The organism is Bradyrhizobium sp. ma5 (assembly GCF_042258955.1).
Classification (GTDB): Bacteria; Pseudomonadota; Alphaproteobacteria; order Rhizobiales; family Xanthobacteraceae; genus Bradyrhizobium.
In genome coordinates this window covers 6,112,719-6,167,932 of record NZ_CP170156.1, presented here as the reverse complement: position 1 = coordinate 6,167,932, position 55,214 = coordinate 6,112,719, and the positions used below count along the sequence as shown (strand labels likewise).

57 protein-coding genes and 3 pseudogenes (2 of these 60 cut by a window edge) are annotated in these 55,214 nt (G+C 62.8%); 31 read left to right on the top strand and 29 right to left on the bottom strand.

Annotated features, from left to right (window positions below; all coding sequences use genetic code 11):
• The 5 genes from ACE103_RS28935 to ACE103_RS28915 all read right to left on the bottom strand — a co-directional run.
• Nucleotides 1-676, bottom strand: partial view of an ABC transporter permease gene (locus ACE103_RS28935; RefSeq protein ID WP_223968980.1) — the 5' portion only. 146 nt of this gene lie to the left of the window's left edge; only the first 676 of its 822 coding nucleotides appear in the window; the start codon lies at nt 674-676; the stop codon falls past the left edge of the window.
• Between the two features lie 67 nt (nt 677-743).
• Nucleotides 744-1,679 carry an ABC transporter permease gene (locus ACE103_RS28930; protein ID WP_375775834.1) on the bottom strand — a complete coding sequence of 312 codons (936 nt, stop codon included), beginning with the start codon at nt 1,677-1,679 and terminating at the stop codon, nt 744-746.
• A gap of 60 nt (nt 1,680-1,739) precedes the next feature.
• Entirely contained in the window at nt 1,740-3,329 is a 1,590-nt protein-coding gene (locus ACE103_RS28925) for an ABC transporter substrate-binding protein (protein WP_375775833.1), read from the bottom strand.
• Nucleotides 3,330-3,732: 403 nt separating this feature from the next.
• Entirely contained in the window at nt 3,733-4,671 is a 939-nt protein-coding gene (locus ACE103_RS28920) for a GAF domain-containing protein (protein WP_375775832.1), read from the bottom strand.
• A 112-nt stretch (nt 4,672-4,783) separates the two neighbouring features.
• Entirely contained in the window at nt 4,784-5,578 is a 795-nt protein-coding gene (locus ACE103_RS28915) for a class II aldolase/adducin family protein (protein ID WP_375775831.1), read from the bottom strand.
• Nucleotides 5,579-5,767: 189 nt separating this feature from the next.
• On the opposite strand from ACE103_RS28915, the gene ACE103_RS28910 reads away from it, so the two are divergent.
• Nucleotides 5,768-7,264, top strand: a complete 1,497-nt coding sequence (locus ACE103_RS28910; RefSeq protein WP_375775830.1) for a M81 family metallopeptidase — start codon at nt 5,768-5,770, stop codon at nt 7,262-7,264.
• On the top strand, nt 7,261-8,271 hold the full coding sequence (locus tag ACE103_RS28905) for a glutathione S-transferase N-terminal domain-containing protein (protein ID WP_375775829.1): 1,011 nt from the start codon (nt 7,261-7,263) through the stop codon (nt 8,269-8,271). The genes ACE103_RS28910 and ACE103_RS28905 overlap by 4 nt, the downstream gene beginning before the upstream one ends.
• Nucleotides 8,272-8,310: 39 nt before the next feature.
• Here ACE103_RS28905 and ACE103_RS28900 read toward each other — a convergent pair whose 3' ends face one another.
• The 5 genes from ACE103_RS28900 to ACE103_RS28880 form a co-directional block, all read right to left on the bottom strand.
• Entirely contained in the window at nt 8,311-8,940 is a 630-nt protein-coding gene (locus ACE103_RS28900; protein WP_375781202.1) for a 2-hydroxychromene-2-carboxylate isomerase, read from the bottom strand.
• Nucleotides 8,941-9,442: 502 nt separating this feature from the next.
• Nucleotides 9,443-11,365 (bottom strand): NAD(P)-binding domain-containing protein, encoded by a 1,923-nt coding sequence (locus tag ACE103_RS28895; RefSeq protein WP_375775828.1) that lies wholly within the window; start codon nt 11,363-11,365, stop codon nt 9,443-9,445.
• 9 nt (nt 11,366-11,374) lie between these two features.
• Nucleotides 11,375-12,148, bottom strand: coding sequence for an SDR family NAD(P)-dependent oxidoreductase (locus tag ACE103_RS28890; RefSeq protein ID WP_375775827.1), 774 nt, complete (start codon nt 12,146-12,148; stop codon nt 11,375-11,377).
• Complete coding sequence (locus ACE103_RS28885) at nt 12,145-12,789, bottom strand: TetR/AcrR family transcriptional regulator (protein WP_375775826.1); 645 nt, start codon at nt 12,787-12,789, stop codon at nt 12,145-12,147. The genes ACE103_RS28890 and ACE103_RS28885 overlap by 4 nt, the downstream gene beginning before the upstream one ends.
• A complete protein-coding gene (locus ACE103_RS28880) occupies nt 12,786-14,282 on the bottom strand; it encodes an AMP-binding protein (protein ID WP_375775825.1) in 1,497 nt (498 codons plus the stop codon). The genes ACE103_RS28885 and ACE103_RS28880 overlap by 4 nt, the downstream gene beginning before the upstream one ends.
• A gap of 170 nt (nt 14,283-14,452) precedes the next feature.
• Here ACE103_RS28880 and ACE103_RS28875 point away from each other — a divergent pair, with 170 nt between their 5' ends.
• From ACE103_RS28875 to ACE103_RS28835, 9 genes are all read left to right on the top strand, one after another.
• Nucleotides 14,453-15,712 (top strand): ABC transporter substrate-binding protein, encoded by a 1,260-nt coding sequence (locus tag ACE103_RS28875; protein WP_223968999.1) that lies wholly within the window; start codon nt 14,453-14,455, stop codon nt 15,710-15,712.
• A 97-nt stretch (nt 15,713-15,809) separates the two neighbouring features.
• Nucleotides 15,810-16,712, top strand: a complete 903-nt coding sequence (locus ACE103_RS28870; protein WP_375775824.1) for a branched-chain amino acid ABC transporter permease — start codon at nt 15,810-15,812, stop codon at nt 16,710-16,712.
• Nucleotides 16,709-17,728: a branched-chain amino acid ABC transporter permease gene (locus ACE103_RS28865; RefSeq protein WP_375775823.1), complete on the top strand. Its 1,020-nt coding sequence runs from the start codon at nt 16,709-16,711 to the stop codon at nt 17,726-17,728. Before ACE103_RS28870 ends, ACE103_RS28865 begins: the two co-directional genes overlap by 4 nt.
• 2 nt (nt 17,729-17,730) lie before the next feature.
• Nucleotides 17,731-18,489, top strand: a complete 759-nt coding sequence (locus ACE103_RS28860; RefSeq protein ID WP_375775822.1) for an ABC transporter ATP-binding protein — start codon at nt 17,731-17,733, stop codon at nt 18,487-18,489.
• Nucleotides 18,486-19,202 (top strand): ABC transporter ATP-binding protein, encoded by a 717-nt coding sequence (locus ACE103_RS28855; RefSeq protein ID WP_375775821.1) that lies wholly within the window; start codon nt 18,486-18,488, stop codon nt 19,200-19,202. The genes ACE103_RS28860 and ACE103_RS28855 overlap by 4 nt, the downstream gene beginning before the upstream one ends.
• Before the next feature lie 27 nt (nt 19,203-19,229).
• Nucleotides 19,230-20,450 (top strand): CaiB/BaiF CoA transferase family protein, encoded by a 1,221-nt coding sequence (locus ACE103_RS28850; protein WP_375775820.1) that lies wholly within the window; start codon nt 19,230-19,232, stop codon nt 20,448-20,450.
• Nucleotides 20,447-21,223 (top strand): enoyl-CoA hydratase/isomerase family protein, encoded by a 777-nt coding sequence (locus ACE103_RS28845; protein WP_375775819.1) that lies wholly within the window; start codon nt 20,447-20,449, stop codon nt 21,221-21,223. Before ACE103_RS28850 ends, ACE103_RS28845 begins: the two co-directional genes overlap by 4 nt.
• Nucleotides 21,224-21,679, top strand: coding sequence for a MaoC family dehydratase (locus ACE103_RS28840; protein ID WP_016847346.1), 456 nt, complete (start codon nt 21,224-21,226; stop codon nt 21,677-21,679).
• 3 nt (nt 21,680-21,682) lie between these two features.
• A complete protein-coding gene (locus ACE103_RS28835; RefSeq protein ID WP_375775818.1) occupies nt 21,683-22,537 on the top strand; it encodes an HpcH/HpaI aldolase/citrate lyase family protein in 855 nt (284 codons plus the stop codon).
• Here ACE103_RS28835 and ACE103_RS28830 read toward each other — a convergent pair whose 3' ends face one another.
• The 7 genes and pseudogenes from ACE103_RS28830 to ACE103_RS28800 form a co-directional block, all read right to left on the bottom strand.
• Nucleotides 22,538-23,689 carry a CaiB/BaiF CoA transferase family protein gene (locus ACE103_RS28830; RefSeq protein ID WP_375781201.1) on the bottom strand — a complete coding sequence of 384 codons (1,152 nt, stop codon included), beginning with the start codon at nt 23,687-23,689 and terminating at the stop codon, nt 22,538-22,540.
• A gap of 80 nt (nt 23,690-23,769) precedes the next feature.
• Nucleotides 23,770-24,813, bottom strand: coding sequence for a TRAP transporter substrate-binding protein DctP (gene dctP / locus ACE103_RS28825; protein ID WP_375775817.1), 1,044 nt, complete (start codon nt 24,811-24,813; stop codon nt 23,770-23,772).
• A 40-nt stretch (nt 24,814-24,853) separates the two neighbouring features.
• The gene (locus tag ACE103_RS28820) at nt 24,854-26,143 is read right to left on the bottom strand and encodes a TRAP transporter large permease (RefSeq protein ID WP_342727850.1); all 1,290 of its coding nucleotides are present in this window, start codon (nt 26,141-26,143) and stop codon (nt 24,854-24,856) included.
• A complete protein-coding gene (locus ACE103_RS28815) occupies nt 26,140-26,700 on the bottom strand; it encodes a TRAP transporter small permease (protein ID WP_375775816.1) in 561 nt (186 codons plus the stop codon). Before ACE103_RS28815 ends, ACE103_RS28820 begins: the two co-directional genes overlap by 4 nt.
• Before the next feature lie 17 nt (nt 26,701-26,717).
• On the bottom strand, nt 26,718-27,749 hold the full coding sequence (gene dctP, locus ACE103_RS28810) for a TRAP transporter substrate-binding protein DctP (RefSeq protein WP_375775815.1): 1,032 nt from the start codon (nt 27,747-27,749) through the stop codon (nt 26,718-26,720).
• A 394-nt stretch (nt 27,750-28,143) separates the two neighbouring features.
• Nucleotides 28,144-29,668: pseudogene (locus ACE103_RS28805) on the bottom strand (ATP-binding protein); the annotation flags it as partial.
• Nucleotides 29,661-30,332, bottom strand: a pseudogene (locus ACE103_RS28800) (response regulator); the annotation flags it as partial. The pseudogenes ACE103_RS28805 and ACE103_RS28800, both read right to left, overlap by 8 nt.
• Nucleotides 30,333-30,657: 325 nt before the next feature.
• On the opposite strand from ACE103_RS28800, the pseudogene ACE103_RS28795 reads away from it, so the two are divergent.
• Nucleotides 30,658-31,961: pseudogene (locus ACE103_RS28795) on the top strand (glycoside hydrolase family 3 N-terminal domain-containing protein).
• Nucleotides 31,962-31,971: 10 nt separating this feature from the next.
• On the opposite strand, the gene ACE103_RS28790 reads toward ACE103_RS28795, so the two are convergent.
• The 3 genes from ACE103_RS28790 to ACE103_RS28780 all read right to left on the bottom strand — a co-directional run bounded on the left by ACE103_RS28790 (nt 31,972) and on the right by ACE103_RS28780 (nt 34,366).
• Entirely contained in the window at nt 31,972-33,126 is a 1,155-nt protein-coding gene (locus ACE103_RS28790; protein ID WP_375775814.1) for an OpgC domain-containing protein, read from the bottom strand.
• 164 nt (nt 33,127-33,290) lie between these two features.
• Nucleotides 33,291-33,566: a hypothetical protein gene (locus ACE103_RS28785; protein WP_375775813.1), complete on the bottom strand. Its 276-nt coding sequence runs from the start codon at nt 33,564-33,566 to the stop codon at nt 33,291-33,293.
• Nucleotides 33,567-33,727: 161 nt separating this feature from the next.
• Entirely contained in the window at nt 33,728-34,366 is a 639-nt protein-coding gene (locus ACE103_RS28780; RefSeq protein ID WP_223969030.1) for an XRE family transcriptional regulator, read from the bottom strand.
• 276 nt (nt 34,367-34,642) lie between these two features.
• Between ACE103_RS28780 and ACE103_RS28775 the strand changes: the two genes are divergently transcribed.
• The 4 genes from ACE103_RS28775 to ACE103_RS28760 all read left to right on the top strand — a co-directional run bounded on the left by ACE103_RS28775 (nt 34,643) and on the right by ACE103_RS28760 (nt 38,079).
• A complete protein-coding gene (locus ACE103_RS28775) occupies nt 34,643-35,053 on the top strand; it encodes a GcrA family cell cycle regulator (RefSeq protein WP_375775812.1) in 411 nt (136 codons plus the stop codon).
• 95 nt (nt 35,054-35,148) lie between these two features.
• Nucleotides 35,149-35,724, top strand: coding sequence for a DUF6456 domain-containing protein (locus ACE103_RS28770; RefSeq protein WP_375775811.1), 576 nt, complete (start codon nt 35,149-35,151; stop codon nt 35,722-35,724).
• A 362-nt stretch (nt 35,725-36,086) separates the two neighbouring features.
• Nucleotides 36,087-36,509: a GFA family protein gene (locus ACE103_RS28765; RefSeq protein WP_097674695.1), complete on the top strand. Its 423-nt coding sequence runs from the start codon at nt 36,087-36,089 to the stop codon at nt 36,507-36,509.
• A gap of 307 nt (nt 36,510-36,816) precedes the next feature.
• Complete coding sequence (locus ACE103_RS28760) at nt 36,817-38,079, top strand: CaiB/BaiF CoA transferase family protein (RefSeq protein ID WP_375781200.1); 1,263 nt, start codon at nt 36,817-36,819, stop codon at nt 38,077-38,079.
• A 150-nt stretch (nt 38,080-38,229) separates the two neighbouring features.
• Here ACE103_RS28760 and ACE103_RS28755 read toward each other — a convergent pair whose 3' ends face one another.
• A complete protein-coding gene (locus ACE103_RS28755) occupies nt 38,230-38,415 on the bottom strand; it encodes a hypothetical protein (RefSeq protein ID WP_375775810.1) in 186 nt (61 codons plus the stop codon).
• A 25-nt stretch (nt 38,416-38,440) separates the two neighbouring features.
• Between ACE103_RS28755 and ACE103_RS28750 the strand changes: the two genes are divergently transcribed.
• Entirely contained in the window at nt 38,441-38,623 is a 183-nt protein-coding gene (locus ACE103_RS28750) for a hypothetical protein (protein WP_375775809.1), read from the top strand.
• A 23-nt stretch (nt 38,624-38,646) separates the two neighbouring features.
• On the opposite strand, the gene ACE103_RS28745 is transcribed toward ACE103_RS28750, so the two are convergent.
• The 4 genes from ACE103_RS28745 to ACE103_RS28730 form a co-directional block, all read right to left on the bottom strand.
• On the bottom strand, nt 38,647-38,967 hold the full coding sequence (locus ACE103_RS28745) for a cupin domain-containing protein (RefSeq protein ID WP_375775808.1): 321 nt from the start codon (nt 38,965-38,967) through the stop codon (nt 38,647-38,649).
• Nucleotides 38,964-39,650, bottom strand: a complete 687-nt coding sequence (locus ACE103_RS28740; protein WP_375775807.1) for a YqcI/YcgG family protein — start codon at nt 39,648-39,650, stop codon at nt 38,964-38,966. Before ACE103_RS28740 ends, ACE103_RS28745 begins: the two co-directional genes overlap by 4 nt.
• A gap of 94 nt (nt 39,651-39,744) precedes the next feature.
• A complete protein-coding gene (locus ACE103_RS28735; protein WP_375775806.1) occupies nt 39,745-41,037 on the bottom strand; it encodes an MFS transporter in 1,293 nt (430 codons plus the stop codon).
• On the bottom strand, nt 41,037-41,750 hold the full coding sequence (locus ACE103_RS28730; protein ID WP_375775805.1) for a hypothetical protein: 714 nt from the start codon (nt 41,748-41,750) through the stop codon (nt 41,037-41,039). Before ACE103_RS28730 ends, ACE103_RS28735 begins: the two co-directional genes overlap by 1 nt.
• A gap of 63 nt (nt 41,751-41,813) precedes the next feature.
• Between ACE103_RS28730 and ACE103_RS28725 the strand changes: the two genes are divergently transcribed.
• The 3 genes from ACE103_RS28725 (at nt 41,814) to ACE103_RS28715 (ending at nt 44,467) form a co-directional block, all read left to right on the top strand.
• Nucleotides 41,814-42,833: a GlxA family transcriptional regulator gene (locus ACE103_RS28725; RefSeq protein WP_375775804.1), complete on the top strand. Its 1,020-nt coding sequence runs from the start codon at nt 41,814-41,816 to the stop codon at nt 42,831-42,833.
• Nucleotides 42,834-42,987: 154 nt separating this feature from the next.
• Complete coding sequence (locus ACE103_RS28720) at nt 42,988-44,121, top strand: alpha-hydroxy acid oxidase (RefSeq protein ID WP_375775803.1); 1,134 nt, start codon at nt 42,988-42,990, stop codon at nt 44,119-44,121.
• A 142-nt stretch (nt 44,122-44,263) separates the two neighbouring features.
• Nucleotides 44,264-44,467 (top strand): hypothetical protein, encoded by a 204-nt coding sequence (locus ACE103_RS28715; RefSeq protein WP_375775802.1) that lies wholly within the window; start codon nt 44,264-44,266, stop codon nt 44,465-44,467.
• Nucleotides 44,468-44,480: 13 nt separating this feature from the next.
• Here ACE103_RS28715 and ACE103_RS28710 read toward each other — a convergent pair whose 3' ends face one another.
• Nucleotides 44,481-44,666: a hypothetical protein gene (locus ACE103_RS28710; protein WP_223969053.1), complete on the bottom strand. Its 186-nt coding sequence runs from the start codon at nt 44,664-44,666 to the stop codon at nt 44,481-44,483.
• Nucleotides 44,667-44,895: 229 nt separating this feature from the next.
• On the opposite strand from ACE103_RS28710, the gene ACE103_RS28705 reads away from it, so the two are divergent.
• Complete coding sequence (locus ACE103_RS28705; protein WP_163158000.1) at nt 44,896-45,249, top strand: phasin; 354 nt, start codon at nt 44,896-44,898, stop codon at nt 45,247-45,249.
• Nucleotides 45,250-45,278: 29 nt separating this feature from the next.
• Here ACE103_RS28705 and ACE103_RS28700 read toward each other — a convergent pair whose 3' ends face one another.
• The gene (locus ACE103_RS28700; protein ID WP_176530039.1) at nt 45,279-45,539 is read right to left on the bottom strand and encodes a hypothetical protein; all 261 of its coding nucleotides are present in this window, start codon (nt 45,537-45,539) and stop codon (nt 45,279-45,281) included.
• Nucleotides 45,540-45,735: 196 nt separating this feature from the next.
• On the opposite strand from ACE103_RS28700, the gene ACE103_RS28695 reads away from it, so the two are divergent.
• Complete coding sequence (locus tag ACE103_RS28695; protein ID WP_375781199.1) at nt 45,736-46,035, top strand: hypothetical protein; 300 nt, start codon at nt 45,736-45,738, stop codon at nt 46,033-46,035.
• 103 nt (nt 46,036-46,138) lie between these two features.
• Here the strand turns inward: ACE103_RS28695 and ACE103_RS28690 are convergent, their stop codons facing one another.
• The gene (locus ACE103_RS28690) at nt 46,139-46,324 is read right to left on the bottom strand and encodes a hypothetical protein (protein ID WP_173637755.1); all 186 of its coding nucleotides are present in this window, start codon (nt 46,322-46,324) and stop codon (nt 46,139-46,141) included.
• A 708-nt stretch (nt 46,325-47,032) separates the two neighbouring features.
• Here ACE103_RS28690 and ACE103_RS28685 point away from each other — a divergent pair.
• From ACE103_RS28685 to ACE103_RS28660, 6 genes are all read left to right on the top strand, one after another.
• Nucleotides 47,033-47,191: a hypothetical protein gene (locus ACE103_RS28685; protein ID WP_375775801.1), complete on the top strand. Its 159-nt coding sequence runs from the start codon at nt 47,033-47,035 to the stop codon at nt 47,189-47,191.
• On the top strand, nt 47,192-47,446 hold the full coding sequence (locus ACE103_RS28680) for a hypothetical protein (protein ID WP_375775800.1): 255 nt from the start codon (nt 47,192-47,194) through the stop codon (nt 47,444-47,446).
• 774 nt (nt 47,447-48,220) lie between these two features.
• Nucleotides 48,221-48,505 carry a hypothetical protein gene (locus ACE103_RS28675; RefSeq protein WP_375775799.1) on the top strand — a complete coding sequence of 95 codons (285 nt, stop codon included), beginning with the start codon at nt 48,221-48,223 and terminating at the stop codon, nt 48,503-48,505.
• Nucleotides 48,506-48,577: 72 nt separating this feature from the next.
• Entirely contained in the window at nt 48,578-49,864 is a 1,287-nt protein-coding gene (locus ACE103_RS28670) for a PBSX family phage terminase large subunit (protein WP_375775798.1), read from the top strand.
• Between the two features lie 97 nt (nt 49,865-49,961).
• Complete coding sequence (locus ACE103_RS28665; RefSeq protein ID WP_375775797.1) at nt 49,962-50,354, top strand: hypothetical protein; 393 nt, start codon at nt 49,962-49,964, stop codon at nt 50,352-50,354.
• A gap of 246 nt (nt 50,355-50,600) precedes the next feature.
• Complete coding sequence (locus ACE103_RS28660) at nt 50,601-51,173, top strand: hypothetical protein (RefSeq protein WP_375775796.1); 573 nt, start codon at nt 50,601-50,603, stop codon at nt 51,171-51,173.
• A gap of 183 nt (nt 51,174-51,356) precedes the next feature.
• Here ACE103_RS28660 and ACE103_RS28655 read toward each other — a convergent pair whose 3' ends face one another.
• Nucleotides 51,357-51,764, bottom strand: coding sequence for a hypothetical protein (locus ACE103_RS28655; protein ID WP_375775795.1), 408 nt, complete (start codon nt 51,762-51,764; stop codon nt 51,357-51,359).
• Between the two features lie 130 nt (nt 51,765-51,894).
• Between ACE103_RS28655 and ACE103_RS28650 the strand changes: the two genes are divergently transcribed.
• The 3 genes from ACE103_RS28650 to ACE103_RS28640 form a co-directional block, all read left to right on the top strand.
• Nucleotides 51,895-52,668, top strand: a complete 774-nt coding sequence (locus ACE103_RS28650; RefSeq protein ID WP_375775794.1) for a hypothetical protein — start codon at nt 51,895-51,897, stop codon at nt 52,666-52,668.
• A gap of 79 nt (nt 52,669-52,747) precedes the next feature.
• Complete coding sequence (locus tag ACE103_RS28645; RefSeq protein WP_375775793.1) at nt 52,748-53,128, top strand: hypothetical protein; 381 nt, start codon at nt 52,748-52,750, stop codon at nt 53,126-53,128.
• Nucleotides 53,129-53,982: 854 nt separating this feature from the next.
• A protein-coding gene (locus ACE103_RS28640) for a hypothetical protein (RefSeq protein WP_375775792.1) crosses the window boundary here: on the top strand, nt 53,983-55,214 show its 5' portion. The gene runs 424 nt beyond the window's last position; 1,232 of the gene's 1,656 nt are visible here — the first part of the coding sequence; its start codon is at nt 53,983-53,985; its stop codon lies off the right edge, out of view.

The window sequence follows — 55,214 nt, the reverse complement described above, 5'->3', positions numbered from 1 at the left end:
ACAGCATGCTGCCCCAGCTCGGATAGGGTGGACGGATGCCGAGGCCGAGGAACGAAAGCGAGGCCTCTGCCAGGACCGCACCGCCCATGCCGAGCGTGCCGATGACAATGATGGGGCCGACCATGTTCGGGAGCAGCTGCGTGATCATGATGCGCAAATCTCCATAGCCGAGCACGCGCGCAGCCTGCACATAGCCCTGGCTCTTGAGCGACAGCGTCGAGGCGCGTGCGATCCGGCAGGTGAAGGACCAATTGGTCAATCCGAGCGCGATCAGCAAGCTCGTCAGGCCGGGTCCAAGCACCGCCATGATGGCCAGTGCAAAGATCAGGGAGGGGATGGCGAGCATCAGATTGGTCAGCCCGTTGACGACATCGTCCCACCAGCCGCCCCAATAGCCCGCGGTCAGGCCCAGCGTCACGCCGATCACACTATTGACGAGTTGCGAGACGATGCCGACCGTCAGCGAGATGCGCGCGCCGTGCACGACACGGGAATAGATATCGCGACCCTGCGCATCGGTACCGAACCACCAGATCCAGCTCGGCGGTTCTTCCGCATTCATGAGGTTGGCGCCCATCACCGGATCTGTATGTGCGAGCCAGGGCGCGAACAGGCCGACGAAGATCGCAAGCGCGAACAGCAACCCGCCGATGATGGCGCTGGTTCCAAGCTTCATCGCGACCGCTCCGCCGTAACAATTTGCACGGTCGAGCGTGCGCCGGCGTGGTGAGACTGGCGGCCGTTCATGCGTATCTGATCCTGGGATCGATCACGCCGTAGAGCAGATCAACCAGTGTATTGACGGTGAGGAAGAACAGCACCACCACGAGAATGGTGCCCTGGACGGCTGGAATGTCGCGCTGCAGGACGCTGTCGACCAGCAGCGAGCCGATGCCCGGCCAGGAAAACAGTTTCTCGACGACGACGGCTTGGCCCATCACGACGCCGAATTGCAGGCCGATCGCCGTGAGAATGATGACGAGGGCATTGCGCATCACGTGCCACGTCACGACCCGGGTCTCGCTCATCCCCTTCGAGCGCGCCGTCCGGACAAAATCCGCGGTCATGATCTCGAGCACCGCTGCCCGCGTCGTCCGCGCCAGCAGCGCCATCGGCGAGACACCGAGGGTCACGGCAGGCAAGAGCAGATATTTGAGACTGCCATCGCCATAGCCGAAACTGGGAAGCCAGCCGAGCTTCAATGCAAACAGATACATCAGCAGCAGCCCGAGCCAGAATTTGGCCATCGAGAGGCCGGACACCGCCAGGACCATCGAGAGCGTGTCGACGATGCTGCCTGGCTTCAGTGCGGCGATGAAACCGAGCGGTACGCCGACCGCAATCGCGAACGCCAGCGCTGCGAAGATCAGCTGCAGCGTTGGCCACATCCGTTTGGCAACCATGGTCGTGACCGGCTCGCGGGTCCGGAACGAGGTCCCGAAATCACCCGTCATGAGCTTGGCAATATAGGAGCCGAAGCGCACGTAGACGGGATCGTCGAGGCCGAGCTGCTTTTTCATGCGTTCCACGACCTGCGGGTCTGTCGGACCCCGGCCGTCATCGCCCATGCTCGACGCGATGCTGCCCGGTACGATGCTGAACAGCACAAAGATCAGCAGCACGACGGCCAGCACGGTCGGAATGGTTTGCAGGACTCGACGGATCGCGAAGGAGAGCATTGGACGTTTTCCTCATCCCCTCCAACATTTCGCATGATGGAGGGAGAGCGATGGCAGCTGTCACTTCGCCGGCGAGGTGTCGTCGACCCAGAGGTCTTCGACGTTTTGATGGGTCAGTTCCGTTGCGTCCAGCTGGATTCCCTTGAGCCAGGGCTGCACCGCCATGACAGCCTTGTTGTAGTTGAAGAACCAGATCGGCGCTTCCTCCTGGAGCAGCGCGTTGGCCTTCTGCAGCAGCTGGACGCGCTTTGCGGGGTCGTCGGTCTGTCCGGCTGCATCGATCATCTTGTCGAAGTCCGGGTTCTTGAAAGTCGTGTAGTTGCAGGCCGATTGCGGCGTCGCCGAATGGAAGCATTTGAGCGCCGCCTGCGGATCCGGGCCGGTCGCTTGGGAATAGATGAAGGCCTGGAAGTCGCCCTTGCGAATGACCTCCGCCAGCACCGCGGTCTCGACCTGCTTGACCTTGACCTTGATGCCCACCTTGTCCAGCATCGGGATCGCGGCTTCGACGATCGGCAGGCCCCAGCTTTCGTTCTGGCTGGTGGTCCATTCGAATTCAAAGCCGTTAGGATAACCCGCATCCGCAAGCAATTGCTTCGCCTTCGCTGGATCGTAGGGGTAGGGCTTCATGGCCTTGTCGTATGCCGGCGAGGTCAAGGGCAGCCAACTCGTGGCGCGATAGGCCTTGCCCTTGACCAGCTTGTTGATGATCAGATCGGCATCGATCGCGTAGTTGACGGCCTGCCGAACCCGCTTGTCGGAGAAGGGCTTGAACGCGGGATTCATCCCCATGTAGCGGGTGAAGACCTCGGCGACCTCGACGATGGTGCCCTTGAGGTTGGGATCGGCCTGATAGGCGACATACTGTGCCGGCCCAAGCACCGAGGTGTCGATCTCCTTGTTGCGGAAGGCGACATCGCGTGCCGCGGCTTCGCCCATCAGCGATACCACGATCTTGTCGGCATACGGCTTGCCGGGTTTGTAGAAACGGTCCCAGCGTTCTAGCACGATGCGCGATCCCGGCACGTGCTCGACGAATTTGAATGGACCAAGACCGATCGGCTTCTGGAGGAAGCTTTCCTTCCCGCCCTCATCGGCAGGATAGATCGAGGTCAGCGCGGTGAAGAAATAGAAGGCGGGATCGACTTTCTCGGTCAGCTTCATTTCGAGGGTGAAGTCGTCGATCTTCTTCAGGCCGGAGATTTCCTTGGCCTGGCCCTTCTCGACCTCGGCCGCGCCCTCGATCATGCGGACAAAGCGCGCGCCAGGATAGGCCTTGGTGCCGTCCATGATGCGATTGTAGGACCAGATGATGTCGTCGGCCGTCATCTTGCGGCCGTTGTGGAAATAGGCGTCGTCGCGCAGCTTGAAGGTATGAATGAGACCCCCGCCCGAGACCGTGACCTCCTTGGCAAGTTCCAGCACTGGCTTGCCCTCGGTCGAGTCCCAGATATAGAGCGAGCGGTGCAGGGCCTTGGCGTAGATCTCGTCCTGGGCGCGCGGTGTCGTGTGGATGTCCATGCTGGTGAAGCTGGAGCCGTAGGGCGCCGTCATGCGAATGGTCCCGCCCTTGCGCGGTGTCTGGGCCTCCGCCGAGGCGGCGAGTGCGAGCCCGAGGCCAACCGCGATCGCAATCATCTTGAACTTCATGCTTCCCCCAACGGCGCAGGAACATTCCGAACTGCGAGTTGATCATCGGCAGCACGTCCAGCGCAAGGTCCTCACGTGGTGTCGATGGCGACCGGCACCAAAATAATTTGTGTCGCCGCGATGCGTGGTGCGTGATGAGCGCCTGCTCCGAGTGGCTCCGACGGGCTGACCTAAAGACACGCGCCAGACGGAATAGGCGGGAGGAGGGCTCTCACCGGGCGGGCGCCGAACCTTGGCTGCAACTTGCGCGAGCACATAAGCAGTTGCGATTGAACGGATTTCGGCTTTCGTCCGGAAATCGCGGAGCCAGGGTTCCGGACCGCATGACAGTCGCAGGGCGGCCTCGCACGCATTCTCGCCGGGACGACGAATGTCGGGGAGGTGACAGTTGCAAACACGACAACTACAAATACCAGGCCAGCACCGCCTTGAGCCGGGCGTTTTCGATCACCGGCAGCGCGACCACCTGGTTCATGCCGGAGCTGCGCGCCAGGGTAGCCGCGATCGTTTCATCCTGCTTCAGATGCTCGGTGAGCGCGGGCATGCCGGTGGCCCATGCGCCGCCGATAGAGCCTTCGCCGCGGCCGATTGTCTTTGTCGCATAGAGCGTGGCGAGATCGTACTGCTCGCTGCAATCGCCAGAGTGAAACACCAGCGCCGACCGCTCTTCGTTCGGCACCCAGATCTCGAACCGGCGCGCGATCGGCGTCGCCTGGGCCGACAGGAATGTCACCACCCAGGTCTGGTCGCCGGTCGTGTAGGGGATGCCGACGCCGCAATTGATGCCGATCTCGGATGCGTCCTCCCAGCGCAGGAATCCCTTGGAGTTGTGCAGATCCTTGATGATCAGCGGCATGCCGGCCTTCCAGGTCCGGCCGGGCAAGCCGAAGCCGCGCGGGAATTTGGTGTGACGCGAGTTGAATTCGAACATGTCGGCGGTGCCGTAGTAGCCGTCGACCAGCGCCATCTCGTGGGATTTGTCGGGATCGTTGTGCCAGAGTTCGATCGCCCCGACATGCTTCCTGTCGTCACCGCAGAGCAGCACCATCACCGCCATCAGGAATTCGCCGGCGAACACCGGAAGCGCGACGGCGCAGGTCAGGCCGGCCTCGCGCGCCTCGTCGGTTCGCTTGAAATAGGAGTTGGCGAATTCGGTCAGGATGACCGGATGGCCGCTCGCCCAGGCCTTGCCGGGAAGGCCCTCGTCATAGGCGAACAGCGCGCTCTCGCTGACCGCGTTGAACTCCGCGAACTCGGAGTTGTGCAGGCTGCCGCCGAATTCGAGCCGCGTCCGTGTTGGATCGGGCACCCACAGTTCAACAACGCGAATGAAGGTCTTCATCGCACGCACCTGCCGTCTCGCCGACTTCTAGCATCGGCGATGTCACGGCAAAATGTGCGCTCAAATAGCGGGCAAGCGACGCCCAAAGTTGATGCGAAGGCGCGATTTTGCCTCAGTCTCGATAGGACGGATCGGCGCGATCGAGCTTGCGCAGCAGCGCCGGCCAGGCGAGTTCGCCATTGCGCGCGGCGCGGCCGGGTTTGGGCAGCATCCGCTCATAGGTGTCTTCGAGGATGTTTCGCGGCGGATAGATCAGCTTGGTGTTGCAGGACAGCGCCATCACCTGGGTCTGGCAAGCGCGCTCGAGGCGGAACAGCACGTTGAAGGCAGCAGGCACGGTGCGGCCGACAACCAAGAGGCCATGGTTGCGCAGGATCATCGCCTCGTTGTCGCCGAGGTCGCGCACCAGCCGTTCGCGCTCGTCGACATTGTCGGCGATGCCCTCGAAGTCGTGATAGGCGATGTGCAGGAAGCGCATCGAGGTCTGTGCCAGCGGCAGCAGGCCGCATTCCATCGCGGACACCGCCATGCCAGCGGGGGTGTGGGTGTGCGCGACGCAGTCCATGTCGTGCTTGGCCATGTGGATGGCGCTGTGAATGACGAAGCCCGCGACGTTGACGTCATAGTCGGTGGCGTTGAGCAGCGTATTGCCCTCGACGTCGACCTTGATCAGGCTGGAGGCGTCGATCTCCTCATACAGCATGCCGTAGGCATTGATCAGAAACTGGTCAGTGGTGCCGGGCACGCGGCAGGAGATGTGGTTCGCGATCATCTCGGTCATGCCGTACATCGCCGTGAGGCGATAGCAGGCGGCGAGATCGACGCGAGCTTGCCACTCCTCGGCGCTCACCTGGTCGCGAACGGATTTCACGACCTTGATCGCGGGTGAGCTGACGGGCGGATTCATGGCGTTCTCTCCTTGAGACATCTGCGGGGCCGAGGCCCGATTGTTGGTGTGGACCATAGCAGAATCGGCACGGCGGCAAGCGGCGGCGCGTCTGCTAATTTGCAGGTCTGGCGGGCAAAAACCGAATGCGGCATTGGCGCACCGCGCCTTCGATGTCAGGATGCGGAAAAATGGCCGAGGCGCACAAAAATGAGCGAACGCAAGATTCGTATTGCCGTCCTGCATTTTTCCCACGAAACCGTCTCGTTCCTGCCGAACGAGACCACGCTCGACGACTTCATCTATCCGGGCTCGCCGGCCAAAGGCGAGGCGCTGCTGCAGTTCGATCCCAAGAACTACATGGGCGGCTTCGTGCAGGTGGCGCGCGAGTTCTCCGAGGTCGAACTGGTCGGCATCGAATCCCCGCTCTGGCCGAAGACCTACACCGGATCGGGCTGGATCACCCAGGAAGCCTACCGGACATTCGTCGGCAAGATGATTGCCGGGCTGAAGGAGGAGGGGCCGTTCGACGGGGTCTATCTGTGCCTGCACGGTGCGATGGCCGTGCGCGACGTGCCGCGGCCGGAGGCAGATCTGGCGCGGCAGGTCCGCGAGGTGGTCGGCCGTTCCGCGTTCATCGCCGCCACCTTCGACCCTCACGGCAATGAGGACGAGGCGTTCCTCGAACAGGCGGACATGGCGTTCGCCGTCAAATATTTTCCTCACTATGACGCGCATCTGCAGGGCGAACGGGCGGCGCGCATGCTGGTGCGGGCGATCCGCGGCGACTACAGACCGGCGCATAAGACCATCAAGGTTCCGGTGATCTCGCCGACCGTGCTGCAATGGACCGGCGCGTGTCCCTGGATGGATCTCGTGCAGCGCGCGCTGGTGTGGGAGGCCCGCGAGGTCGACGTCTACGTCAACATCTTCTTCGGCTTTCCGTTCGCCGATGTTCCCGACGTCGGCATGACCGTGCAGGTCCTGACCAACGACAATCCAAAGCTCGCGGAGCAGGTCGCGCGCGATCTCGCCGGTACGATCTGGCGGCTGCGCGAGGCGCTGCTGCAATCGACGAAACTGCACAGCATTGCCGAGGGCGTCGCATTGGCCAAGCAGGCGGTTGCCAATGGCAACACGCCGGCGGTGCTGGCCGATCACAGCGACCGTTCGGGATCGGCAACCTGGCTGCTCCGCGAGATCATCGCGCAGGACCTCGCCAACACGGTGATCGCTACGATTGCCGATGCCAGGGCGACGGCAAGCCTGAAGGCGGCCGGCGCCAAGGCCGGCGATGCCTTCGACATGGAGATCGGCGGCCGCGCCGACGAGTCGGCGGGCGATCCGGTCCGGATTCAGGGCACGATTTCGGCAGCGGGTGACGGATACGGGCAGTTCTGGGTCTGCGTGCGTTTCGGCCGCAACAATGCGCTGATCCTCTCCACCTATCTGGTGCAGGTCATGGAGCCGTTCTCGCTGAAGGCGCTGGTGCCTGACATCGGCAGCTTCGATGTGATGGCGATCAAGTCGCGGGTGCATTTCCGGCGTGGCTTCGACGACAACGGCTTTGCCAAGACGATCCTGCTGGTCGAGCCGGACCAGGCGTTCCTCGGCACCACGCGGCTGGACAAGCTGCCTTACAGGAACGTCGACCTCACGCGGTTCTACCCGTACGGCAATCCCCCATTCCCGGAGGCGTCGTCATGACAGAGGGCCGCTATCGCCTGATCGGATCGACCGCGTCGCCCTATGCGATCAAGTTGCGGGCGCTGCTGCGCTACCGACGGATCCCGCACGACTGGGTGATCATGACCAAGGCGCTGCGCGCGGTGACCGCGCATTTGAAGCCGATGCTGATCCCGGTGCTGCAATATTCCGACGGCAGCTACCGCGGCGAGAGCACGACGTTGGCCTACGATCTGGAAGCGCGTCACCAGGGGCGGTCGGTGATCCCGGAGGACAAGGCCACAGCCTTCGTCTGCGATCTCCTCGAGGATCTCGCCGACGAATGGGCGGTGAAGCCGTTGTTTCTCTATCGATGGTGGGATCCGGAAGATCAGGCCTATGTCTCGCGCTGGGCCGGCGAGGAGTGGTCGACGTCGGAGGCCGCGGCCGGCAGCCGCGCGGAGATCGAGGAATTCCGGCAGCGGCAGATTTCGCGCATGGTCATTCTCGGCGCCACCGAGGAGAACCGGCCGCTGCTGGAGGAGAGCTATCGCCGGACGCTTGCGGCGTTCGAGCCGCATGTCGGCATGACGAATTATCTGTTCGGCAGCCGGCCATCGCTGGCGGATTTCGCCTGGTTTGGCCAGCTCAGCGAGATGGCAACCGACCCGACCCCGATGCGGATCATGCGCGAGCGCGCGCCGTTCACCGATCACTGGGTGCGGCGGCTCGATGATGCGTCCGGTGTCGAAGGCACCTGGTATCCGCGCGAGCAGGCGCTTGGCGGGTTTGCCGAAGCGCTGCTGCGGATTGCGGGCGAGCTTTATCTGCCGTTCCTTGCCGCCAATGCCGATGCATTCGCGAAAGGCCTCGAGCGGCTAGAGATCAGTGTCTGGGGACTGCCTTACGCGCTGGCGCCGTTCAAATATCAGGTCAAGTGCCTGCAGCAGTTGCGCGAGAAGCTTGCCGCGCTGGATGCCGGCGATCGCGCGGCGTTGAAGCCCGTGCTGGAACGCACCGGATGCTGGGCGATCCTGAATGGTGGCTGATCGATCGCGGACGGCGACCAGGTTCAAAACGGCGTGAGCTCAGGTCCGGTGCCTGCTCCCGAGCGCGACCGCGACCGATTCCGGATGCCTGATCCGCTCGACCAGCATGTCGATGCGATCGCCGCCCCAGAACAGCTCGCCGTTGAACACCATGCTGGGCACGCCGAACACGCCGAGCGCTTCCGCTTCGTCGATGATGCGGTCGTGTTCCGCACGAGCAGGGCCGCGAACATAGGTTTCGAATGCCTCGGTGGAACCGCCGATCGCTGCGATCACGCCGGCAATCTCTGACAATTCGTCGATCTCCAGCTCGTGGTTCCAGAACCTCCGGAACACCGTGTCATGATAGGGCCGGAACAGCCCGTGGCGCTGCGCGAACAGCATCCCGGCGCTCGAGTAGAACGCGTCATAGATCCGGCGCGGGCCTTTCATGGTCAGTCCCTGCGCGTTGGCGAACCGTCGCGCATCCATGTAGGAGTAACGCACCTTGCGCCAGAAGTGCGGCGTGCGCGCCTCGACCGTGCCCATGAATTCGGGAATGCGAAGCGTGTACGGAAGCCACTCCAGCTCGACGTCAAGGGTCTCCTCGAGCTCGAACAGCCGCCTGTTGGCGACATAGGCATAGGGAGACTTGTAGTCGGTGTAGATGCGTACGCGCGGCTTTACGATCATCGTTCCTCACCCTGTCGGGACAATTGTTCCCGATCCCGCGCGATGACGCAATGTGGTGCGACGAAGGGGAGACGGCGCGCAAACGAATGGGCCCCGGTGCACTCAAGCATCGCGGGGCCCTGCTACTTCGTTTTAGCGAAGGATCTCTGGTGTAGACCAGTGGTGTTTCGGGACCTAAAAGCGCTTGGCCTTTGCGCTCTCGTCCTGCGGATATGTTCAGATTGTCGGCAGTGCACGCGGCTAGCAGCTGCTGTTCGCCTCAACGTGCACCGAGACCTTGCCGAGCAAGGTCGCTGGCTTTCGCCGGTGGCGTCATGCTCCTCTCCAAGGGTGGGCCGACGGACCTCTGTCCGCTTATCTGCCTGGCGGCCGATTCCAAAATCGTCCGCCAATTCCTGCGACGCGGGGAGCAGGCGCTCCCGCACCCCAACAGGTGCAGTCGGCGAAATGCTGCGGCAGATATCGCCTGCTGTCAAGTTAACGAGCGGGGTATTTCAGGTCAGCTTTCCTGTCGCGCCTTGGTCTTTCGATACTGCGTGAAGTCCGGATCGTGCGTCATTTTCCAGTAGTCGACGAACCGCCACGGCATTGCCGAGAACACGCGCCCGCTTCTGTTGCGGTAGTAGGTTGTCATGCCCGGATGTGTCCAGATCAACTGCTCATGTTCGGCATCGACGTTGCGGATGTATTCGTCATGCGCGTCGGGATGCACATCGATCGCAGCGATATCGTTCTCGATCATCTCGACGAGGCAGGCGGAGATGTAGCGGCTCTGGCATTCCGACTGGAAGATCACGCTGCCACCATGCGCAGGCCCCGAGTTGGGGCCGAGCATCAGAAACAGATTGGGAAAGTCAGGCACGGTGAGGCCGAGATAGGCGGTTGGATTGTCGTCGCACCAGGCCTGCTTGAGGTTCATGCCGTCGCGCCCGGTGATGTTGAGACGCGCCGCCATCTCCGACACCTTGAAGCCGGTCGAGATCACGATGACGTCGTGCGGCCGCGATGTGCCGTCGGCTGTGACGATTCCACCAGTCGCGAAATGATCGATCTTGTCGGTGACCAGCTCGACATTCGGACGGGTCAGCGTCTTGAACCAGTTGTTGTCGAGCAGGATGCGCTTGCCGTAGGGCGGATAGGTCGGCATGCACTTCTCGATCAAATCAGGGCGATCCTTCAGCTCGGAGAGGATGAAGTCGGCGAGCTCCTGGCGGTGCCGGTCGTTGCCCTTGTTGACGGCGCGGTCCGGATGAGGCCAGGCCGGGTCTTTGCGAAGGAACGGCAGCAGCCCGTCGCCGTAGCGCCAGAACATGTTGAAGCGGTACCACTGCACATAAAACGGCAGATGGGCGAGCAGCCACTGCGCGCCCTCGGTGATCGGGTCGGAATAGCCCTTCACCGGCCGCGCCCACTGCGCGGTGCGCTGGTAGACAGTGACCGAGGCGACGCGGTCGGCGATCGACGGCACCAGCTGCATCGCGGTCGCACCGGTGCCGATCACGGCGACATGCTTGCCGTCGAGCTCGATGTCGTCGGACCACAGCGCCGAATGAACCTTCAGGCCGGTGAAATCGCTGTCTCCCTTGAAAGACGCAGGCGAGGGATCGTTGAGTTGCCCGATCGCGCTGACCAGCGCGGTGGACTCGAAGGTCTCTTCACCGTTCGCGGTCTTCAGCGTCGAGATCCAGCGGCGCTTGGCTTCATCCCAGCGCGAAGCGACGAGCTCAGTGCTGAGACGTACGTGCCTGCGGATGTCGTATTCGCGCACGACCTTGAGCAGGTAGTCGAGCAGTTCCTGGCGCTGCGCGAAGTAGCGGGTCCACGGGTTGCGGGCGCCGAACGAGAAGGAATAGGAGTGGTTCGGCGTATCGACGCCGCAGCCGGGATAGCGGTTGACGTACCAAGTGCCGCCGATCTCGTCCTGCTTCTCGACGATGGTGTAGGGAATGCCGAGCCGCCCGAGCGCAACGCCGAGCGCGATCGCGCAGACCCCGGCGCCGACGATCAGCACATGCTGTTGCCCAAGCCTCGCCTCGGAGGGGCGCGCGCGCCAGCGCGCGTCGCGGGGAACGAATCCCATCTCTTCCCGCATCAGCGGCGCATATTCCGGCGCGACGTGCTCGCCGAGCGTCGCGCGCATCATCCGCAGCATCAGCTCGTCGCCGGGATCGGTGATGACGGGCGTAGGCGTTTCGTTCGCGAACAAGTTCAGCACGGCGGCGCGGATCTCGTCCTGGATCTCCTTCGGCACGCCGGCGTCCGGATCGGGGATCAGACGGACGTCGCGCTTCGGCTTGTAAGGCGGCTCGAGCCACTTCTCGTCGCCGGTCATGTGCACCAGCACCATCAGCAGCACGCGGATGTCGCCTTCGGCGATGGCGGAGGACAGATCGAGGTGTTGGCGCGAAAGCTCGATATTCATGCGTTGTCCTCAGCTCGCCGGTGCGTCGGGCAGACCGCCATAGGCGGCCCAGGTGGTGCCCACGATGTAGCCGGCATCGACCGGCAGGTTGATGCCGGTGATGCCGCTGCTCTGCGGCGACAGCAGCCAGGCGATCGCCTGCGCGACTTCCATCGGCTCGACCAACCGGTTCATCGCAGTCGGGCGGACCAGCAGATCCTTGTTCAGAGCGCCCGACGCGATGCCGGCTTCCAGCGCCGCTGTGCGGGTGAAGCCGGGCGACACCGCGTTGACGCGTACGCCGGAACGGCCCCATTCCGCGGCGAGCGTCTGCGTGATCTGGATGACGCCGGCCTTCGCCGCGGTATAGGCGTGGATCGGACCCGACGTCATGCCGGCCACCGAGGCGACATTGACGATCGCGCCATGCCGCCGCCTCGCCATGCCGATGCCGACGCTGCGCGCGACCAGAAAGGTGCCGCGCAGGTCGATATTGACCTCGCGGTCCCATTGCTCCATCCGCACCCGCTCAATCGTGTGCATCTTGCCGAACACGCCGGCTGCATTGACGAGGCCGGTGATCGGGCCGTGCGCCTTCTCGATATCCGCGATACCGGTGACGACGGCGCTTTCGCTCGCGACGTCGAATGGCGCCGGCCAAAGGATGGCGGCTGTTCCGACCAGCGGCTCGGGTGCGATGTCGACGATGACGACGCGATGGCCCTGATCGGAGAGCAGCGTTGCGGTCGCAGCGCCGATGCCGCGGCTGCCGCCGGTGACGAGGATGGTGCCGTCGGCGCTCATGACTTTCTTCCCTTGTCGCTCGTGGTGAAAAGGCCGCGCGTGACCAGCTTCTGATAGGCCGTGATGACGTAGTCGGGCACGGCGGCGACGCCTTGCTCGCAGTAGGAATAGCGGCGGCTGAGATAACCGCGAGCACCCATCAGGACCTGGACGATGGCCTCGAATTCCTCGTCGCTGAAAGTGTTGGTCGCCCCCGCAGCCCGCGCGCGCTGCAGGATCCTGACATAGGCATTCGAGATGTTGTCGAAGTGCTTCTGATAGCCGGTCGGCGCGAAGAACTCGGCCTCGTTGAGGATGCGGAGAAACTCGGGGACCTCGCGGATGAAATCGAAGAAGGCGCTGAAGCGCTCGACCTCCTGCCGGGCTTCATTGGCGGTGCCGGTGCGCGCATGGATGAAGCGGACCATGTCGAGGCCGATTTTCGGCAGCAGCTGATCGAGCAGCTCCTGGCGGTTCTCGAAGTGATTGTAGAACGTGCCCTGCGCCACGCCGGCAGCTTCCGTAATGCGCGCAACCGAGGCTTCGGCGTAGCCGTATTTGCCGACGACCTTGGTCGCGGCGTCAAAAATCTTCTGCTTGGTCCAGGCGTTGCGCTCGACCCGGTTGAGTTTTGTCACTTTGGCGGATGTCGCTTGCGTCATGCGGTGGCCTCGAGTTCGGCGCGGAGCACGCGTTTGAGCACCTTGCCGGATGGATTGCGCGGCAGGCTGTCGCGGATGATCAACTGCCGCGGCACCTTGAAGCCTGCAAGCCGCGCACGGCAGAATTCGGTGAGGTTGGGCAGGTCGAGCTTGGCGTCGTCCGCCAACACCACGATGGCGACCGGCTTCTCGCCCCAGCGGTCGTCGGGCAGGCCGATCACCGCGACTTCGCGCACCCCGGGGATTTCATAGATGACGCGCTCGACCTCGGAGGAGGCGATGTTCTCGCCGCCGGAGATGATCATGTCCTTCTTGCGGTCGGTCAGATAGAGGAAGCCGTCGTCATCGAGATAGCCGACGTCGCCGGTGCGGAACCAGTCGCCGAAGAAGGCGGATGCGGTCTTCTCCGGATCCTTCCAATAGCCTTGCGTGACCTTCGGGCCGCGCAGGCAGATCTCGCCATTCTGCCCGGCGGGCAGGCGCTTGCCGGCCTCGTCGCGGATCTCGATCTCGACATGGGCGATGGCGCGGCCGGTCGAGCCGATCTTCTCGATCTCGCGGCCGGCATCCATGAAGGTATCACCGCCGCAGCTTTCGGTCAGGCCGTAAGCATCGATGTAGCGCGCGTTCTTGAAGTAGTCGGAGAAGGCGCGGATGCGGACCTCCGGCGTCTTCTCGCCGCCGCCGATCGCCCATTGCAGGCTGGAGACGTCGTAGCGCGCGCGGTTCGGGCAGGTGAGGAGGGCCGTGGTCATGACCGGCGCGAACCATGCGGCATTCAACTTCTCGCGCTCGATCGCGGCCAGCGCCGGTTCAGGCTCGAAGGTGCGATGAATGCACAGCATGCCGCCGTGCCAGAGCACGGCGATGCCGGGCAGGTCGAGCGCGCCGACATGATAGAGCGGCCCGACGACGAGCAGCCGCGTGTCGGCGTTGAGCCCGAGCACCAGGGTCTGGTCGGCGGATTTCCAGTAGATGTTCTCGTAGGTGAGCATCACCCCCTTGGGGCGATCCGTCGTGCCCGAGGTGTACATCAGCCGCGTCAGGTCGCGCGGCTGGCGCACATTGATCGGCGCCGGCGCGATGTCGGGCGCAAGGTTGGTGACGCTGGACTGTGCGACTTCACCCAGCACCACCACCGGCGCGCCACCGGCTGCGATCGCTGCAAATTCCTCGTCGGCGACGAGCAGCCGTGCGCCGGAATTGCCGACGATGTAGCCGACCTCATCGGCCGAGAGGCGATAATTGATCGGCAGGAATACCGCGCCGATATGGCTGGTGGCGAACACCAGTTCGAGAAACGCCGTGCTGTTCTTCATCAGGACGGCGACGACGTCGCCCGGAGCGATCCCGCGTGCTGCGAGCCAGCTGCCGACCTGCCGGATCCGCAGATCAAAATCTGCGTAGGAGACATCTTCGCCGCGATATTTCAGCGCACAGCGGTCTGGAGTCCGCCTGGCATGAAATGCGATGAAGCTGGAAAGATTGATCATTTGCCGTCCGTCGGGCCGATTCCGGCGCCGCTTTCTCCCTAGATGAATTATGAGTCGTAATTCATCTTTGGCTTGACGTCACCCCCCTTGCTCTGAAAACATCGTGGCCATGGAGACGGAACGATCTCCGCAAGGGATTTTGGGAACGCGAACCCGACAGGGAGGGGAATATGACGAGGACCCGGAAACCGGGCATCAGCCGGCGCTCGACGCTTGCGCTGATGGGCGCCGGTGCGGCGACCTTTGCTGCGCCATGGGTGGCGCGCGCACAGGCCAAGACCATCAAGATCGGCATGCCGACCATTCTGTCGGGTCGCGTCGCGCAACTCGGCACGTCCTCGCGCAATGCGGTGATGCTGGAAGTCGAGAAGGTCAATGCCGCCGGCGGTCTTGCCGGACGGCAGATCGAGATGGTGATCCGCGATTCCAAGGGACAGCCGCAGGAAGCCGCGCGGATCGCGCGCGAGCTCGTCAACACCGACGGCTGCGAGATGCTGCTCGATGGCGAGGCGTCGTCGGGATCGTTCGCGGTTCACGAGGTGGCGCGCGATCTAGGCGTGCTCTGCATCCATACCTGCTCGGAAGCGTCGTCGCTGACCGCCGATCCCAAGCAGCACATTCCGAACGCGTTCCGTTGCGTGCGGCAGGGCATTCATGACTCGATCGTCGGCGCCGGCTACGCGGCCGGGATCGCCAAGGCCAAGGGCCTGAAGAAATGGGCGACCTGCTCGCCCGACTACGCCTATGGCCGCGACACCACCGGCGAGTTCGTGCTGTACCTGAAGAAGTTCGCGCCCGATGTCGAGATCATCAGCGAATCCTGGCCAAAACTGTTCCAGCCCGATTACACCGAGGTGGTGACCAAGATCCTGCAGGCGAAGCCGCAGGCGCTCTATTCCTGCCTGTGGGGCGGCGATCTCACCTCCTATATCGACCAGGCCAACATCTACGCGATGTTCACCCAGATGGAGGTGTTCGCGGTCAACATGGCCGACTACACCGCACTCACGGTGGTGAAGAACCTGCCGAAGGGCATCCATTCCGGCGATCGTTACATCAAGACATTCCCGCCGACGCCGGAGAATGCAGCCTGGGGCGATGCCTACAAGGCGAAGTACAACGAGTACCCGACCAACTGGTCCTGGCAGAACGCGACGGCGGTCATGTTCCTCAACGAGGCGGTCAAGAAGGCGAACTCGACCGACGGCAAGAAGGTCGCGGAAGCTCTCACCGGGCTCACCATCAAGTGTCCGTTCGGTGCCGACGGCACCGTCACCATGCGCGCCGACGACCACACGCTGGTCGGCTACGCGATCGGCTGGGGCACCACGATCCCGCAGGAGCCCTACGTGCCTGACGTGAAGGCCGGGGACTGGAAGACCATCTTCGAGCTCGAAGCCGAGTGGAAGAAGAGCAAGGGCTACACCTGATCCGCATGCGGCGCGGAGGCAGCGACCCGCTGCCTCCGCCTGCCGTCTGAAGTTTGTCGCGCGCCGGCGTTGCGGCCCGCCGTAATGGATGATTTTCGTGGACCTCGACGCGCTTGCCAGTTGCCTCGCCAGTCCTGCATGCCTGGTGACGCAGACCACCAGCGGCCTGATCATCGGCATGCTGCTGTTTCTCGTCGCCGTCGGGCTGACGCTGATCTTCGGCGTGCTCAAGGTGGTCAATTTCAGCCACGGCGCTTTCTATATGTTCGGCGCCTATTTCGCGATGACGGCCTATCAGTTCACCGGCAGCTTTGCGCTGGCGATCCTGGGCGGCGCCGTCGGCACCGCGCTCCTCGGCTTGATCTTCGAGCGCGCGTTCATGAGCCGGGTCTACGGCCGCGACGTGCTGATGCAGCTTCTGGTGTGCTACGCCTTCGTGCTGATCTTCGACGACGTCGTTCGCATGATCTGGGGACCTGAATTCAGGTCGATGGGCATGCCGGCCACGTTCCAGGTGCCGCCGCTGTTCATCGCCGGCGGCGTGGTGCCGCCTTATTATCTGCTGCTGATCGGGGTCGCGCTCGTGGCCGCGGTAGTTCTCGGGCTGGGACTGGCACGCTCCCGGATCGGCAAGGTGATCCGGGCGGCTGCGCACAATCCCGGAATGGTGTCGGCGCTCGGCATCAACACCGGGCTGATCTATGGCGGCGTGTTCGCGCTCGGCGGCATGCTGGCGGGACTGGCAGGAGCGCTTGCCGCGCCGGTGCGCTCGCTGACGCCGGGCATGGGTTTCTCGGTGCTGATCGAGTCCTTCATCGTGACCGTGATCGGCGGCATGGGCTCGATCCTGGGGGCCCTGATCGGCGCCCTCCTGATCGGCCTGATCCGCTCCTTCGGATCGCTCGGCTTCCCGCTGTTCACCGAAGGGCTGATGTATCTCTTCATGGTGATCGTGCTGGTGTCGCGTCCGACCGGCCTGTTCGGCAAGGAGGTCGCATGACCGAGTTGCAGGCAGGCCAAGGCGCACAGCCCCTTGAAGTGCCCCGGATCGACGCCAGGCCGCAGCGCTATCGCGATCTTTTGATCGCGCTCGCGGCGTTTGCCGTGCTCGTGCTGCTCCCGATGGTCTTCGGCAGCAAGCAGCTGCTCGACTTCGTGATCCGCTGCGCGGCCTACGGTCTGTTCGCGACGTCGCTCAACCTTCTGGTCGGCTACACCGGGCTGATCTCGTTCGGGCACGGCATGTTCTTCGGCCTCGGCGCCTATGGTTTCGGCCTGATGATGCAGAAGACCGGCGTGCCGATCCCGGTGGCTTTTGTCGCTACGCTGGCGATAACCTTCGTCGTTGCCGTCGTCATCGGCGCGATCTGTGTGCGGCTGAAGGAGATCTATTTCGCCTTCGTCACGCTGGCGTTCCAGATGCTGATCCACTCGACCATCCTGTCGTGGCAGTCGCTGACCGGCGGCGACCAGGGTTTGCGCGGCGGCATTCCGCGGCCGCCGTTCCTCGGCATCGACCTCTCGAACCATCTGCATCTCTACATCACGAGCTGCGCGCTGCTGGTGATCGGGCTGCTGCTGATGCGCCAGATCGCGCAGTCGCCGTTTGGGTACACGCTGCGCATGATCCGCGACAACGCCACGCGGGCGAGCTTCATCGGGATCGATGTCTGGCGCGCCAAGCTTGTGATCTTCGTGCTGGCGGCGCTGTTTGCGGCGACCGGCGGCATCATCATGGCGCTGTTCGTCTCCGGCGCCTATCCCGAATTCGCCTATTGGACGATCTCGGGCGAGGGCATCTTCATCAACATGCTCGGCGGCGTGACCACCTTCCTCGGGCCGATGGTCGGCACGGTGCTGCTGCTGATCCTCAACGACACCGTCACGCGGCTGACCGAGTATCACGGAATCGTACTCGGCATCGTGATCCTGTTCTTTGCCATCGGCCTGCGAAAGGGCCTGATGGACTTCGTCGTCGAATGGTTCGCGCAGCGTCGCGGCGAGGGGCGCGGTTAGCCATGCTGGAAATTCGCGCTCTCTCGAAATCCTTTGGCGGCGTCAAGGCGACCGACAACGTCTCCCTCGACTTTGCCGACGGTTCGCTTACCGCCGTGATCGGCCCCAACGGCGCCGGCAAGAGCACCTTCTTCAACCTGATCACGGGCGCGCTGCGGCCGGATGCCGGGCAGATCCTGCTCAATGGCGTCGACATGGCGGGCAAGACGCCGCCGGAGATCGTGCGCCACGGTATCGGCCGCGCCTTCCAGGTCGCGAGCATCTTTCCGTCGCTGACGGTCGAGGAGACGATGCTGGCAGCGGTCTGTGCCGATCAGCGTCGCGCCGGCGTGATGCATCGCCGCTTTCCACTGGCCGAGACGCGCGACCGCGCCGAGCATGCGATGGAGCTGCTCGGCCTTGCCGGCAAGCGCAACAGGACCGCCGCGACGCTCTCGCATGGCGACCAGAAGCTGCTCGATATCGCGCTCGCGCTGGTGCTCGATCCCAAGGTGCTGCTGCTCGATGAGCCGACCGCCGGCATGGGCACCGAAGAACGCTGGCGCATGATCGACAAGGTGCGCGAGCTCTGGGAGAAGCAAAAGATCACCGTCGTGTTCATCGAGCACGACATGGATATCGTGTTCAAGATCGCGCCTCAGATCGTCGTGCTGTGCTATGGGCGGATCCTGGCGACCGGAACGCCGGATGCGATCCGCAGGAATGAGGCCGTCATCGAGGCCTATCTCGGCAGCGACGACCACGCGGGAGCGGTCGCATGAGCGCGCAACCGGTGGTGCAGGTCGAGGACCTCGACGTCTACTACGGCACCAGCCAGATCCTGTTCGGCGTCGGTCTGTCCGTGCGGAAGGGTGAGACCATGGCGCTGCTGGGCCGCAATGGCGCCGGCAAGTCGACCACCATGAAGGCCATCATGGGATTGGCGCCGGCGCGCCGCGGCAAGGTCACCTTGCGCGGTGCTGTGGTCTCGGGAATGAAGCCGCATCACATCGCGCGGGCCGGGCTCGGCTTCGTGCCGGAGGACCGCCAGATCTTTCCCGAGCACACGGTCGAGGACAATCTCGTGATCGGCCAGAAGAAAGGGCCCGTCGGCGAGGATGAGTGGTCGATCCGGCGCGTCTATGACGTGTTCCCGCTGCTGGAGCCGATGCGGCACCGGATCGCGGGCCGGCTCTCCGGCGGCGAACAGCAGATGCTGGCGATCGCCCGCACGCTGATGGGCAATCCGGTGTTGCTGCTGCTGGACGAGCCGAGCGAGGGGCTGGCGCCGATCATCGTGCAGCGCATCGGCGAGCTGTTGCGGCAGCTCCGCGGCACCGGTGCCACAGTATTGATCGCCGAGCAGAACATGCATTTTTGCCTTGGCGTTGCGAGCCACGCGACGGTTATCGACAAGGGACAGATCGTCTACACATCCTCCATCGATGAGCTGAAGGCCAACGACAACATCCGGCAGCGTTACCTGGCGCTGTAGGGCTCTTCGACTGTCATGGGAGGACAAATGGCGGGCAAGTTGACGCCGACGCACGAAGCGCCGTATCGCGGGTTGAAAGTGCTGGATTTCGGGCAGGGAATCGCCTCGCCCTATTGTGCGATGCTGCTTGGGGTCTATGGCGCCGACGTCATCAAGGTCGAGCCGCCTGAGGGCGACTGGTCGCGCTATCTCGGCACGACCTACGGCAATCACACGACGCTGTCGGCGGTCTACAACCGCGGCAAGCGCAGCCTGTGCCTCGACATGAAGCACAAGGATGGCATTGCCATCGCGCAGCGACTGGCGCGCGAGGCCGACGTGCTGATTGAAGGATTTCGCCCCGGTGTCGCGGAGCGGCTCGGGCTCGGTTATGAGAGCCTGTCGCGCGACAATCCCGGCCTGATCTATCTGTCGGTCAGCGGCTTTGGGCAGAGCGGGCCATACTCGAAGCGCCCCGGCTCGGACTCGGTGGCGCAGGCATTTTCGGGGCTGGTGTCGGTCAATGTCGGCAGCGATGGCGTGCCGCATCGGGTCGGCACCACGATCTCCGACGTCGTCACCGGCGTCTATGCGTTCCAGGCGATTGCGACGACGCTGTTCGCGCGTGCGACGGTCGGCACCGGGCGCTGGATCGACGTCAATCTCTGCCAGTCGACGTCGGCGCTGCTTGGGCACAAGGTCGCGGAGTTCATCCTTGAGGGCGGTGCGCCCCGCGCACTCAATGTGCCGGCCGGCACCTACCAGACGCAGGACGGCTGGATGATGGTCACGCTGGTCAACGAGCCGCAATACAAGCGGCTGTGCAGTGCGATCGGCCGCGAGGATCTGGCCACCGATCCCCGCTTCGCCGACTTCGCCAGGCGCGCGGACGCGGCCGACACGCTGATCCCGCAGCTGCGCGAGGTGTTCCTGACGCAGCCGACGGATGCCTGGCTCGCGCGGCTGCACGCCGCCGATATCATCGCGGAACGCATCCTCAATCCCGGCGAATGGCTGCGCAACCAGCATGTCGAGGCGACCAGCGCGTCGGTCCGCCAGGATACGCCGGGCGTCGGCGTGGTCTATTCGCCGCGGACGCCGGGGATCGCGAGCCTGTCCGAGGATCATCTTTGTCCCGCGCCTGATGTCGGGCAGGATAGCCGCGCAGTGCTGACGGAGGCTGGTCTTGGTTCGGTCGAGATCGACGGCTTGCTGCTGTCGGGCGCGGTGCGGCAGGCCAAAGCGATGACAGGAGGCAAGACATCATGAGCACGGACCTCGTTCGTTACTCGGTCAGCAATCAGATTGCGGAGATCGTGCTGGACCGCGGGCCGGTCAATGCGCTCAGCATCCCCTTGATCGACGCGTTGCTGGCGGCGCTCGCGAAAGCGCGCGATGATGATGCGGTGCGCGCTGTCATCATCAGCAGCGCCCACAAGGTGTTCTGCGCCGGCCTCGACCTCGACATCGTCAGGGGCAAGCCCGCGATCGAGACCAAGGCATTCCTCGAGCGGCTGTATTTCGCGCTGAACGATACGCAGTACCGCATGGGCAAGCCGACGATTGCGGCGATCGACGGCGCGGTGCGCGCCGGCGGCATGACGATCGCGATTTCATGTGACATGATCATTGCGGGCGACAGCTCGACCTTCGGCTATCCCGAGATCGATGTCGGCCTGATCCCGGCGATCCACTTCGTACAGTTGCCGCGGCTGGTGGGGAAGCACCAGGCGTTCGGCCCGCTGTTCCTCGGCGAGCCCTTCGATGCCGCAACCGCCTATCGCATGGGGCTGCTCAGCGAAGTGGTGCCGAAGGGCACCGCGCTCGATCGGGCCCGCGAGATCACGCGGAAGCTGGCCGCGAAATCGCCGATCGTGATGAAGATCGGCCGCGATGCCTTCATGCGCGCGGTCGACGCTGATTTCCGCCGCTCGGTGGAAAACACGGCGGAAAGCTTCGTGGTGGTCGCGTCGACCGAAGACTGCCAGGAAGGGCTGAATGCGTTCGTTGAGAAACGAACGCCCAACTACAAGGGACGTTAAATGGCTGGACTGTATTTCGAAGAGTTCGAGATTGGGCAGGAATTCCATCACGAGTTCAGCCGGACGGTGACGGAGATGGACAACACCATGTTCAGCCTCCTGACCATGAACCCGCAGCCGCTGCACATCGATGCGCATTTCTCAGAGAAGACCGAGTTCGGCCAGCGGCTGTTCAACAGCCTCTATACGCTCGGCATCATGATCGGCATGAGCGTGTACGACACGACCTTGGGAACCACGGTCGGAAACCTCGGCATGACCGACGTCAAATTTCCGAAACCAGTGTTTCACGGCGATACCTTGAAAGCGCATACCAGGATCATCGGCAAGCGCGCCAGCAAATCGCGGCCGACCCAGGGCATTGTCGAGTTCGAGCACACCATGACCAACCAGCGCGGCGAGGTGGTGGCAAGCTGCCGCCGCACCGGCCTGATGCACTGCAAGCCGAAGGCATAGACGATGCGATCGTTCTTGTTCGTTCCTGGCGACAGCACCCGGAAATATGAGAGCGCGAAGAAGACCGCAGCCGACGCATTGATCCTCGACCTCGAGGATTCCATCGCGCCGGAGCAGAAGGTCGTTGCGCGCGGCATCACGCGCGAGATGCTCGATGCGCGCAATCTGGACCAGAAGCTCTATATCCGTGTCAACGCGCTCGACACCGATCTGACGCTCGGCGACCTCGCGGCCGTGATGCCGGGAAAGCCTGATGGTATCGTGTTGCCGAAATGCGCCGGCGCTGCCGACGTCAACAAGCTCGCGCTTTATCTCGATGCATTCGAGGCCGCCTCAGGTATCGCGCAGGGCACGACGCGGATCGTGACGGTGGCGACCGAGACGGCGCGGGCGGTGCTGAAAATCCTCGACTTCGAGAATATGAGCCCGCGGCTGTGGGGCATGATGTGGGGCGCGGAGGACCTCGCGGCCTCGCTCGGCGCAACGCGCAACCGCACCGACGGCCGCTATCACTCGCCATTCATTCTCGCCCGCGATCTCTGTCTGATCGGCGCGGCCGCCGCCGGCGTGGTTGCGATCGATACCATCGCGACCGACATCAACGATCTCGATACGCTGAAAGCAGAAGCGATCGCCGCGCGGCAGGACGGCTTCCTAGCCAAGGCCGTGATCCATCCCAAGCATGTCGATGTCGTCAACGCGGCCTTCATGCCGACCGACGAGGAGATCGCCTGGTCGGAGCGGGTAATTGCTGCGTTCGCCGACAATCCATCTGGTGTCGCCAAGATGGACGGCAAGATGCTGGACAAGCCGCATCTGCGGGCCGCCGAGAAGATTCTGGCGTCGCGCAGGAAATAGTCAGTCGGGTTCGATCAGCGCGCCCTCCTCGAGGAGGGCGGCAATCTCCGCATCCGCAAGTCCCGCCTCGCGCAGGATCTCTCGGCCATGCTCGCCGAGGTTCGGTGGATACGTCCGGATCGATGGCGGCGTCTTGCTCCAGGTGGCGGCCGGGCCGGCGAGGTGCAGCGTGCCTTCGGTCGGATGATCCAGCAACTGGATCAGCCCGACGGCTTGCAGATGCGGATCGTCGATCAGGCTGTCGAGATCATGCAGCGGCGCGTGTGGAATGTCGGCCTCTGCAAAGAAGCGCAGCCATTCGGCGGTGCTGCGGGTCTTCATCTTCTGCGAGAACCAGTCGTAGACGAAATCGTAGTTCCGCGTTCGCGCCGAAATGCTGTTCAGCCGCGGGTCGCGGTCGGCCTCATTGGTCAGCCCGATCTTGGCGAAGAACGCGTTCCACTGCTTGTCGGAATAGACCAGCGCGCAGATGTAACCGTCGCTGGTCTGGTAGGGGCGGCGGTCGGGCGACAGCAGCCGGGAGTAGCCGGGCGGTCCGATCGGCGGCTCGAAGCTGCGGCCGGCCATGTGATCGCCGAGCACGAACTGCGCCATGGTCTCGAACATCGGGATCTCGATCGCCTGGCCTTCGCCGGTGCGCTCGCGGTGGAACAACGCCGCGAGGATGGCGTGGACGGCGTTGAGGCCGACGATGCGGTCGGCCATGGTCGCCGGAGAGTAGCGCGGCTCGCCGGTGATCCTGCCGGTCAGTGCGGGCAGCGCAGTCAATCCCTGGATCAGGTCGTCATAGGCGGGACGGCCGGCATAGGGCCCGGTCTCGCCGAAGCCGTGAAGGCTGGCATAGACCAGCCGAGGGTTGGTGGCGAGGAGATCGTCGGCGCCGAGCTTCAGCCGCGCCATCGCCGCAGGACGGACGTTGTGGACGAACACGTCGGCGTCCGCGGCAAGCCGCAGCAGTGCCGCGTGACCGCCGGCCTTCTTCAGGTCGAGCACGATCGAGCGCTTGTTGCGATTGCCCTGCAGATACATCGCGCCCATCGCGGGATGGCGCATCGGGGCGGCGTGGCGCATGACGTCGCCATCAGGGCTCTCGACCTTGATCACGTCGGCGCCGTAGTCGCCAAGGATCATGGTCGCGTAAGGGCCCATCATCACGCTGGTGAGGTCGACGATCCTGACGCCAGCGAGCGGGCCCGCCGGCGCGGATGGTTTGTCTCTCGTCGGTGCCTTGCTCAATGGGTGGCGGCCAGTGCTTCGGTGAAGGCCTTGAAGACGTCGGTGCCGGGCTTGCCGCGCTTGTCGACGTCCTTCACCCAATCCTGCGCCACTGACTTGAAGGCGGTGTCGAACACCTTCTTGTCGTCGGCACTAAAATTGATGACTTTCATGCCCTGTGACTTGATCTTGTCGGCCGCGGCCTTCTCGCCGTCTTCGAACCGCTTGCAGGCCTCGCGTGTGGTCTGCTCGCCGGCCTCGACCAGCGCCTTGCGCACATTCTCGGGCAGCGACTTGAATTTCAGCTCGCCGATCGAATAGGTGAAGATCGCGGTGCCGAAGTTCAGCCCCTCGGTACCCGACTTCAGGATCTTGCCGAAGTCGTAGGATGCCGAGCTCTGGTAGGAGAAGATTAGCCCGTCGAGCGTGCCGCGGGTCAGCGATTCATAGATCTCGGGCGCGGCCATCCGCACTGGCACGCCGCCGATCGAGCGCATCATCAGGTCCATCGCGCCGCCGGTGGTGCGGATCTTCAGGCCTTCGAGGTCCTTTGCCGTCTTCACGTCGCGGCTGGTCGCAAGCTGGACCTGGTAGGCCGGCAGCGCGAGCGTCACCAGCGGCCGAAGCTGGTTCGGCGCGAATTCCTTGGTCTCCAGGATGCCGCCATTGTGCGAGACCTTGTAGAATGCGAGCGAGCCCTGGCATTCGTTGTCGAAGATGCCGGGCAATTCGGCAACCGCCGTCAGTGGAAACTTGTCCGACGAATAGGACGGCACGATGTAGGAGACGTCGGCAACGCCGAGCGCGGTGAGCTGGGCCATGTCCTTGGCCTTACCGAGCTGCTCCGCCGGAAAATGCTGGAACGTGACCTGGCTGTTGGTCAGCTTGGTGACGAGCTCCGAAAACGGCTTGCCGACCAGCTCATGAATCACGTGGCCGGAGGGCAGGCTATCGGCAAGGCGCAGGGTGATCTTCTCCTGGGCAAGGCCCGGTGATGCGGAAGCCGCCAGCAGGACTGCGCCGACGCTAGCGCATGCGAGGAAGCGGGAATGGAAATTCATCATGGTCTCCCAGCGATGGCCGTCTCGACCGACGGCTTCTTCAATGTTGCATATGGTTCGGCAGCCAGAGGATGATCTCCGGAAATGCCACGAAAATGGCGATAGCGATCAGATGCGCGATGAAATGCGGGAATGTGCCGTGGAACACCTCGCCCACGGGGCGGTGTGCGTAACGCGCCACGATGAAGCAATTCAGTCCGATCGGCGGCGTGATCATACCGACCTCGGCGGTCACGATCTTGATGACGCCGAACCAGATCGGATCGAAGCCGAGCGACTTGATCAGCGGCAGTACGATCGGAACCGTCAGCACCAGGATCGCGATCTGGTCCATGAACGAACCGAGCACGATGTAGCCGCACAGGATCAGCGTGATGATGATCCAGCGCGAGACGTCGAGCCCGCCGACCCAGCCGACGATGTTCTGCGTGACCTGGGTGAGGGTGAAGAAATAGCCGAAGATGTGCGCGCACATGATGATCAGGACGATCATGCAGGTGCCCTGGGCGGCATGCCGTAACGTCGTGTAGAGCGAGGTCAGGTTGATCTTGCGCTTCCAGCAGGCAAGACAGAAGGCGCCGAACGCACCGAAGGCCGAGGCTTCGGTCGGTGTCGCGATCCCGAGATAAATCGTACCGGTGACGATCGAGAACAAGACCACCATCGGGCTGACCTGCCAGAGCAGGCTGAATCGCTCCGACCACGTCACGGCCGAAATCGTCGGCGCGCGGGTGGGATCGAGCAGCACCAGGATATAGATCGTCGACATGATGATGATGGTGACGAAGATCGCTGGGATGATGCCGCTGATCAGCAGCTTTCCGATGTTCACCTCGGCAAGCAGGCCGAAGATGACCAGCGCCACCGAGGTCGGTAGCAGCATCGCGAGCGTGCCCGAGATCGCGACGACGCCGGCGGCCATTTTGGGCTCGTAGCCCTGGCGGATCATCGCAGGCAGGCTGGTCGAGGACAGCGTCGCGGCGGAGGCCGTGCTGGTGCCGCAGATCGAGCCGAAGCCCGCACCGGCAAGCGCGGTTGCCATGCCGAGACCGCCGGGGATGCGTCCGACCCAGGCTGCGGCGGTCTTGAACAGGTCGTCGGCAACACCCGACAGCAGCACCAAGTCTGCCATCAACAAGAACATCGGGATCGTGATCAACTCGTAGGAGGTGACGGCCGACAGCGGCGTGGTTTGCAGCACGCCGAGCAGGATCGGCAGGCCGCCGGTCAGATAGAGGCCGAGCCCGCCGGAGAATGCCATGGCGAACGCGACCGGTGTTCCGATCGCGAGCAGGAAGAACAGCAGCGCGAGGATGAAGGTCGGGATCATTCGAAACCTCCGGCAGCCTTGTCCGAATGACCGGAGATGGCCGGCAGAGGCAGCAGGTTCTCGCCGGTCAGGAGGCTTGCGGTATTGGCAATGAGATGAACGGCAAGGCGCAGCGCGAGAATTCCCGCACCGACCGGCACGAAGATTGAGGAAGCCCAGGTCGGCCACGGGATCGCGCCGGCCATGACGTCGCCCGAGACATAATTGTCGAGCGCGCGCTGATAGCCGAGCCAGGTGATCGGAACGAAGATCGCGAGGCCGACGAGGTTGGAGATGATGACGCAGAGGCGCTGGATGATCGCCGAGAAGCGCGGCAGCAGGATATCTACGCTGATATGGCCGTTGACCGCGTAGGTGCCGGAGAGGGAGAGAAAGAACACGCCGGCCATCACGTAGAGCGAGATCAAATCATAAGCCCAGGAGAACGGCCGGTTGAAGACGTAGCGCATCACGACATCGGAGAAGACGATGATCATGATCGCAAACATCATCGCCGCGGCGATGGCCGAGGTCACTTTTTCGATGGCAGTCAGAGCCTTCAGACTTGTCTTGATCACGTTGGGCTCCGTCCGCGTTACTGAACCGGCACGGTCGCAACGGCGGCGCTGAATTCCTTCAGGGCGTCGCTGCCGTGCTTGCCGCGTGCATCGAGCCCGTCGGCCCATGCCTTGCCCACGCCCTTTGTCAGGTCCTTGAGCTTTGCGACGACGTCAGGTTGCAGGGTGTCGAAGTGGACGCCTGCGGCTTCCATCGACTTCATGGTCTCGCTGTCCTGCTTCTGCACTTCCTTGCAGGCGGACGGCAGGATCTCCTCGGCGGTGTCGATCATCGCCTTCTGGATCTCGGGCGACAGTTTCTTCCAGGCGTTCTCGCTGATCGAATAGGCGACCACGAAGCTCGCGAAGCCAAAGCCGTCGGTGGAATGTTTCACGAGCTTGTCGGCGCTATAGGCGACGACGCTCTCGAGCGGAAACAGCAGGCCGTCCATCGTGCCGCGCGACAGCGACTCATAGGCATCGGGTGCCGCCATGCGCACCGGCACCGCGCCGATCGCGCGCAAGGTGAGGTCCTGCGCGCCGCCGGTCGACCGCAGCTTCAGTCCATTGATATCGGCGACATCCTTCACCGGCTGCTTCACGGTCAGGATGCGATAGGGTGGCAGGCTCACCGCGAGCAGCAGGCGGATGCCGTTTGCGGTATAATCCTGCTGTGCGATCACGCCGTTCCGCGCAGCCTTCCAATAGGCCAGCGTGCCCTGGCAGGAATGCTCGAACGCGCCGGGGAGCATCGCGACTTCGGAGACCGGCATCTTGTCGGACACATAGGCGGGCGCGACATAGCCGATGTCGGCGACGCCGGTTTGCGTCAACTTGAGCATATCGGCGGCCTTGCCGAGCTGCTGGGCGGGATAGTGCTCGAACGTCACGGCGTTGTTGGTGCGCTTCTGGACTTCGGCCATCCAGGGCTCGAGCACAAGGCGGACGAGGTAGTGCCCTTTCGGAAAGGAGTCAGCGACTCGCAGCTTGATCGGCTCCGCCGCTGCAGCCAGATTGATCGATGCGATGAGGAAGCCGTAACCGGCCAGCGCCTGTCGAAGCCCGCCCATTTTTCCTGCCCCTGAGTAGCCTTGTTGTTTTGAGCAGCTGCGCACAAACGAATTTGCGCGTCAAGCAGTGCTCGGCTGAGCATGCCTGATCGGACAACCGGAGAGCGCGGGGCGCGGTTGCGAGGGTGGAAGGGATTACGCGAGAGGATTCGATGCGCTTGGTCTTGTGCCTTAAGTGCGCGTCATCTCTAGAAGAGCTCGGTTCCGCCTGCCGCAAGACACTCGCGCTCGATCCGTCGACGACAGAGGGGGCGGCTTACTGAAAGCTGATGCTGAGAAGCACTAGGATATCGACATCAATTTTGTCCACCACGCGGGAAATTCCTCCTGTATGGTCGGCGGCGCGACCGGCTGCATCGCGCCCGCGATCATCATCGAGCGGCACTGAAGCCGGTCAGACCGCAGGAAACTCCAGCCTGAAAGCGACGCCCTGGCTGGAGGGCAGGAGACGGATCGAGCCGCCATGGGTCGCCATGACGGCTAGCGCGATGGCGAGCCCCATTCCAGTGCCGCCGCTGTCACGGCGGGTGGTGAAAAAAAGCATCGAAGATCTTGTCGCCGTTGGCGTCCGAGATCGCGTCGCCATCGTTGCTCACCGTCACCCTTATGGTCGAGGCTTCGGCGGTCGCTTCGAGCTGCACCGACCTGGCATTGTGACGGAACGCGTTGTCGGCCAGATGCGCCAGCACGATCAGCGCCTTCTCGCCGGACATTCCGATCGAGCGGTTGAGGTCGCCGCTGGCCATGATTGTCCGCTCCGCAAAGCGGCTCTTCAGGTTCGCGATGACGCCGGAGAGCGGGGTCTGCTCGTTCTGCGGAGCGCTCTCTGCGCGGGCCAGCTCGCGCAGCCGCTGGCTCATCACGTCAAGCCGCGCGACGTCGCCAAGGATATTCGAGATGAAACTCCGTTGCTCGGATCTGGTCAGCGTGTCCGACTTGCTTTGAAGCGAATCCTGCAGCAGCTCGGCCGCGCCGCTGATCGATGTCAGCGGTGATTTTAATTCGTGCGTCAGGTGTGCCGAGAAGGTGGCGATGTAGTCGGAACGCCGCGACAGTTGCTGGGCCATGTCGAGGAAGCTGTCGGAGAGCTGGGCCAGCTCGCGGGTGCCATAGTGTTGCAGCGGCTGAAACGCGTTGCGGTCGCCGCGACCGATCCGGACGGCGCGATCGACGAGCTCGCGCATCGGACGCGTGACGGTTCGTGAGAACATCAACCCGATCGCAACCGTTGCCAGCAGCACGGCCAGTGTGGCGAGCAGGAACTTACCGCGCTCCTGATAGAGATGATCGAAGATGTTGCTCGGCGTCCGCGACGTGTAGATCACGCCGACGACGTGGTCGTTGACGATCACAGGCATCGCCGAGAAGACATGGACACCGACGCCACGGCTGATCGAATAGATCGGTGGCGGAGGTTTGTCCGGCATGCGAATACGGAGCGCGGCACTATACTGGCCGCGAAGCGCCGCGGCCACTTCCTCGATATGGGCAAGCGACTGTCCGACTTCCTGGCGGCCGGCGATCACCACGCCTTGGGGATCGAGAATACGAAAGCCCGCCAGCGTGACCTTCTGGGTCTCCAGGATGATGGGCATGAGCGCGGTCCCGATCTCGACATACGCCGGATCCGCCGGCTTCGCCGCCGGCAGCGCATCGGGCCGTCGCCGCAGCAGGTCGTTGCCGGCGAGATCGAGCGCGGGTCGGATCGGCGTCACCTGATCGCCGGGATCGGGCAGCGCATCCGGTGACACTGCGGCGCCGAGCGGGTCGTTGCCAAGCCGTGCTTGCACGTCCCGCGCATAGATCGCGGCCAACACGCGGCTCTGCGCGATCAGCTCGGCCTGCGTCTGGTGAATCAGCTGGTTGTCGTAGAGGCGGAAGAAGAACAGCCCCATCAGCAGCAGCGCCGCGACCGAGGCCGTGAACGGTTTCGATAACGTTGTCGCAGTTCACGGCCGCAAGCTTGGCCCGGATGTTGCGGATGTGGCTGTCGATGGTGCGGTCGGAGACCTGGATATTGAGCTGGTAGGCCGCGTTCATGATCTGCTCGCGGTTGAACACCGCCGTTGGCCGCGTCAGGAAGGCGCGCAGAATTCCGAACTCGATCGCGGTCAGGCGGAGCGGCACGCCTGCGAATGCTGCCACATGCTGCTCGGGGTCAACCGAGAGATGTCCCCGGGAGAGCACGCCGGTCTCTGTCCTTGTCCCCGCCTTCCGCGGGGCTAGGCGCCGCAGGATGACATTCACTCGCGCGACGAGCTCGCGGGGGCTGAACGGCTTGGTCACATAGTCGTCGCCGCCAATCTCGAGACCGAGAATGCGGTCGATCTCCTCATCGCGGGCGGAGAGGAACAGGATCGGCACGTCGGACGATTTGCGGATCTCGCGGCAGACGTCGAGGCCGTCCAATTCCGGCATGCCGATGTCGAGCACGATCAGGTCCGGCGGCTCGTCGGCAAACCGGGTCAGCGCCTCCTTGCCGTCGCGGGCCTCGGCCACGTTCATGCCGGCTTTCCTGAGGGCGACGCGAATGACCTCGCGGATATGCGGATCATCGTCGACAACGAGAATACGGTGGGTCAATGGCATCTCCGAATGCGGCGTCCCGGCCACGCCTTGCTCTCGATTGCTGCAATTGTTGTACAAGGCAACTGCCGCGGGAGACAAGAACGGATCGGCCTCCTAACGGTCGGTAAAGGCTCGTGCGGGTTGGCCCACCGCGCGGGATTGATATCCGGCCCACAGCGTGCCGAAGCTGAGCGATGCAATTGCAGAGGGTGAGAATGCGATCAGCAAGAGTTCAGGATTCTTATGCAGATTGCGTGCAGACGCCACTTATCGGCTCGCGCCGGCGAATCTCGTCTGATACGGACGACGCGGATCGGCCTCTCCGGCCACGCGTGGTCTCATGCAAGTCAGCAAATGCATCGGCATTATCCCGCTCTGGATCGCCGGATTCGGATTCGTCCTTGCGGGCGTCAACAGCAACGATCCGTATCTCGTGCCGTTGCGCGGGACGGGCAATCTTCTCCTCGTGGTCGCAAGCATCGCCGTCATGTTCATGCTGGTCCGTGGTGCCGCGTGGCGCAGGCGGACGTGGGCAGCACGGTTGCTTGTTATCCTGTGGTGCCTGCCGCCGCTCGCGATGCTCGCAGCGCATGGTGTGTTCGAGGTGCGGAAGCATCGCGTTCTGCAGACTGAGCCGGTTCTCGCGCAGTCGCTCGGGCAGCATTTCGTCGTCGGCTATCGGTCGTTCGACGAGGTCGCGCCGCTTGTGGAGAAGGGGTTCGTGGCGGGCATCTATGTAACGCGGCGCAACGTCGCCGGCAGGACGGCTGAGGCGTTGAAGGCGGAGATCGCCACGCTGCAGGCCAGGCGGCGGGCCGCGAGGCTGCCGCCGCTGATGGTCGCGACGGATCAGGAGGGCGGCATCGTTTCGCATCTGGCACCGCCGCTCACGAGGCTGCCCGCACTGGCCTCCCTGGCCGAGCTGGCGCCGGATGAGCAAAAAGCCAAAGCCGAGGAGTTCGGGCGCACCCATGGACGCGAGCTGGCGTCACTTGGCATCAACCTGAATTTTGCCCCGGTGCTCGACCTCCGGCCGGTGGCGAAGCACAACCGGCTCGATTTCAATACGCTGATCAGTCAGCGCGCGATCTCCGATGACCCGGCCAAGGTGAGCGCGATCGCGGGTGCCTACATTCATGGTCTCGAGTCCGCGGGCGTTAGCGCCACCTTAAAGCACTTTCCGGGACTGGGCCGTGTGCACGCCGACACGCATCATTTCAACGCCGATCTCGATACGCCGGTCGGCGAGCTCGCCGCGACCGACTGGCGCCCGTTCCGCGATGTGCTGTCGTCGACCGGCGCGCACTTGATGGTCGGGCATGTGGCGGTGAGTGCGCTCGACCCCGGACGGCCGGCGTCGCATTCAAAGGCCGTCATCGACGGGCTGATCCGGAAGAGATGGGCTACCAAGGCATCGTTATGACGGACGATCTGGTGATGGGCGCGATCTATCAGCACGATGTCTGCGTCGCGGTCGTGGAGGCGTTGAACGCGGGTGTCGATCTGTTGCTGGTCGCCTATGACGGGTTGCAGTTCTACCGCCTGTTCGCTTGCGCTGCGGATGCAGCTGCGCGAGGGGGCCTCGACACCGCAATGTTGCATGACAGTGAGACACGGCTGAGGCGCGCGACGCTGGTCGACTAGACCTCCGAGTTCAGGAATGAGCACCGACGGTCGATTTGTTGTCCTGCTGCTTCGACCACGAGACGTAGTAGGCAACGGCGATCATCGCCGCGATGCCGACGATGCTGACCGCGACCTGCCTGACCGCCGAGTTCGGGCCTGTAATCAGGATCAGGTGCGCGGCAAAGGAGAGGAAAACGCCCGCACAGAATACGGCGAGCCATTCCTCGCCGCACTTGATGATCGGTTGCAAGGCGTAAGATCGCAAATGTTCCCAATTGCACGGCACCAGCAGGGTGAACAGGAATGTCAGGGCCAGGAAATGCAGGATGCGGTGCGGCGCGATGTCCTCCCGGTCGGTTGCCAAGAGCATATCGCTCAATCCGCTCGGCATCATCTGGGCAAGTGCCGGAATGTCGGTGCTGGAGACGATCGCGAGAGCGAACACCAGATACAACAGGGCCGCAGCGCGCAGCGCTGGCGTGGCCTGCAGCGCGCGAATCTCAGGCGCGAACCGCTTGCCGACGAGCGCAAGCCAGCCACCCATCACGAACAGCAATTGCCAGCAGAGCGGGTTAAGGTACCAGCGTCCATCCGGGTACGACGTCAGGTTCCAGTCGAGCATGCGAGCGGTCGCATAAAGGGCCGTCGAGCCGGCGAGCGTCGCGTTCGGAGCATAGAACAACCCGCACACGACAATGGGCTGGAACGCCATCAGAACGATAATGAGTTGCAGGACATCGAGATTGAGTGGCTTGGCCTGCAGAAACAGACCGTAGATCAGCGTGCGGATCCCGTGGTCGATGAACCCGGTGATGTTGAACTCGCTGATGATCTCGGGTGCCGCAGTCCGGGCCGCAACATAGCTGATCAATTCGACATAGATGACGAAAAGAACGATGTAGGCGGCGTAAAGTTGCCACACGCGCCTGAAGATGCGGGTGGCCGCCACTAGCATTCCACGCTCGACCGCCATCCTTGTGTAGATCAGCGTCGTCGCGTAACCGCCGACGAATACGAACAGGTCGGTCGCACCGCTAAAGCCGAAATTGCGCATGGTCAGCGCGTTGACGACATTATGCGGAACGTGATCCAGGAACAGAAACCAGTTTGCGATGCCAAGCAGCAGCGCGATCCTGAGATCGCCATCGGCCCTCGCGATCTCGGCGTTTGTTGTCGAAGTCATCTGAAGCTGAAATCTGCCGGCCCGGGAAAACGATCGCTAATCTAGTGGGAACCCACGCCCGGTCCGAATAGACTCTGCGTGAACCCTATCTAGTCTATTTCGGGTTCCGGCCAAGTGGCCGGCTCAAGAAAGATCACGTTTTCGCAATCACCGTGTGAGCGCCGTCAAACCGGCTCGTGTTTACGCAGGTCGCGGGTGTGATCCAGTGTATTGGCTTGCAGATTTGCGCCGATCAGGGCGACTTCCGGCAGGGCAGCCTCCGCGAGGATATCGTCCGTGATATCCTCGACCGAGCACTCGGCAACCTCGTGGATGAAGCTGATGTTGGTGTATTCCCCTGACGCGACCCGCGAGACGACCTCGCGCCGCGTCATTTCGAGATCGACGATCGCCTCGCGGCCACGGCGGCCATAGTCGATCATCACAACAAAATACTGCATTGCCTGGCGGTTCGATGCGTTGATGTTCGTTGGTTATTATTTCCGATAATCGGAATTAAATCAAGGGAAATTGACGATAATCGGAACCCAGGCGCAGACGCACCGACCGATTCGGGCCGAAGGCACCCGAACCGGTCAGGCAGGTCCGCGAAGCCACGCTGCTATTTCTCGGACGACCGTCCGCCCTGCGACCGGGCGGATTTGCGGCCCTTCGCCGCTGTCTTGCCGCGCAGCCTTTCGATCTGGCCGCGGGGCAGGGTGACGCAGATCTCGCCGATCCATTCGAGCTTGACGCCATTAATCGGCTTGGCATTGAAGCTCTTGAGGTTGACCGTGCCGGACGAGCTGCCCCGCTCGATCGTCTTCAGATAGCGCTCGCCACTCTTCAGCCGGACCGCAGCTTCCTCTCCGTAGAAGCTCGACAGCGGATAGCGCTGCTCGCGATACACCACGATGACATCGCCGTTCTCGTATTTCGGCAGCATCGAATCGCCCGAAACCTCGAAAGCGACGGTTTCCTCCGTCATCGGGAAGGGGAGCTCGATCTCGCCGAGACCCTCCGGCGGGACCTGCTCAAGCTCCGGCTGGATCGAGGCGCCGGCGCCGACCCGGCCCACGATAGGCACCGAATTCAGCTCCAGGTATTCCATGATCGGGGCGATCTCCGATGCCTTGATCAAGCGGATCCCCGACAGGATTTCGGACACCGCTCCGGCCCGAACGCCCATTGCTCGGGCAAGTCCGCCCTTGCTCTTTCCCGTCTTTTCCAGCGCCCGTTCGATAAGTGCCGCGTCCAGCATGTTGCATCCTCTCCAAAGCTGGATGCATTATTAGCGTTACGATTATCAGAATTCAAGCTTGACTTTTTCTTCGGAATATCGGAAGGTGTGCGAGGCGCCGGCGGAATGAAAAAAATGGGAATTTGGAATGGATATGATGAACTGGCTGCCGGAGCATTCGGCTGCCTTGCAGGACCTGCGCGCCCGCGGCTTGTCCTATTCGGAAATCGCTGACACGATCAACGCAACCTTCAGCACGGCCTATACACGCAACGCGGCCTCAGCCGGGCGCAACGCATGGGACTGGCGGGCCTCGATCGGCCCGAGCCGTCCCTGCCGGGGCAGCTCGATCCAGCCAAGCCGGCCTTGCCGGAGCCACCGAGGGTCGGGCGCCTGCGTGAAGGGCGGGCCGAGCTGAAGTTCGATCTGCTTCGTTGGCCGAAAGGCTTCACCGAAACGGTGGAGATGCCTCAACTTCGTTGCGCGGCGGTCGCGCCACGGCACCTTTCACTGTTCGACCTCAAGCGCGGAGACTGCCGGTATCCCTATGGCGGGGATGCCGACGGCGAAACCATGACCTTCTGTGGTCACCCGCGCCGGCCGGGCTCGAGCTATTGCACTCCGCATTTTCACCTGAGCCGCGATCCCGAGGCGTCGGCGAGGCCGGTACTGAACGACGCTCGGCTTCAGGCCATCGGGACCATCTGAGGTCCCTCATCTGCCGACCGATCGATGTCGATCCACACAACCGCGATCGCGCGGAGGACGCCGCGCGCATTCATGGCACACTTTCGGAGGTCTCCATGCCGCGCGCAAAACGCCGGAAGCCGTACGATCCCGCTGGAATACATGATCGGCGCTCCCAGGATCTGCCCTTCAACGCCGAGGTGGCGACCGTCGAGATCGACGATCCCCTCGCGCTCGAGCTGGGCGAGAAGATCGTTGCCTTTCGCTCGATACGCAACGACCCGCTCGGCCGGTTGCATGCACACCGGCAGATCGACAACACACAGTACCGAAGCGGTCGGGCCTTCCAGAACGATTGGGAGAAGGCCGAGCGCGGCCCGCGCGCGGTGGATACGACGCGTGAATACGTTGACGGCGGTCAGCAACTTGAGCCGATCACGGAGGGGCAGCGCCAGGCGACCTTGCGCCTGAATCGCGCCGAGCATGAGCTTGGTGCCGACGGTTCGGGGCTGGTGCACGACGTCCTGATCCTCGGCATGACGATGGAGCAGGTGGGGCAGCGGCGCGGATTGCGTACGCAGCGCTGGCAGGACTACTTCGCGCGGCGCCTCAAGGAATGCCTCGATCGGCTGGCGCTGATGTACGGACTTGCCACGCCGAACAAGGTTCCGGTGAAGGACCGTCAATGCTGACTTGAGGTGATGTGCTATTGTGCCGGTTGCCGCGCAGGCATCCGGCGCGGAAGCGATTCATCACATTGCGGCACTGTGCTTGCCCTCACACTGAGCTCATCCTGATCTGCGTCGAAGACGGTCGACAGCAGCGCGGACTCTCATGTAACTTCGCTCGCGTCGACGACCTGCCCGCATTGGAGCGCAGTGTGATTGCTTCTTGTGCGAGGAATGGTCTGGTACGTCCACAAGGGAGTTCGCGGCGGTGACACCCGCCTTGATCTTATCCTGCATCGCGAACATCACGAGTAACGTGGGTCGATGCCGGCGCGGAGTCCGATTTATTCACCCTCCGATCAATTCACCAAAGGGAGAACCGAGCGATGAATCACACTGGAAACTGCTTTTGCGGCGCCGTCGAGCTCAAGGTCACTGGGGAGCCTGAGGCGATGGGCTACTGCCACTGCCGTTCATGCCGCTCTTGGTCCGGCGGCCCGGTGAATGCGTTCAGTCTCTGGAAGCCCGAGGCGGTCGAAGTCACCAAGGGCGCCGATCATCTCGGGACGTTCGAGAAGACCGCGATGAGCCAGCGCAAGTACTGCACCAAGTGCGGTGGTCACCTGATGACGAACCACCCGACGCTTGGTCTGGTCGACGTGTTCACGGCAACGATCCCGACTCTGAAGTTCAGCCCCGGCGTTCACGTCAACTATTCCGAGGCTGTGCTGCCGATACGCGATGGCCTGCCGAAGCTGAAGGACTTTCCGGCCGAGTTCGGCGGCTCCGGCGAAATGATCGCCGAATAGCGCGACGGCTTTTGAGCGGGTGGCGACGGCGCGTCGCTACCCGCCAATGTCCATTCTTCCGCTGGCCGGATGCGTTGACAGATCCGGTATCCCGGTGGGCTTGCTCGATATTCGAATCGTTTGACCGTGTCGGTGATGCCCGCACTGCGGGCCCCGCCCTTGGCGGTGACAGCCATGTCAGGCGAAGGTCCCGCCCTGCAAAATCCGGGTTTGGTTTTGGTGACGCCCTTCCGCTAAAAGGCGGGCAGTGCCGGTTCTGAGAAGGGCCGTCGTATTTCGCCTGACAAAATAACAGAGGAAGCGTCAGATCATGACCAAGCCAGATTTGCCAGGGCGCGCGCCGCGCGGGGAGGGAGTTCCGACGGCGCTCGATGGCCTGCTGGTGGTCGACTTCACCCGCGTCGTCGCCGGCCCGGCCTGCACGCAAACGCTGGCCGACTTCGGGGCCGAGGTCATCAAGATCGAGAATCCGGACGGTGGGGACGACACGCGCGCCTATGAGCACGCTGAAATTGGCGGGGAGAGCGCAGCGTATCTGAGCCTCAACCGCAACAAGCGCGGCATTGCGCTCGATTTCAACAATCCGGCCGCGCTTGAAGTCGCGCGCGCGTTGATTGCCAAGGCAGACGTCGTGGTGGAGAATTTCTCCGGCGGCGTGATGAAGAAATTTGGCCTCGACTATGCGTCGGTGGCGCCGACCAATCCGCGGCTGATCTATTGCTCGATCTCCGCCTATGGCCGCAAGGGCGATTTCGCGCTGCGCCCGGGCTTCGACCCGATTACGCAGGCCGAAAGCGGCTTCATGTCGCTCAACGGCTTTCCGGATGGTGAACCGGTGCGCACCGGGCCACCAATCGTGGACATGGCAACCGGCATGTCGGCCTGCAATGCCATCCTGCTGGCTTTGATTGCACGCGATCGGCTCGGTCGCGGGCAGCAGGTCGAGGTCGCGTTGATCGACACCGCGGTGTCGATGACCGGCTTCTACGGCATGGCCTATCTCATCAACGGCAACAACCCCGGCCGTTTCGGCAACTCACCGAACGGTTCGCCGACCGTCGGCGTCTACCGGGCGTCCGACGGGCCGCTCTATATGGCCTGCGCCAACGACCGGCTCTATCGCCGGCTCGTGACCGACGTGCTCGAGCGCCCGGATCTCGTCACCGACCCCGAGTTTGCTCACCGCAAGGCGCGGACCGCCAACAAGGAGAAGCTGCGCGCCATCATCGCCAGCGTGTTTGCAAGCGACACGCTCGAGCACTGGATGGCAAAGATGAAGAAGGCCAATATTCCGGTTGGCTATCTGCGTACGGTCGAGGAAGGGTTCAACGCACCCGAGGTGCGCGATCGTCATCGCCTGAGCAAGATCGCGCATCCGACCGCCGGCTCGGTTCCGAACATCGAGTCGCCGGTCCATATGAACCTGACGCCGACGGTCGATCCCGTTGCGGCTCCACTGCTCGGTCAGCACACTCGGGATGTGTTGAGCGAGACGCTTGGCTACGACGATCGGCGCATCGCCGCGCTGGCCGAGGCAGGCGCGTTCGGCAAGCCAGGCAACACCGGCTAGCCGTTCGGCCTGAACCAAAGATCAGGTACGCGCTAACCACGTGACCTGAGGCGAGAGGGAAGCCTCTCGCCTCGCAAGATGTCGTTCAGACGTCACGGGCCCGGACCGCGTGCCAGCGGCCTTCGACCCGGAACTGGCCCGTTCAGGACCTCAGTTCGGCTTGCTGCGCAAGTTGTTCCTTGGCATACTTTCAACTTCCTCGGTTTCCGCCCGGTCGATCTCGAGACGGGCCATCCGGAGTATGAGGGTTGCTGTGGTCAGGCCGAGGCGTTCGGCCTCTTGCGCTGCGGTGTCGACCTTCTGGGCCAAGCCTTCACGTTTACCTGGGTATGCCATTCGTAATCCTCACTTAAGGTGCGAGATGAAAAATCCCACATACGTTGCAGAGCTGCAGAACAAGCTCGGAGCTCCATCGAGCGAAACACTGGAAAGCCTGCGACTGTTGAAGGCCTTCCTTCGACTTGCGCCCGACCAGCGTTCCGAGGTCATCGAGCTGGTCGAACGTTTGGCGGTTGAGCCGCCGCGCGGTCCCTCACTGTCCTGAGGTGTTCGCGTTTCTCCTGGATGTCAGTTGTTCATTGGCCTGGCGGGCGGCTGGGTCGCGATCACGTAGATTGCACCACCCTCAAGCGCTTCGGATTGATGGCGGGTGCCCGCAGGCAGCAGGATGGTGTCGCCGGCGCCGACCACCCGCTCACCGCCGTCCCAGATGAAGTTCAACCGGCCGCTGATGATCATCAGGATTTCATCGACCGGATGGGTATGGAAGTGATGCACCTTGCCGGCCGCATCATGCTGCAGCTCGACGGAGCCCTGGGCCGGGAGCAGGCTCAGGATCTCCGGATCGATGGCAAATTCGGTCTTCGTGCCCGCGATGATCTGGGTCATGCTGCCTGTTCCTTGTTCGCGATCTGTGGCGTCTTGTTCTGCGCGAGCTTGGCAAAAGGGCAGCCTCCACTCGCATTGTTGTCGTCGTGCAGGAAGTACTGCAGATATTCGCGGCCATCAGTCGCGCCGTAGCGTCCAAGCAGCGGAGAGGGGCTCGCGCTGTCGTACGGGATCAGGCGCTTGCGTACCTCGGCGAACGCAGCGGTCGCGGCCTTTTCCGTCCCAAGGATCTTGTCGAACACCCAGCGCGGCTGGAACGTGAGCATGAAGGCGCTGGATCGGCGGCTCTGGCGCATCACATGGGCCGGCGTCGTGCACACGACGAAGATCGGCTCGCCCGCAAACGAGAACTCCCACATGGGATGGTCGATCTGCTCCGGAATCTCTGATGGCCACGGGTTCTTGTCCAGGCGGGCGAGCTGGTCGAGCGTCAGCCACATCTTGCGATAGTAGGCATCGAGCGTTTGCACGGGACGGGGCCGTGTGAACACGATCAACGAGGTGTTGGGACCGAACGAGCGCGCCTCCGAAACATATTGTGCGAGCTGCTCGCCGAGCACCGCGACGTCATACGGATCGAGGAACAGATAGCGGAGCTGATCCTGGCGATGTCCGGTCACCCCGAACACGCAAGGGAATGGCCTTGCCTCGCTGCTCATCTGCGCTTCAAACTCGGAAAACATCACGCTTTGCCAGCTGCTGACCGGATAGTTTGACGCGACTTCGCCTTTTCTCAAGAACAAGCGCTCCATAACACCCCCTACACTCATAACGACACTAACGAGCTATCAACTTGCTTCTCATCAATAGCGGCCCGGCAATGCCCGGCAGCGACATGAGAAGCAGAATGACGATCAAGGCGCTGTAGCCGCCGTCACCGATCGCGCCCGCGTTGTGCACGGCGTCGGTTCCGGAGGCGTTGCTGGCGGCAAGCATCGCAAAGCCGATGATCGGCTGCGCGACGCCGGCGAAGATTCCGGCAGCAGTGGTATTCACGGAAGCGCCGACACCGATCAGGTCGGAAGTGTAGAGCTTCTTCACGCACTTCAGCACCAGCGGAACGGTGCCGCCGGCGACGAGCCCCAAGGCCGTGAACACGACAGTGACGTAGGCGAGACCAAATGTCCGGGCGATCGGCGGCAGCAGCATCGCGATCAGCAGCATGCGCAATACGCAAATGCCGATCAATGCGCGGTCGAGCGCCGCTGCGGCACGATCGGCGGCATGACCGAGGAAGATCGAGCCGAGCGCATTTCCGATCATGAAGGCGAGCAGCGGCGTGCCGGCAGCCGTCGGGGAGATATGGAAGAAGTGGGCGACCATCGGAATGCCCCAGACGCCCGACAGCGTCGTCACGACCGCGAAGTGCGACGCGAACGTCATTGCGCAACCCCAGTTCGCAATATGGGCCAGTGATTGGCGCGCAGCGATCGCGACGCCCTTCAACGTCTTGTTGCTGTGCGACGCCGGATCGGGCTTGAGCGCGAGCTTGGCGAAGGCGAGGTTAGCAAGACCGATGCAGGCGATGAACAGGAAGCAGGCCCGCCAGCCAAACCCCGAGACGGCGGCCGCGAGCGGCGTGGTCGCAATCACGCCGCCGACATAGCCGGAGACCTGCGAGATGCCAGACATCATGCCGAACCGCTCGTCAGCGAAGCTTTGTGCCACGAGCTTCAGGAGTGCCGTGAAGACCAGCGCATCGCCGCAGGCGACAATCAGGCGGGCAGCAAAAACGTCGAGCAGGTTCGGCGCCAGCGCGAACGCTGCGCTACCGAGCGACGAGGCGATCATGCTGACGAGGACGACGCGCTTGACGCCGTAACGATCGACCAGAAGGCCGGCCGGAATCTGCATCAAGGTGTAGCCCCAGAAGTAGCTCGAGGCGAGCATCGCAACACCGGCCGCATCGGTGTTGAAATCGTGCATGAAACTGAGGCTGACCGATTGCGGTGATACGCGCTGCAGGAAGGCAATGGCGTAGGCGATGGCGACTGCCGTCCAGGCGAGATAGGCGCGGTCGGTGAAGCGCGACGTCGGAGCGTAAACGGCTTGTTGTCCGAGCATCGACATCACACCCTCGCGTAACCCACCGAGAAAAGTGCATCCGCTGAATTCGGAATCTTGCGCGATATCGCGGCATCGACCAGCGAAGCGGTGCCACGATAGGCCTGCCGATGGTGCTTAATATGGCCGTAGGCGCCCCGCATGATCATGTCGGGCAGTTCGAGCGGCTTGCCCGGATAGAGCGAGGTGCACATCTCGACACAGGCCGCCTGCAACGCCGGGTCCTGCGCATCGTCGAGCAATGATGGAGAAACTTTCTCGCAAATTTTAGCGTTCGCTGCCCAGACGATCGGATTGCGGGTCCGCCAGCCGTAGAGCACGTTGCGGTCGGCCCTCTCGGCGGCGCCCGAGCATTTCAGAACTTCCGCAGTAAAGAAGCCGTAGAGGCCGCGGCCTTGATGCGCGGGAAGCACTTCTGTGCCGCTTCGATAGATTCCAAGTCCGGCGGACATCTGCAGGATGCGATAGACCGAGAAGGCCACGAGGCCGGAGCCGTCATAGACGAGGATCAGGCTGTACTTCTGGTCGAAGGGCGAGGAGGTTGCCGTCCAGTGCGGCTCGGCGGCCTGCCAGTTGACGGCAATGATGCCGTTCATGGCGTCCATCAGCGGCTGACGGTCGCAGGCTTCGATCCGGGAGGCATCGGGTAGACTGTAGATCGCGTAATCCGCCCAAGGCGATTTGATCGCCTCGTATCCGCTGCCTAGATTTCGCGACATGGCAGAACTCCAGAATTCCATTGCAAGCTATACAGGGCAGCCTCGAATGGCTTAAAGGACAATATGCCCTCGAAAACTGCCAAGCCGCCCCGGCCTGAGCCGCGCGACAAGAAAGCAACGCGGCGGATCGCGATCGTTGCCTTTCCGGGCGTGACCTTGCTCGACATCTCGGGGCCGGCTCAGGTGTTCGCGGAGCTGGAGGCGATCGAACTGCCCGGGCCGGACTACTCATTGTCGTACCTGTCGACTTCAGGCGGCCTGGTGCCGACCGATGTCGGCATGATGATCGACACGGCGCCGATCGCCAGTGTTGCGCCCACAGAGGTCGATACGCTGGTGATCCCCGGCGGGCCCGGCATCTGGAAGATCCGCAACGACGCCGAGTTGATGAACTGGATTGCAGAGGGGCTGCCGAAGGCGCGCCGTATCGCATCAGTTTGCCTCGGAGCATTTGCTCTGGCTTGGACCGGGATTCTGGATGGCAAGCGTGCTGCAACGCACTGGCGCTATTGTCCGCGTTTGCAGGACGGCTTTCCCAACATCCGCGTCGAGCCCAACGCGATTTTCGTCAAGGACGGACATGTCTGGTCGTCGGCGGGTGTCAGCGCCGGCATCGATCTGGCGCTCGCGATGATCGAGGAGGATTTTGGCCACACCATCGCGCTCGATGTCGCGCGCAGACTTGTGGTGTTTCTGAAGCGACCGGGCGGTCAGAGCCAGTTCTCGACCGTCCTTGCGGCCCAGGCCTCGGACGTCGAGGGACGTTTCAGCGCGCTGCACGCCTGGATCATCGAGAACATCACGAGCGACCTCAAGGTCGAGACCCTCGCGGAAAAGGCCGGGATGACGCCGCGCACCTTTGCCCGGACCTATGTCAGCCGCACCGGCATGACACCCGCTAGCGGTGTCGAGGCACTGCGCGTTGAGACTGCGCGCTTGCTGCTCGAAAGCCGCCAGGTCGGCGGCGTGGTCGAGGTCGCCAAGCGCGCGGGATTTGGCGACGACGAACGAATGCGGCGGGCCTTCCTCCGCCACCTCGGCGTGTCGCCGACCGAGTACCGAAACCGGTTTTCGGGCAGTTAGCGCGTGTCGGACAGCTCAGTTCGGCGGGGTCGAAACCCGATCTATCTCACAAGCGAATAGCTGGCCTTCGCTCGCTGGTTTCGTAGGTCAAGGTAGTAGCTTTTCCGGTTTGTCTGCGGCTAATGTGCCGGCCAAATCGGGAGAAGAAACGACCATGAATGACGGGACCCCCATTCAGCAGGCGCGCAATGTCGAACTCGGTGCCAGCGGCGAGGAATTCCAGAACCTGCACGAATTCGCGCAAAAGGCCCGCGCCACGCTGAACCAGAACGCCTGGGACTACATCGTCGGCGCCTCGGAAACCGAGACCACGATGCGCCGCAACAGAATGGCGCTCGATGAGATCGCGTTCCGGCCGCGGGTGCTGCGCAACGTCATCAATATGGATCCATCCACCGAGGTCTTCGGCCGCAAGCTCCGGCTTCCGGTGATGATCGCCCCGGTCGGCGCGCTCGAGATCTTCGATCCGGATGCAGGCGCAGCCGTCGCGCGCGGAGCGGGGACGTTCGGCGCGGCGCATATGCTGAGCTCGGTGTCGGAGCCAGGGCTGGAGAATACCGCCAAGGCGGCGCCTGACGCCTTGCGCATCTTCCAGCTCTATGTGCGCGGCGACGATGCGTTCGTCGAGGATACGGTCAGCCGCAGCATCGACAACGGTTACGCCGCGTTCTGCCTCACCGTGGACACCGCCCATTACAGCCGGCGTGAGCGCGACATCGCCAAGCGCTACGTCCGTGAAAGCCGCATCCGCGCCACTGGCGGCGATTTCCAGAAGGGGCTGGAATGGCGGACGGTGAAGTTGATCAAGGACAAGTTCAAGATCCCGCTCATCCTGAAGGGGATCGCCACCGCCGAAGACGCCAGGATCGCCCTCGATCACGGCGTCGACTGGATCTACGTCTCAAATCACGGCGGACGGCAGCTCGACCACGGCCGCGGGTCCATGCATGTTCTTCCCGAGATCGTTCAGGCCGTCGCCGGCCGCGCCAAGATCATGGTCGATGGCTCGATCTGCCGTGGCACCGATATCGTGAAGGCCATCGTCTCGGGGGCCGATCTCGTCGGAATCGGCCGTCTGCAATGCTGGGCACTCGCCGCGGCCGGCGAGGCAGGCATCGTCCGGATGCTTGAATTGCTGGAGGACGAGGTGATCCGCTGCCTCGGTCTGCTCGGCGTCACGAGCTTTGCCGAACTGGACAAGTCCTATCTGCATCCGGCGACGCCGACCAATCCGCCGAGCGTGTTCAGCGCATTCCCGCTGCTCGATATCGACCCGTACCGCTACTGAGCCGCGCCGCCGCGAGAGACTAGGGAGCGATCACGCGATCGGGGATACCTCGATCGCGCCGGCTCGCCGTCAATCTGTGGTGTTCATGAAGCCGCCGCGGCAAAGACAAAGTCTGATCCAAATGCCGCACTAGTCGAGGCGAATGGCAAACAATCCATTCGCTGAATTTTCACTTGAGCGCGCGATCGCCCTGCGCTGGACCCTCCGCGATATCCAGGCGGGCAGGCTCAAACTGTCACCGGTCAGTGACGAGGATCTGCGCGCTCTCACGGAGCTCGGTCTGGTCGAGCTATATGACGGCGCACCCGAGCTGACGGAGGCGGGCGTCGCGGTGCTGAACGACTGAACGGGCCGGTAGCCTAGCGCGCGTTCAGGAAGCTTTCGCCGGAATTGCAGGGCGCACACTGATAGGTCAGCACGTCGTAGACCTGGTCGCGTGGCTCGATCAAGGCAAGCCGCATCTGCGTGCCGCACTTCATGCACGGCATCTCTATGCTGGTCTTGAAGCGGGTGCAGGTCGGCGTTGGACGAATGGCGCGCAGCATCGGATCCCCTTATTCCCCACAAGAGACGCGAACGCGACCAACGACGAGGCCGAATCACTATGCCACAGTGCTGACATGATTGGAATCGGCCTGCGTGCAGTCCGGTCGCTGTTAGGTAAATTTTCCTTGGGTGCAGGAGCGAGTGGGCCTCATGGTTTTGGCGATACGGCGCTGACGCCGTCACAATCTATGCTAACCTCGGCAGACGCTTTTTTCAGGGGGCGCGATCATGATTGAGCCGAAGCTTGAAGTTCCCGCCGAGTTGCGCGATCTGGCGGAAAAGACCATCGACCAGGCCGAGCAGGCGTTCAGCCTGTTCTTTGATGCCGCGAGCAAGTCGATGACGGCGATGCCGGGCACCGGGACCGAGATTTCCAAACAGGCGCTGTCGTTCACCGAGCAGAACATGAAGGCGGCGTTCGAGCACGCGCGCAAGCTCGTGCACGCAACCGATCTGCAGGAGGCGATGCGGATCCAGTCGGAATTTCTGCGGAGCCAGTTCACCAATGCCGGCGAACATATGCGCCAGATCAGCGGAAGCGTGATGTCCGCCACCAAGGACGCCGCGAAGGGCAAGTTCTAGGGCAGGCGGCCTTCACGGCGCGTCGACGTCTAGCGCCGGCGCGCTGCAGCAACGCCGAGCAGGAACGCGACGAACAGGCTTGCCAGTGGCGCTTCGCGCGTGACCGCGCTTACGGTGGCGAGGACGCCGCCCGGCCGGCGTGAGGTTGCGATCGCGTCGCTGAGGCGATCGGCCGCCGCTCGAAGTCCGTCCGACACCTCCGTGATGGTCCGCGAAACGTCCGTCGCGGTGTCGATCGCCCGCTCACCGAGTGTGGGCTGAAGCGGAGACTCGGGTGTTTCGGAGCTCATGCGTCGTCCCGCGGTTTCGCTAAGGGTGAGGTGGTTGTTACCCTGGTTACCGGCGCGTGCGCGCGGCGACGGCCACGTATCGGGGAAATTCGGCAGCTGCGGATTGGTTCCACCAACATGCCTCGCTTTCACATCGGGGAACCGGAAACTTACGCGCCGGTCGCGGCTTGTTTCCGTGGAGGAGACGATGATGACAATGCAGGCGCATGGCATATCGGATGGCCGTTCGGTCAAGCATCGCAATCGGCACGGCGGAACGCCGCTGTTGATCGCGGCGCTGGTAGCGATCCTTGGCGTGCTGGGCATGCTGATGGTCGACCACGGTCCGTGGAGCAAGCCGAAGGTGCAGCCGGCCGCTTCCGCCAACTACTCAACGACGGGCGAGGCGGCACACGCGGCCGGCGCAAAGGTGATGCCGACCGAGCCCAAGACACCGATTGAGCCTGATCCACCCGGCCCAAAGCCCGCTCAACCGGCAAATCCGAGCACGCAGTAACAGATGCGGGGCATTCTTGAGATTGCATCCGACGCAAAGCGCAGGAATTGACTCGTCGGGCAAATCAGCGGCGCAAAACTATAGTCGGAACACTGCGGGCCGATCAGCGCACGCTGACGAGCATGCCCCACGCCGCGGCGAACCCGGCACCGACGAGAACCAGCACCGGACTGTCGCAGAAGATACCGCCATACTGGCACATGGTGGCACCGATCGAACCGATCTCATGATGGCCCGCTGCATAGAACAGGCCGGACAGGACCGCGAGCACGGCAGCAACGAAATACATCGGCGCTTCCTCCTTGCAATCAAACTGCGGCGCGGGTCGACCCGAGCCAAAACTGTCCTGATGTCGATCCAAATGTTGTGAGCCGCTTGTCCGCTTGACGCGTCGGGCAACTCAGCGGCACACTGACATCATCGCAACCAGCATAAGGCGATCGGCGCCGGCTCGTGTTGCGATTCCGGATCATGCGCAGAGTTTCGGTCAAAGCGGTTTCCCGCCGTCGAAGCCGACGCTTCACATTTTACCGATCGCATTCAGTTCGCAAAAACGTTTGACACGTCGGGCAACTCAGGGGCATAATCCGAAAATCAGAAATTGTTGAGCCCGCGCGGAGCAATCCGCGGCGGGCTTTTTGTTTGCCGTTTCGCCAATCGGACGGCGGCCGCAACGTCACGACGCCACATCCTCCCAGCCCGTCGCCTGAGCGTCGCAAGCGAGCCGCCGTCCGAACCCATTGAAACGAGCACGAGATTGGCCGGTGCGCGCGAACGCGCCGGTCCTGCGGCGCGGCGCAAGCCGGCGCCGCCAGCGGCCCCCACTCGTCAGGGATAAGGTTCGCGCCCCAAAGATCGCCGCCCGCTGCGCGATCTGCCGCACATTCATTCGATGGCCGCATCACGCGCGGACGGCCGATCAACGAGGTTGCATGACCGCCTATCTGATATCGCTCGCGCTCGCGGGCCTGATCGCCATTGCATTGTCGGAGTTCGCATGAGCGCAGAGATCATACAGTTCATCCCCCGTCCGCGTCACGAAGGCGAGCGAACGGATTTTCCCACGATCGCATTTCGCTCGGTGGTGCCTCCTGATACGCATGATGTCGATACGGCTCCGAGCGAATATCTCCCGTCCGATTGGGAGGAGAAGTGAGTGGCGAGGACGATTACGCAGATTCGCTCGCTTGCGCGGAGCCATACGAGAAGCGCGCTCAACGCGCTGGTCGGGGTGATGCGATCGACCAGCGCAACGCCGGCTGCCCGCGTCTCCGCAGCCAATGCCATCCTCGATCGCGGCTGGGGCAAAGCGCCGCAGGCGATCGAGAACGGCGACGGAGCGTTCGAACTTGTGCACCGCATCGAGCGGATCATCGTCGAGCCTGAGGAGGTTGAGGGCGAAGATACCTGAGAGCAGCGGCCGCGGCCCGATAACCCGCGCCGCAAAGAGGCTTATGTTGATCGCATACAGAGAGAGTTTCTCGGTCTTCTCGACCACGTGCAAGCACAGGCCATACTGCACAAAAAATCCTGATCCATGCGCAACAAATGCTGAGCCGATGGCCCCGCTCGTTGCTCTTTGTCGATATGGTTCAACAATGAGCAGTAAAGGGACTACGGCTTACATAGATCATTTCCGCAGAGCATACCATGGATGCTGATCAGATTTTCGACGCGTTGCCGGCGATCAAGCACGTCTCTACTCTCGCAGCAATTGGATGCGTGCTTCCAACGTATTTTCTTCACCTTCGTCCTGCGACCTATAGAGTGTTTCTGTCCTTGGGAATCGCTTTCTCTCTTGCGAGACTGGCCGCAGAGATCGCGGTAATAGTCTTCGTTACTCCGCATCTCCTGGCGTTTATCTTTCCACCATTCACTGTTGCCTTGATCGGAATACTGGCCCGGATAACACGGATCACTCGTGTAGGTTTGTGGAGCACAGTAGTGCTGATATGCGTCATTGTAGATTGGGCGCACCTTGCCGGTCTGTTCTGGGCACTTTCGTAAATAGCCTCAGATCAATACTGCAGCGGCAAAGTACGGAGTGCCCGCCGAAGCGATTGCCGGAAGTTTGGCCCAAGAGCTACTCGACCGAACTGCCAGCTATTGGAATGAGGCGAGAGCTGTCGGTTCATCCTTCTACGCATATAAATCTCTCGCAGACGCGTACGCGGCGGGTGTGGCAATGAACCCACTCAACCCCGAGCGCGGTGCTTCGGACTATATCCTTAACCGGTACAACGTCGCCCCAAACGCGATAACGGTAGGACCGGATATTCGGAAGAAAATCCGAAATCCTCTGCTTATTGACTTTGGTCCGGCGGGAGTGAAATTCCACAACGCCATTCAGGCGATTCAGCCGATGCGATATTCGCCGCCGTCGATGTTTGGTCTTCCGGACGCCTCAAGCGCGAACAGCAATCTGACCGACTGGCTTGCCGACTTGCTCGGGGCGCGCCCTCGTCAATGACCGTTCGAGCGAGATGATCACCGCTCGGCACCAGGCGGGCGTCCGATCCGATTTGCCTTACCGAGAGCAGCCTTGTCGATCCTGAAAATTCCAACCGCAAAAGTCTTTGAGCCGCTGCTTCGGCCGGCGCGATACAAGGGCGCATTCGGCGGCCGGGGCTCGGGAAAATCTCATTTCTTCGGTGAGCTTCTGGTCGAGATGTGTCAGGCCGAGCGCGGCACGCTGGCGGTCTGCATCCGCGAGGCGCAGCGGACGCTGGCGCAATCATCGAAGCGATTGATCGAAAGCAAGATTGCGTCGCTTGGTGTCGGTCAAGGGTTCAAGAACTATTCGGACAGGATCGCGACCCCCGGTGACGGCGTGATGATCTTCCGGGGCATGCGAGATCATACGGCCGACTCGATCAAGAGCCTCGAGGGCTTCAAGATTGCATGGGTTGACGAAGCGCAATCGCTGAGCGCGCATAGCCTCGCCTTGCTGCGGCCGACGATTCGTGCGCCGGGCTCGGAATTATGGGCAAGCTGGAATCCGCGACGGAAGTCGGACGCGGTCGATGATTTCCTCCGGGTGCGCAAGCCGCCAGGGGCAATCGTCGTCAACGCGAACTGGCGCGATAATCCATGGTTTCCTGCGGTGCTCGATGAAGAGCGACGTACGGATCTTTCGCTCTATTCCGATCGCTACAATCACATCTGGGAAGGAGGCTACGTGCAGGCGTTCGAAGGCGCGTACTTCGCGGAACTCCTAACCCGGGCGCACAATGACGGCCGCGTCGGCAAGGTGGCCGCAGATCCGCTGTTGCCGCTGCGCGCCTTCGTCGACATCGGCGGCGCCGGTGCGACCGCCGACGCCTTCACGATGTGGATCGTGCAGTGGGCCGGCAGCGAAATCAGGATCCTCGACTACTATGAGAGCGCCGGCCAGGTGTTGGCGTATCACGTCAACTGGCTGCGCTCGCGCGGCTATCAAAACGCCGTCCTCTATCTGCCGCATGACGGCATGGCGACCAACAACATCACCGGAAAGCGCTACGAGGATCATCTGCGCGACGCCGGTTTCACCGTCGAGCCGCCGGTAAAGAACCAGGGCCGCGGCGCGGCGATGATGCGGATCGAGGCGCTGCGCCGGCTCGGGCCGCAGATCTGGTGGAACGAGGCAACGACGGAAGCCGGCCGCGACGCGATCGGCTTTTACCACGAGCGCAAGGACGAGGTGCGCAATGTCGGCCTCGGCCCGGAGCACGACTGGTCAAGCCACGCCGCCGACGCGCTTGGCCTGATGGCGATCTGCTACGAGGCGCCGGGAAGGACAGGCAGCTTCAATCGGGTGATCCGGTATCGCGAGCAGGGGTGGGTGTGAGACGGTTGCAAATGTGCTCCGTATTATTGTCCGCTTGCCCGGCTGGACCGATGCTTATGCTCCCTTCTTACGTAATCCAACCTTCCGAGTTGGAGACATGACGCTATCAACCGGCTCCGGCATCGTAACTTTGCGTGACGGCTCGCGTTTTGATCTTACGAAATTCGCCATTCTTCCGGTCGATGGGGTCGAATATCTCTTGCTTCACGCCATAAGGAGAGATGGCAGCACTCAAGATAATTGGACCAACATGGAAGATGGTCGCACGCTGTTTCAGGATGGAATTGGAAAATGGAATAGTCCTGAAGCGGCCGCGCTGTCACCAGCGAATTCGAAGTTCTCTCAGGCAACTATTGCTGCGCGGCCCGTTCCATTTCCAGACTTCGCTCAACGGGCCCAGCGTCTGACGACGGACAAGTACTTCGGAAACTACGCTTCCCCCTTTGACCGTGAGCCCGACGTCCCACACGGCCTTGCCCGGTTCGAGTGATCGGAAAGCTCCGAGCGCGCCGACGCGGACAACGAAGATTGGCTGACGCGCTTGATTCGGATCATGGGCGCGGGCTGATTGCTTCACTGTCGGGCCCGTTCCGCGGCTCCATCCCGAACCGTTCGCCAGCGTCTGGACCGAATCCAGAATTCCGGGAGCGTTCCATTCGCGCGGTCGCTCTGGACGATCTTGGTTAACGAAAATCGGAACTCCTCACGCTTGCACCACAACCTAAGGCTTCCACCAATGGCAAAGATGTCGACGTCCGATCTCAAGGCGATGCTCGCCTCCGAAAAGGCCGATGCGCTCGCGGCGCTATCAGCGGCGCGGCTTGCCGAGGAGCGGGCAGATGCGATGGACTACTATCTCGGCGACATGCGCAAGGACATGCCGGCGCAGGACGGCCGCTCGCGTGCGGTCTCGACCGACGTCGCCGATACCATCGAGGGGCTGATGCCCTCGCTGATGGACATCTTCGCCGGCTCTGACGAGGTCGTGCGTTTCGAGCCGGTGGGACCGGAAGACGAAGCCGCCGCGCAGCAGGAGACCGACTACGTCAATCATGTCTTCATGCAGCAGAATCCCGGCTTCATGACGCTCTATTCCTTCATCAAGGACGCGCTGCTGTCGAAGGTCGGTATCGTCAAGGTGTGGTGGGAGGAAAGTGAGGAGGAGAGCCGGGAGACCTATTACGATCTCACCGACGACCAGTTTGCGCTGCTGGCGCAGGCCGTGATGGAGTCGGACGGCGCGATGAAGATCGTCGAGCACACCGTGCATGGCGCGGCTGACGATGCCGTGACAGGGGCGGCGAGCTGATGGCGCCGGTACTTATTTGGTTCGACCGAAAAGGAGATCCCAACTTTGCGCGCTCCCAATTCGGATCGAGCCGGGAATGCTGCTACGCCGTCACTTCATAGGGTATCCGCTCGAAGGCTGCTACCTGAGGCGAAACGCGTGCCTCAATCTGGCAGAAAGGCGCGCTGGCCAGACGGTCGGTGCCTAACCTCTGAAATAGAGTCCAGCGACCACCAGGAGCACGATGCCCATCGCTATCCATCCATACAAGATCAGCTCATTGCGGATCGCGCGATCGAGATATGGGCGGCCCTCTTCGGTCAAACGCGCGGGATCAATGTTGGTTACGCGAGCGTTGCCGGACCCGTCGAGGTTAAGCATGCGTCCAAACAAGTGTATGGCGGCCGCCAAGATGGCGCCGAAAAACAGCGAGCCAAACAACCAGCCGAACACAGTACGCGGCGCGCGCCATGGTGAAGGCTCAACGTCCACGTACCGTTCGCCTGGCGCAAGATGTTCGAGAACAGCCTCCGCATCCCGCACATTCAGCGATGCGAGAAAAGACAGCCCAAAAAGCCAGACCGCGATAAGACCGAAGAACAGATAAGTCATCGTCATCTCACTGCCCGAAGCGGATCGGATTCGACGCCGCTATCGAACGGCTCAGCCGGCTTCGCCTATCGGCGCACTTGTTTGCTCAAGATATTGGTCGCTACCAGAAGTTTCAACTCCGGAGTTCGAAATGGCAGAAAATGAGAGAAAAATCCGATGGCCGGATGGCGTCTCGTTGTCCTTGCCGAGGCCTCTTCTTCCCGGGCGGATCGGTGGGACCTACTACTGGAGTCCGGGTGCCGATAGCGCGCCGCACTTTACGGTGACGAACAGTTCTGGCCTGCCTGGCGCTGGCGTGAACGCAGTCTTTCTCAGAAAGGGAATGACGTCCAGTGACACGCTCGGGCCGGGCGTCAGCGCGAACGTATCGACCATTCTGCCGTCGGTCACTTTAAATGGGACGGTCCCATTCGGCGGCAACTACACTCCCAGGGTGACCACTGTCGAAGCAGGAATCGGCACTCCGAATGCGTCGCCGGCATTCACCACGACTTTCACTCCGCATCAAGTCGCGGAATTCCTGCGCACCTATGACCGTCCACCTCCCAGTCCTGAGTGGCGACGGGCCTTCGTCCGCGATTCGGCAGCCGCGGCCGGCGTACCCAGTCGTAACAACGTGTTCGAGTATGGATATCCCGACCCGGATGGCGGGCTGTCCCAGGCGCGAGAGATGGTTTCGGCCGACTCGACTGGTGCTGGCACGATCGGTGGTCCCGGCCAAAGGCCGGTCAGATATCTGAGCCGACGCGAGCAATATTCAATCGGAGACGGCATGGGTGATTGGCGAGCGTCGACGATGCCGGTCGATTCATCGAATCCGCCCGCCGTGACGCCGCCGCGCCCCGGTGGCTTGTACGGTCTGATGCTCGACTACTTGCGCGGCAACTACCCCTCGGACCGTTGACGACTTCGAGGCGGGATGGCGAACTGCACGGAGTTTGGTGCATAGTCTCGACTGTCGTCGAAATGTTCGGGGAATTGCCATGTCTGTCGCCTTCTTTGCCGTCGCCGCGATTGTCGCGATATGGTCGGCCGTCAAGTCCGAGGTCATTCGTCGCGAGCTTGTCGATGCGTTTCCTCCGCAATTCCAGGACTTCGACATGTCGCGCTATGCGCTTCATACCTATGCGCTTGCGCCTTCGACGTCGTTGCCGCTGCAAGCCGAGTACATGAAGACCATGTATGGCGGGTGCGCCGCTGCCTTGAGTGGCTCGCTTGGATTCTTCGCAGCGGGAAATGTCGCGTTTGGTTGTTTCGTGCTGATTGGATTCAGCTGGGCTGCTTATCAGACATTCAAGTCTTGGAAAACCTATCGAACCAACTGCGGGCTGGAAGTCGATCAACGGGATAAGGAACACAAATGACGGCAGGGACTTATGGTGGGGGGACGTTTGGCTGGCCATGGGGCGGTGGGGTCGGCGCGTACATCGACAATCACGGCAGACTCTATCCCCAGGTGTATGCGGGTGCGCCGCGCTGGGGTCTGTCTGCGGGATATACGCCAGACCTTGAAGGATTGCTGACTGGGCCGTCGGCATCAGGCAGCATCGGATTCGGGCCAGTTCGCGCAAATGTCGGGACCAGCGGAGGCGCCCATGGTGTTGGCTTCGGGACGCCTGGCGCTGGTGTGACGTACGGGCTTGGGCCCTACGAATTATCCGACGATTACTCGCAGCCCTGGAAGAGGCCCTTCATCCGCGATAGCGCGGCGGCTGCAGGAATCCCAGGCAGAAGCAACGTTTGGGAATATGACTATCCCGATGCCGGATCGCGTCCAGTTGCGCCGTCCGGCGATTCCGGCGACGCGGGGAGATCTCGTTCGCCGCGTGAGTATGGATATCCGGAGATGCCCGTGGGCGGTGCGGCCGCGCGGTCGGGGGCGAGTGGGGGGCTTCTGGGTCGGATCATCGCTCTGACTGACAATGGCGCGGACGGCGCGGATTGGCGGACGCCGGCGATAGCGTCACCGTCATCAGGCAAGGCTTTCAGTGAGGGGGCGCCTCCTGTGCGATTTCTCGAGAGGGTCTCCGGTCTTCCCGGTCGTCAGGCTGACTCTTCCGATCTGCGCGACCCCGAGTTGTCGCTGAACGGGTTGGCCGATCTTCTGCAAAGCTACGCACGCCGCGATTATCCCGGCAGATAGACGGCCGGCGCGTTGCACGAGCGCTTGTCAGGCGTTCAAGCCGTCGCACACCTCCAAAAGATGAGCTCAACGAAAATGGCTGTTCCCATGCTTCAGGGGCCGGCGGCGCTGCCGCTTGGCTCACCCATTGCTCACGACGTCACCATCGTCAGCACGCGAAAGCTCGCCCAGGCGAGGGTGATGGGCGTGCCGCCGGAGGAGTTCGGCATCGAGCGCGGCGCACGCAGCATCCGCGACTGCAACTATTGCTTCCACGAGGTCGTGACCAAGACGGAAGCACAACTCGTTGCCGAAGGCTTCGATGCCACGCAGATCAAGTCGCTGAACGACTATACCGGCTATGCCAATATCGAGACGCTGGCGCGCGACACCGCGGACGAGCATTTCGGCACCGGTGCCGGTGGCGTCAATTCAGCGGCGCGGCTGGTGCGCATCACCGAGCACTATGTGCGGATGGACTATGAAGGCAACGGCCGGCCTTGCCTCTATCAGGTAATCACCGGCGGCGACCAGAGCGAGATCCTGCGCAAGGATGGGCGCGACTGTATCACGGCGTTCGACGCCATTCCGTTCGCTGCGACCACGCCGGTGCCGATGACGCACCGCTTCTTCGGGCGCTCGATCGCGGACCTCGTGATGCCGCTGCAGCGAGAGAAGACCGCGCTGAAGCGCGGCGCGCTGGACAATCTCTATCTGCACAACAATCCGCGCGTCGAGGTGGCCGAGAGTAATGCCGGGCCCAACACGCTCGACGATCTCCTGGTGTCGCGGCCGGGCGGCGTGGTGCGCACCAAGACGGCGGGCGGCTTGAACTGGCAGGTGGTGCCCGACATCACCACCTCGATCTATCCGATGATGCAGTATCTCGACGCCGAGCTCGAGAGCCGCACCGGCCTCAGCCGGCAGTCCCAGGGCATCGACGCCGACGCGCTGCAGAACCAGTCGGCGACTGCGGTCGCGCAGGTGTTCTCGGCCTCGCAGATGCGGATCAAGCTAATCGCGCGGATCATGGCCGAGGGTGTACGCGATATCTTCGCACTGATGCATGGCACGATCCGCAAGCACGGCCAGCAACAGCAAACCGTGCTGCTACGCAATGCCTGGATCACCGTCGATCCGCGCAACTGGAAGACCCGCGACGACATGACGATCAATGTCGGTCTCGGCACCGGCGGCAAGGCGCAGCAGTTCGCACAGGTGATGGCGCTTGCCAATGTGCAGAAGGAACTGATTGGCGGCGGCAAGGCCAACATGGTCGGTGACCGCGAGCTCTACAATACCGCCGTCGAGCTGACGCGGATCATGGG

Bases quoted from the DNA above. Each gene is read 5' to 3' on its own strand.
- ACE103_RS28715 (WP_375775802.1), top strand. From the start codon at position 44,264: ATGGCAAACAATCCATTCGCTGAATTTTCACTTGAGCGCGCGATCGCC.
- ACE103_RS28865 (WP_375775823.1), top strand. From the start codon at position 16,709: ATGACCGAGTTGCAGGCAGGCCAAGGCGCACAGCCCCTTGAAGTGCCC.
- ACE103_RS28695 (WP_375781199.1), top strand. From the start codon at position 45,736: ATGCAGGCGCATGGCATATCGGATGGCCGTTCGGTCAAGCATCGCAAT.
- ACE103_RS28910 (WP_375775830.1), top strand. From the start codon at position 5,768: ATGAGCGAACGCAAGATTCGTATTGCCGTCCTGCATTTTTCCCACGAA.
- ACE103_RS28875 (WP_223968999.1), top strand. From the start codon at position 14,453: ATGACGAGGACCCGGAAACCGGGCATCAGCCGGCGCTCGACGCTTGCG.
- ACE103_RS28725 (WP_375775804.1), top strand. From the start codon at position 41,814: ATGCCCTCGAAAACTGCCAAGCCGCCCCGGCCTGAGCCGCGCGACAAG.
- ACE103_RS28860 (WP_375775822.1), top strand. From the start codon at position 17,731: ATGCTGGAAATTCGCGCTCTCTCGAAATCCTTTGGCGGCGTCAAGGCG.
- ACE103_RS28655 (WP_375775795.1), bottom strand. From the start codon at position 51,764: ATGACTTATCTGTTCTTCGGTCTTATCGCGGTCTGGCTTTTTGGGCTG.
- ACE103_RS28920 (WP_375775832.1), bottom strand. From the start codon at position 4,671: ATGAAGACCTTCATTCGCGTTGTTGAACTGTGGGTGCCCGATCCAACA.
- ACE103_RS28830 (WP_375781201.1), bottom strand. From the start codon at position 23,689: ATGATGGGCCCTTACGCGACCATGATCCTTGGCGACTACGGCGCCGAC.
- ACE103_RS28750 (WP_375775809.1), top strand. From the start codon at position 38,441: ATGAAAAATCCCACATACGTTGCAGAGCTGCAGAACAAGCTCGGAGCT.
- ACE103_RS28720 (WP_375775803.1), top strand. From the start codon at position 42,988: ATGAATGACGGGACCCCCATTCAGCAGGCGCGCAATGTCGAACTCGGT.
- ACE103_RS28700 (WP_176530039.1), bottom strand. From the start codon at position 45,539: ATGAGCTCCGAAACACCCGAGTCTCCGCTTCAGCCCACACTCGGTGAG.
- ACE103_RS28820 (WP_342727850.1), bottom strand. From the start codon at position 26,143: ATGATCCCGACCTTCATCCTCGCGCTGCTGTTCTTCCTGCTCGCGATC.
- ACE103_RS28710 (WP_223969053.1), bottom strand. From the start codon at position 44,666: ATGCTGCGCGCCATTCGTCCAACGCCGACCTGCACCCGCTTCAAGACC.
- ACE103_RS28905 (WP_375775829.1), top strand. From the start codon at position 7,261: ATGACAGAGGGCCGCTATCGCCTGATCGGATCGACCGCGTCGCCCTAT.
- ACE103_RS28660 (WP_375775796.1), top strand. From the start codon at position 50,601: ATGGCAAAGATGTCGACGTCCGATCTCAAGGCGATGCTCGCCTCCGAA.
- ACE103_RS28690 (WP_173637755.1), bottom strand. From the start codon at position 46,324: ATGTATTTCGTTGCTGCCGTGCTCGCGGTCCTGTCCGGCCTGTTCTAT.
- ACE103_RS28770 (WP_375775811.1), top strand. From the start codon at position 35,149: ATGCCGCGCGCAAAACGCCGGAAGCCGTACGATCCCGCTGGAATACAT.
- ACE103_RS28755 (WP_375775810.1), bottom strand. From the start codon at position 38,415: ATGGCATACCCAGGTAAACGTGAAGGCTTGGCCCAGAAGGTCGACACC.
- ACE103_RS28650 (WP_375775794.1), top strand. From the start codon at position 51,895: ATGGCAGAAAATGAGAGAAAAATCCGATGGCCGGATGGCGTCTCGTTG.
- ACE103_RS28835 (WP_375775818.1), top strand. From the start codon at position 21,683: ATGCGATCGTTCTTGTTCGTTCCTGGCGACAGCACCCGGAAATATGAG.
- ACE103_RS28735 (WP_375775806.1), bottom strand. From the start codon at position 41,037: ATGTCGATGCTCGGACAACAAGCCGTTTACGCTCCGACGTCGCGCTTC.
- ACE103_RS28645 (WP_375775793.1), top strand. From the start codon at position 52,748: ATGTCTGTCGCCTTCTTTGCCGTCGCCGCGATTGTCGCGATATGGTCG.
- ACE103_RS28665 (WP_375775797.1), top strand. From the start codon at position 49,962: ATGACGCTATCAACCGGCTCCGGCATCGTAACTTTGCGTGACGGCTCG.
- ACE103_RS28685 (WP_375775801.1), top strand. From the start codon at position 47,033: ATGAGCGCAGAGATCATACAGTTCATCCCCCGTCCGCGTCACGAAGGC.
- ACE103_RS28890 (WP_375775827.1), bottom strand. From the start codon at position 12,148: ATGAGCGCCGACGGCACCATCCTCGTCACCGGCGGCAGCCGCGGCATC.
- ACE103_RS28880 (WP_375775825.1), bottom strand. From the start codon at position 14,282: ATGATCAATCTTTCCAGCTTCATCGCATTTCATGCCAGGCGGACTCCA.
- dctP (WP_375775815.1), bottom strand. From the start codon at position 27,749: ATGGGCGGGCTTCGACAGGCGCTGGCCGGTTACGGCTTCCTCATCGCA.
- ACE103_RS28855 (WP_375775821.1), top strand. From the start codon at position 18,486: ATGAGCGCGCAACCGGTGGTGCAGGTCGAGGACCTCGACGTCTACTAC.
- ACE103_RS28745 (WP_375775808.1), bottom strand. From the start codon at position 38,967: ATGACCCAGATCATCGCGGGCACGAAGACCGAATTTGCCATCGATCCG.
- ACE103_RS28885 (WP_375775826.1), bottom strand. From the start codon at position 12,789: ATGACGCAAGCGACATCCGCCAAAGTGACAAAACTCAACCGGGTCGAG.
- ACE103_RS28845 (WP_375775819.1), top strand. From the start codon at position 20,447: ATGAGCACGGACCTCGTTCGTTACTCGGTCAGCAATCAGATTGCGGAG.
- ACE103_RS28730 (WP_375775805.1), bottom strand. From the start codon at position 41,750: ATGTCGCGAAATCTAGGCAGCGGATACGAGGCGATCAAATCGCCTTGG.
- ACE103_RS28790 (WP_375775814.1), bottom strand. From the start codon at position 33,126: ATGACTTCGACAACAAACGCCGAGATCGCGAGGGCCGATGGCGATCTC.
- ACE103_RS28895 (WP_375775828.1), bottom strand. From the start codon at position 11,365: ATGAATATCGAGCTTTCGCGCCAACACCTCGATCTGTCCTCCGCCATC.
- ACE103_RS28705 (WP_163158000.1), top strand. From the start codon at position 44,896: ATGATTGAGCCGAAGCTTGAAGTTCCCGCCGAGTTGCGCGATCTGGCG.
- ACE103_RS28785 (WP_375775813.1), bottom strand. From the start codon at position 33,566: ATGCAGTATTTTGTTGTGATGATCGACTATGGCCGCCGTGGCCGCGAG.
- ACE103_RS28775 (WP_375775812.1), top strand. From the start codon at position 34,643: ATGGGACTGGCGGGCCTCGATCGGCCCGAGCCGTCCCTGCCGGGGCAG.
- ACE103_RS28925 (WP_375775833.1), bottom strand. From the start codon at position 3,329: ATGAAGTTCAAGATGATTGCGATCGCGGTTGGCCTCGGGCTCGCACTC.
- ACE103_RS28915 (WP_375775831.1), bottom strand. From the start codon at position 5,578: ATGAATCCGCCCGTCAGCTCACCCGCGATCAAGGTCGTGAAATCCGTT.
- ACE103_RS28675 (WP_375775799.1), top strand. From the start codon at position 48,221: ATGAACCCACTCAACCCCGAGCGCGGTGCTTCGGACTATATCCTTAAC.
- ACE103_RS28930 (WP_375775834.1), bottom strand. From the start codon at position 1,679: ATGCTCTCCTTCGCGATCCGTCGAGTCCTGCAAACCATTCCGACCGTG.
- ACE103_RS28840 (WP_016847346.1), top strand. From the start codon at position 21,224: ATGGCTGGACTGTATTTCGAAGAGTTCGAGATTGGGCAGGAATTCCAT.
- ACE103_RS28765 (WP_097674695.1), top strand. From the start codon at position 36,087: ATGAATCACACTGGAAACTGCTTTTGCGGCGCCGTCGAGCTCAAGGTC.
- ACE103_RS28740 (WP_375775807.1), bottom strand. From the start codon at position 39,650: ATGTTTTCCGAGTTTGAAGCGCAGATGAGCAGCGAGGCAAGGCCATTC.
- dctP (WP_375775817.1), bottom strand. From the start codon at position 24,813: ATGAATTTCCATTCCCGCTTCCTCGCATGCGCTAGCGTCGGCGCAGTC.
- ACE103_RS28850 (WP_375775820.1), top strand. From the start codon at position 19,230: ATGGCGGGCAAGTTGACGCCGACGCACGAAGCGCCGTATCGCGGGTTG.
- ACE103_RS28780 (WP_223969030.1), bottom strand. From the start codon at position 34,366: ATGCTGGACGCGGCACTTATCGAACGGGCGCTGGAAAAGACGGGAAAG.